Source organism: Paenibacillus turicensis, assembly GCF_050461185.1.
GTDB lineage: Bacteria > Bacillota > Bacilli > Paenibacillales > Paenibacillaceae > Fontibacillus > Fontibacillus turicensis_A.
This window is the reverse complement of record NZ_JBCMOR010000005.1, coordinates 1-57,671: the sequence shown is the minus strand read 5'-3', so window position 1 is coordinate 57,671 and position 57,671 is coordinate 1. Positions and strand designations below refer to the sequence as shown.

General features: G+C 37.1%; 54 protein-coding genes and 1 pseudogene (1 of these 55 running past the window's edge). 4 read left to right on the top strand and 51 right to left on the bottom strand.

What is annotated here, in order from left to right; translation table 11 throughout:
- The 24 genes and pseudogenes from ABE099_RS02360 to ABE099_RS02245 all read right to left on the bottom strand — a co-directional run.
- Nucleotides 1-245, bottom strand: partial view of an ATPase, T2SS/T4P/T4SS family gene (locus ABE099_RS02360; protein ID WP_430026997.1) — the beginning only. 1,663 nt of this gene lie to the left of the window's left edge; the window shows 245 of its 1,908 coding nt (coding positions 1-245); it begins with the start codon at nt 243-245; the stop codon falls past the left edge of the window.
- On the bottom strand, nt 245-1,078 hold the full coding sequence (locus tag ABE099_RS02355; RefSeq protein WP_430026995.1) for a hypothetical protein: 834 nt from the start codon (nt 1,076-1,078) through the stop codon (nt 245-247). The genes ABE099_RS02360 and ABE099_RS02355 overlap by 1 nt, the downstream gene beginning before the upstream one ends.
- Before the next feature lie 4 nt (nt 1,079-1,082).
- The gene (locus ABE099_RS02350) at nt 1,083-1,766 is read right to left on the bottom strand and encodes a hypothetical protein (protein WP_430026993.1); all 684 of its coding nucleotides are present in this window, start codon (nt 1,764-1,766) and stop codon (nt 1,083-1,085) included.
- 41 nt (nt 1,767-1,807) lie between these two features.
- On the bottom strand, nt 1,808-2,782 hold the full coding sequence (locus tag ABE099_RS02345) for an SAF domain-containing protein (protein WP_430026991.1): 975 nt from the start codon (nt 2,780-2,782) through the stop codon (nt 1,808-1,810).
- A 247-nt stretch (nt 2,783-3,029) separates the two neighbouring features.
- Nucleotides 3,030-4,298 (bottom strand): hypothetical protein, encoded by a 1,269-nt coding sequence (locus ABE099_RS02340; protein WP_430026989.1) that lies wholly within the window; start codon nt 4,296-4,298, stop codon nt 3,030-3,032.
- Between the two features lie 12 nt (nt 4,299-4,310).
- On the bottom strand, nt 4,311-5,384 hold the full coding sequence (locus ABE099_RS02335; RefSeq protein WP_430026987.1) for a diguanylate cyclase domain-containing protein: 1,074 nt from the start codon (nt 5,382-5,384) through the stop codon (nt 4,311-4,313).
- 463 nt (nt 5,385-5,847) lie between these two features.
- Entirely contained in the window at nt 5,848-8,274 is a 2,427-nt protein-coding gene (locus ABE099_RS02330) for an FtsX-like permease family protein (protein WP_430026985.1), read from the bottom strand.
- 6 nt (nt 8,275-8,280) lie between these two features.
- Nucleotides 8,281-9,039 (bottom strand): ABC transporter ATP-binding protein, encoded by a 759-nt coding sequence (locus ABE099_RS02325; protein ID WP_430026983.1) that lies wholly within the window; start codon nt 9,037-9,039, stop codon nt 8,281-8,283.
- 95 nt (nt 9,040-9,134) lie between these two features.
- Nucleotides 9,135-10,568 (bottom strand): sensor histidine kinase, encoded by a 1,434-nt coding sequence (locus ABE099_RS02320; RefSeq protein WP_430026981.1) that lies wholly within the window; start codon nt 10,566-10,568, stop codon nt 9,135-9,137.
- Between the two features lie 21 nt (nt 10,569-10,589).
- The gene (locus tag ABE099_RS02315) at nt 10,590-11,303 is read right to left on the bottom strand and encodes a response regulator transcription factor (protein WP_430026979.1); all 714 of its coding nucleotides are present in this window, start codon (nt 11,301-11,303) and stop codon (nt 10,590-10,592) included.
- Nucleotides 11,304-11,392: 89 nt separating this feature from the next.
- The gene (locus ABE099_RS02310) at nt 11,393-11,794 is read right to left on the bottom strand and encodes a hypothetical protein (RefSeq protein WP_430026977.1); all 402 of its coding nucleotides are present in this window, start codon (nt 11,792-11,794) and stop codon (nt 11,393-11,395) included.
- Nucleotides 11,795-12,027: 233 nt separating this feature from the next.
- Nucleotides 12,028-12,423, bottom strand: coding sequence for an SMI1/KNR4 family protein (locus tag ABE099_RS02305; RefSeq protein ID WP_430026975.1), 396 nt, complete (start codon nt 12,421-12,423; stop codon nt 12,028-12,030).
- Nucleotides 12,424-12,809: 386 nt separating this feature from the next.
- Nucleotides 12,810-13,340: a hypothetical protein gene (locus ABE099_RS02300; protein WP_430026973.1), complete on the bottom strand. Its 531-nt coding sequence runs from the start codon at nt 13,338-13,340 to the stop codon at nt 12,810-12,812.
- A 34-nt stretch (nt 13,341-13,374) separates the two neighbouring features.
- Nucleotides 13,375-13,959, bottom strand: a complete 585-nt coding sequence (locus tag ABE099_RS02295; protein ID WP_430026971.1) for an RHS repeat-associated core domain-containing protein — start codon at nt 13,957-13,959, stop codon at nt 13,375-13,377.
- A 330-nt stretch (nt 13,960-14,289) separates the two neighbouring features.
- Nucleotides 14,290-14,594, bottom strand: a pseudogene (locus ABE099_RS02290) (polymorphic toxin type 50 domain-containing protein); the annotation flags it as partial.
- 163 nt (nt 14,595-14,757) lie between these two features.
- Complete coding sequence (locus tag ABE099_RS02285) at nt 14,758-15,009, bottom strand: hypothetical protein (RefSeq protein ID WP_430026969.1); 252 nt, start codon at nt 15,007-15,009, stop codon at nt 14,758-14,760.
- 11 nt (nt 15,010-15,020) lie between these two features.
- Nucleotides 15,021-20,135, bottom strand: coding sequence for an RHS repeat-associated core domain-containing protein (locus ABE099_RS02280; protein WP_430026967.1), 5,115 nt, complete (start codon nt 20,133-20,135; stop codon nt 15,021-15,023).
- A 68-nt stretch (nt 20,136-20,203) separates the two neighbouring features.
- Nucleotides 20,204-20,545 (bottom strand): WXG100 family type VII secretion target, encoded by a 342-nt coding sequence (locus tag ABE099_RS02275; RefSeq protein WP_430026963.1) that lies wholly within the window; start codon nt 20,543-20,545, stop codon nt 20,204-20,206.
- Nucleotides 20,546-20,616: 71 nt separating this feature from the next.
- On the bottom strand, nt 20,617-20,901 hold the full coding sequence (locus ABE099_RS02270; protein WP_430026961.1) for a WXG100 family type VII secretion target: 285 nt from the start codon (nt 20,899-20,901) through the stop codon (nt 20,617-20,619).
- 3 nt (nt 20,902-20,904) lie between these two features.
- Nucleotides 20,905-21,759 carry a hypothetical protein gene (locus ABE099_RS02265; RefSeq protein WP_430026959.1) on the bottom strand — a complete coding sequence of 285 codons (855 nt, stop codon included), beginning with the start codon at nt 21,757-21,759 and terminating at the stop codon, nt 20,905-20,907.
- Between the two features lie 13 nt (nt 21,760-21,772).
- Nucleotides 21,773-23,212 (bottom strand): hypothetical protein, encoded by a 1,440-nt coding sequence (locus tag ABE099_RS02260; protein WP_430026957.1) that lies wholly within the window; start codon nt 23,210-23,212, stop codon nt 21,773-21,775.
- 50 nt (nt 23,213-23,262) lie between these two features.
- Entirely contained in the window at nt 23,263-23,550 is a 288-nt protein-coding gene (locus tag ABE099_RS02255; protein ID WP_430026955.1) for a hypothetical protein, read from the bottom strand.
- Nucleotides 23,551-23,562: 12 nt separating this feature from the next.
- Nucleotides 23,563-24,315, bottom strand: coding sequence for a vWA domain-containing protein (locus ABE099_RS02250; RefSeq protein ID WP_430026953.1), 753 nt, complete (start codon nt 24,313-24,315; stop codon nt 23,563-23,565).
- A gap of 151 nt (nt 24,316-24,466) precedes the next feature.
- Nucleotides 24,467-24,739: a WXG100 family type VII secretion target gene (locus ABE099_RS02245; protein WP_430026951.1), complete on the bottom strand. Its 273-nt coding sequence runs from the start codon at nt 24,737-24,739 to the stop codon at nt 24,467-24,469.
- Between the two features lie 334 nt (nt 24,740-25,073).
- Here ABE099_RS02245 and ABE099_RS02240 point away from each other — a divergent pair, with 334 nt between their 5' ends.
- Nucleotides 25,074-26,078 (top strand): lipoate--protein ligase, encoded by a 1,005-nt coding sequence (locus tag ABE099_RS02240; RefSeq protein ID WP_430026949.1) that lies wholly within the window; start codon nt 25,074-25,076, stop codon nt 26,076-26,078.
- Nucleotides 26,079-26,130: 52 nt separating this feature from the next.
- On the top strand, nt 26,131-26,928 hold the full coding sequence (locus ABE099_RS02235; protein WP_430026947.1) for a Cof-type HAD-IIB family hydrolase: 798 nt from the start codon (nt 26,131-26,133) through the stop codon (nt 26,926-26,928).
- Between the two features lie 323 nt (nt 26,929-27,251).
- Here ABE099_RS02235 and ABE099_RS02230 read toward each other — a convergent pair whose 3' ends face one another.
- The 7 genes from ABE099_RS02230 to ABE099_RS02200 all read right to left on the bottom strand — a co-directional run bounded on the left by ABE099_RS02230 (nt 27,252) and on the right by ABE099_RS02200 (nt 34,031).
- The gene (locus tag ABE099_RS02230) at nt 27,252-27,833 is read right to left on the bottom strand and encodes an ATP-dependent Clp protease proteolytic subunit (RefSeq protein ID WP_430030421.1); all 582 of its coding nucleotides are present in this window, start codon (nt 27,831-27,833) and stop codon (nt 27,252-27,254) included.
- A complete protein-coding gene (locus ABE099_RS02225; protein WP_430026945.1) occupies nt 27,757-28,599 on the bottom strand; it encodes an RNA polymerase sigma factor in 843 nt (280 codons plus the stop codon). Before ABE099_RS02225 ends, ABE099_RS02230 begins: the two co-directional genes overlap by 77 nt.
- 199 nt (nt 28,600-28,798) lie before the next feature.
- Nucleotides 28,799-29,593, bottom strand: a complete 795-nt coding sequence (locus ABE099_RS02220; protein WP_430030419.1) for an MBL fold metallo-hydrolase — start codon at nt 29,591-29,593, stop codon at nt 28,799-28,801.
- A 34-nt stretch (nt 29,594-29,627) separates the two neighbouring features.
- Complete coding sequence (locus ABE099_RS02215; RefSeq protein WP_430026943.1) at nt 29,628-30,944, bottom strand: amidase; 1,317 nt, start codon at nt 30,942-30,944, stop codon at nt 29,628-29,630.
- A 361-nt stretch (nt 30,945-31,305) separates the two neighbouring features.
- Nucleotides 31,306-31,896 (bottom strand): TetR/AcrR family transcriptional regulator, encoded by a 591-nt coding sequence (locus ABE099_RS02210; protein WP_430026941.1) that lies wholly within the window; start codon nt 31,894-31,896, stop codon nt 31,306-31,308.
- A 47-nt stretch (nt 31,897-31,943) separates the two neighbouring features.
- Nucleotides 31,944-32,570, bottom strand: a complete 627-nt coding sequence (locus ABE099_RS02205; RefSeq protein ID WP_430030417.1) for a YigZ family protein — start codon at nt 32,568-32,570, stop codon at nt 31,944-31,946.
- 105 nt (nt 32,571-32,675) lie between these two features.
- Nucleotides 32,676-34,031, bottom strand: coding sequence for a glucose-6-phosphate isomerase (locus ABE099_RS02200; RefSeq protein ID WP_210087145.1), 1,356 nt, complete (start codon nt 34,029-34,031; stop codon nt 32,676-32,678).
- 210 nt (nt 34,032-34,241) lie between these two features.
- Between ABE099_RS02200 and ABE099_RS02195 the strand changes: the two genes are divergently transcribed.
- Nucleotides 34,242-35,138 carry an NAD(P)-dependent oxidoreductase gene (locus ABE099_RS02195; RefSeq protein ID WP_430026939.1) on the top strand — a complete coding sequence of 299 codons (897 nt, stop codon included), beginning with the start codon at nt 34,242-34,244 and terminating at the stop codon, nt 35,136-35,138.
- A 174-nt stretch (nt 35,139-35,312) separates the two neighbouring features.
- Here ABE099_RS02195 and tkt read toward each other — a convergent pair whose 3' ends face one another.
- From tkt to ABE099_RS02110, 17 genes are all read right to left on the bottom strand, one after another.
- Nucleotides 35,313-37,334 carry a transketolase gene (gene tkt / locus ABE099_RS02190; protein WP_430026938.1) on the bottom strand — a complete coding sequence of 674 codons (2,022 nt, stop codon included), beginning with the start codon at nt 37,332-37,334 and terminating at the stop codon, nt 35,313-35,315.
- Between the two features lie 323 nt (nt 37,335-37,657).
- On the bottom strand, nt 37,658-38,551 hold the full coding sequence (gene purU, locus ABE099_RS02185; protein WP_430026937.1) for a formyltetrahydrofolate deformylase: 894 nt from the start codon (nt 38,549-38,551) through the stop codon (nt 37,658-37,660).
- A 104-nt stretch (nt 38,552-38,655) separates the two neighbouring features.
- Nucleotides 38,656-39,765 (bottom strand): deoxyribonuclease IV, encoded by a 1,110-nt coding sequence (locus ABE099_RS02180; RefSeq protein WP_430026936.1) that lies wholly within the window; start codon nt 39,763-39,765, stop codon nt 38,656-38,658.
- Between the two features lie 117 nt (nt 39,766-39,882).
- Entirely contained in the window at nt 39,883-41,445 is a 1,563-nt protein-coding gene (locus ABE099_RS02175; protein ID WP_430026935.1) for a DUF6382 domain-containing protein, read from the bottom strand.
- Between the two features lie 27 nt (nt 41,446-41,472).
- Nucleotides 41,473-41,979 carry an A24 family peptidase gene (locus ABE099_RS02170; protein WP_430026934.1) on the bottom strand — a complete coding sequence of 169 codons (507 nt, stop codon included), beginning with the start codon at nt 41,977-41,979 and terminating at the stop codon, nt 41,473-41,475.
- A gap of 18 nt (nt 41,980-41,997) precedes the next feature.
- Complete coding sequence (locus ABE099_RS02165; protein WP_430026933.1) at nt 41,998-43,080, bottom strand: pilus assembly protein; 1,083 nt, start codon at nt 43,078-43,080, stop codon at nt 41,998-42,000.
- Complete coding sequence (locus ABE099_RS02160) at nt 43,046-45,289, bottom strand: TadE/TadG family type IV pilus assembly protein (protein WP_430026932.1); 2,244 nt, start codon at nt 45,287-45,289, stop codon at nt 43,046-43,048. Before ABE099_RS02160 ends, ABE099_RS02165 begins: the two co-directional genes overlap by 35 nt.
- Before the next feature lie 39 nt (nt 45,290-45,328).
- Entirely contained in the window at nt 45,329-46,036 is a 708-nt protein-coding gene (locus tag ABE099_RS02155; RefSeq protein ID WP_430026931.1) for a TadE/TadG family type IV pilus assembly protein, read from the bottom strand.
- Nucleotides 46,037-46,231 carry a Flp1 family type IVb pilin gene (locus tag ABE099_RS02150; protein WP_430026930.1) on the bottom strand — a complete coding sequence of 65 codons (195 nt, stop codon included), beginning with the start codon at nt 46,229-46,231 and terminating at the stop codon, nt 46,037-46,039. It lies immediately after the preceding gene.
- A 196-nt stretch (nt 46,232-46,427) separates the two neighbouring features.
- On the bottom strand, nt 46,428-47,294 hold the full coding sequence (locus ABE099_RS02145; protein ID WP_430026929.1) for a type II secretion system F family protein: 867 nt from the start codon (nt 47,292-47,294) through the stop codon (nt 46,428-46,430).
- 81 nt (nt 47,295-47,375) lie between these two features.
- Nucleotides 47,376-48,206, bottom strand: a complete 831-nt coding sequence (locus ABE099_RS02140) for a type II secretion system F family protein (protein WP_430026928.1) — start codon at nt 48,204-48,206, stop codon at nt 47,376-47,378.
- 14 nt (nt 48,207-48,220) lie between these two features.
- Nucleotides 48,221-49,486 carry a CpaF family protein gene (locus ABE099_RS02135; protein WP_430026927.1) on the bottom strand — a complete coding sequence of 422 codons (1,266 nt, stop codon included), beginning with the start codon at nt 49,484-49,486 and terminating at the stop codon, nt 48,221-48,223.
- The gene (locus ABE099_RS02130) at nt 49,483-50,664 is read right to left on the bottom strand and encodes a hypothetical protein (protein WP_430026926.1); all 1,182 of its coding nucleotides are present in this window, start codon (nt 50,662-50,664) and stop codon (nt 49,483-49,485) included. The genes ABE099_RS02135 and ABE099_RS02130 overlap by 4 nt, the downstream gene beginning before the upstream one ends.
- 167 nt (nt 50,665-50,831) lie before the next feature.
- The gene (locus ABE099_RS02125) at nt 50,832-51,224 is read right to left on the bottom strand and encodes a DUF5071 domain-containing protein (protein ID WP_430026925.1); all 393 of its coding nucleotides are present in this window, start codon (nt 51,222-51,224) and stop codon (nt 50,832-50,834) included.
- Nucleotides 51,224-51,763, bottom strand: a complete 540-nt coding sequence (locus ABE099_RS02120; RefSeq protein ID WP_430026924.1) for a hypothetical protein — start codon at nt 51,761-51,763, stop codon at nt 51,224-51,226. Before ABE099_RS02120 ends, ABE099_RS02125 begins: the two co-directional genes overlap by 1 nt.
- Nucleotides 51,764-51,823: 60 nt before the next feature.
- Nucleotides 51,824-52,084, bottom strand: a complete 261-nt coding sequence (locus ABE099_RS02115; protein WP_430026923.1) for a hypothetical protein — start codon at nt 52,082-52,084, stop codon at nt 51,824-51,826.
- 64 nt (nt 52,085-52,148) lie between these two features.
- The gene (locus tag ABE099_RS02110; RefSeq protein ID WP_430026922.1) at nt 52,149-52,709 is read right to left on the bottom strand and encodes a hypothetical protein; all 561 of its coding nucleotides are present in this window, start codon (nt 52,707-52,709) and stop codon (nt 52,149-52,151) included.
- 197 nt (nt 52,710-52,906) lie between these two features.
- Between ABE099_RS02110 and ABE099_RS02105 the strand changes: the two genes are divergently transcribed.
- On the top strand, nt 52,907-54,109 hold the full coding sequence (locus ABE099_RS02105; protein ID WP_430026921.1) for a multidrug effflux MFS transporter: 1,203 nt from the start codon (nt 52,907-52,909) through the stop codon (nt 54,107-54,109).
- A gap of 765 nt (nt 54,110-54,874) precedes the next feature.
- On the opposite strand, the gene ABE099_RS02100 is transcribed toward ABE099_RS02105, so the two are convergent.
- From ABE099_RS02100 to ABE099_RS02090, 3 genes are all read right to left on the bottom strand, one after another.
- Nucleotides 54,875-56,482: an RHS repeat domain-containing protein gene (locus ABE099_RS02100; RefSeq protein ID WP_430026920.1), complete on the bottom strand. Its 1,608-nt coding sequence runs from the start codon at nt 56,480-56,482 to the stop codon at nt 54,875-54,877.
- 245 nt (nt 56,483-56,727) lie between these two features.
- On the bottom strand, nt 56,728-56,988 hold the full coding sequence (locus ABE099_RS02095; RefSeq protein ID WP_430026919.1) for a hypothetical protein: 261 nt from the start codon (nt 56,986-56,988) through the stop codon (nt 56,728-56,730).
- Between the two features lies 1 nt (nt 56,989).
- The coding region (locus ABE099_RS02090; protein WP_430026918.1) for a hypothetical protein at nt 56,990-57,671 on the bottom strand (682 nt) is incomplete at its 5' end.

Genomic DNA, 57,671 nt, shown 5'->3' with positions numbered 1-57,671 from the left:
ACAGCTTGACGTCTTAAATATTCCTCGCCTGAAAAACCCATGTCTAATAAAGAATTATTTACGAATTCATTTATTGTAGTTTTGACATATTGTAAAATTTGGTCTAAATCATATCTTTCTAAATCGTCATTATTTCTAGGTTTATTGACATGTGGTTTACGTCTTAGTGTTACAAATAAAAACACTAAAAGTCCTACTAAAAGCAACATAATAATGAGAATATTAATACTATAGGGTACCCTCATTATTGTAGCCTTCTTTCTTCATATTGCTTCGGATTAAGTCCGACCTCTTCCAAGATTACATTAGAAATTTTTTGAACCTGACTAAAAAACTTAAAATTAAGATTTCCTTTCTGAATGTGTCGGTGTTTGATATAGAAGTTTTTAAGATCACCATCATTCATAGCATCTCTGTAGCCAGTATTATATGGAAGAGCTAATAATTTACCTTTGAATTTATATTTAGAAGCAATATTTCTTAGTTTATATTTCGACTCCTCATCATATTGTCCCAGTAAAACAAGGTGCGGAATACGGGATAACGACTCTGGCTTGAATTGCTGTTTAAAATATTTATCCAATATGTTTATATTTTGATTTAAGCAAACGACGACTAAATCTGAGGTTTCAATCGTTTCTAACGCAAGCTTACTGCCAAGACCACTATGGACGTCTAGTAATACCATCTCATAATATTGTTGTGCTGTATCAAAAATAATATTAAGAGCATCGTTAGAATTTTCAAATTGAAGCTTATCTAATCTTTTTGTTCCTTCTAAGAGATCAAAACCTTGATCTAAAATTAATGCATGGTTTTTTATCGTGTCGCGTTCCAGCTTATTACTTCGAACTGCTCTTTCTAATGCATCAATACCTGTTCCAGAAAACTCATGAATTTGTCTATTATACGGATTGATTGCTTTAAAAAAGCATTGTTCTAACGTAGTATCCGCCATTTGAGGTTGTGACAATAAAATTCTCATTTGATACTCAAACCCAAGCCACGCTGCTATTGCCGCAGTATTACTCGTTGTACCTAAGCCATGCTGAACGCCCCAAAAAGATACCTTAGCCATAAAATCATCTCCTTTCTAGCTGTCTCCACCACTGGCGAACATCATTGAAGTTTAAATCAACAAGTGAAGCAGCTAATTGGATCAATACTTTCTTGTATTCCTTAGATAATCTAGATACATCGAGTTTTGCTCTTCCTTGATTGTTGATTCTAGCTGTAATATCTCGTTCATCTGGATAATAAACCAATGTATCCGACCATGTAATCGGAAGCTTTTCATAAACAGTATCTAAATAATCTTCATGAAATGTTTGTCCTGCCTCACAAATCAATCTAGTAAATGGAATTTGATCCTCTATTTTTTCCCCATCAAATAAGGCTTCAAGTAATACTAGATTTCTTTGAATTTCCCTATTATCATAGGTTGTTACTAGCACATAATGATTCACACCATACCATTCATTGATAGATTTAGAATCATCAAGATCAATAAAAATGTAATCGTAACTCTCATCTGTATTTGCAATTATCTCTTCTAATTGATTTTTATCCGCTACACGCTCAGTAATATCAAATAAATCATGTTGATTAATACTTGCGTCCATCTCTAATCTCGGAAAGGTATGTTCATAGTTATGATGCTTAGTAGCATCTACTAGTAAAACCTTAAATTTTAAAGCTACAAGGTTAGAAATATAAAACAATAAATCTGTTTTATCGGTCATACCTATAAATAAAATTTGTTTCATACTGCACCTTCCTAGTTTCACCTTTATCTCTTTATCTATTTTTATTTATGATCTTTAAAAATGTTATCAGGGTTTGGTTTTACTTCATTTTGATTCGAATTAAATAACGAGTTTTGCTCAGAAGTATTATTTTGCTGCTCTCCGTTATAATTACTTACCCCAGCATTATTTTGTTCCTCTGCAGTTTTACCACTTAAATACTTTTGTCTTTCTTCATCTGTCATCGATTTCATGTCACTCTCAAGCTTTTCTCTTGCTTTTTTTTCTAAATACATTGTTGCAACATTGACTATATTAGGATCACTAGAGATAAGCTCCTGCACCTTCAGATTAGGTGGATATGTGATGATAGCTTGTGTTTGTAAATAAGGTTCAACATAACTTAATGCGTAAATAGTTGCATCTTGAAGATAAGCATCAACAATAGCACTTGACATAGTCAATATTTCTTTTTCATTCATGTGATACCAAATCGTTTGGTTATTCAAATCCTCAACCTTTTTCTTGGATAATACGATAAAGTCTTGACCTGTAGGAAACTTAATCCGAACATCAACAAAATCATTTTTAAATAGCTTCATCGGAAGCTGGATGAGTCTAAACTCCTGATTCCGCAAATCATCAGGGGTAATTCCCTCTTCATACAACATATTTTTTGTAACCAAAGCATTTTTATCTAGATCGATTTTCATATATTTACCAACCGCGTCTTGCAGGTTTGCAAAGTTTTTTGGGACAGCTACCTTAGGTAGTGAAACGGTAACTAAATCCTGTTCTTTTAAAATTTCTCCTGCCCGATAATCTGCATTCAAGACTGTAACAGTCTCTTTTTCCTGATTTAATTGCTTCTCAGCAACAGATAGCTTATTTTCTAATTCAACAATATTCATTTCATATTTACTTTGTAGTTTACTAACGTATAAATACCCGCCTCCTAAAGTTAAAAGTAGAACAATAGTCCCGCCGATTGCCCCCGCTAACAGCAATTGCTTTTGCCGCAGCCGTATTTTTGACATGAATAAATCTCCTCTCACTCAAAAAAAACTACTAATTACCTATTGATTTCTATATTTAGGAAAATTATAGCATATAATAATATTGAAAAATATACATTTATATATTTTTTTGTATTTTTAGTTCTTTTTTAGATTAATTTTGAAAGTTTTTATCAAAAAATGACTCTTAACTCAAAATGCAATTTATATTAAACTGAAAAAGAAATTTATTCTAATAGTTTCTTGTTACTTTTGAATTAGTTTCTTATTACTTTAAAACTAGCAATATAGTTAAAATAATAATTACAATAACGCAACCACCAATAACTCCATAAATCCAACCTTTATTTTGTTGCGACCTTTTTTTGATACCTAAATAAGGCTTCATAATTTTGGAAAGCATTGAATCGCTATCACCTTGTGTTCGATAAGGATCTGCATGGGCTGGAATCGAAAACACTAAATTACCTGGCAACAATTTACGAATATCATTCACACTCTGACTGCCAATAAAAGGGATACAATAAAACCAGTTAGATTGATCAAGCTTTTGATATTTTTCTCGAAATCTTCTAATCTTATTTTGCCTCCACTCACTTCCTCCACCTAAAATAAACTGAGCATTTGCTCTAAAAAACTCCTCGCTCCAATCGCTTTCTTCACAGCCACCGATATCTAAAATCAAGTAATCATACCCCTTAGCAATTAATGCACTCATATCTTTGTCATGATTACTTTTATAATAAGTAACTCCATTTATGCTAAATTGGGTTGTAGGATTGTTATAGTCCTTGATCCCTTCATAAGCATTTTCAACCTGTGCGAAATCATTAGAGCCATTTGCCTCTACTAAAGCAACTGTATAACCTTTGCGGTTTAAATAATTAGCAATCATAATACTAAAATGTGTACAGCCAAGCTTCGTTTCGACTCCCATTACAGCCACTACAATCGTGCCAATAATGCGCTCCTGTACTAAAATTTTTTCTTGGAAAGGAAGATCCGGCAACTCCAAGTTCATTGCGTCTGTTGAATCATTATGACTATTACCTTGAATTTTAGAAGTATAGCGATAAATCTTATCTTGGATGCGATCCATTTCTATGTTACTTTCATCTGGATCTTTTTCCTTTTCAGGTAAAGGCTGACCTTGCTGTGTGTTTTGTGGCAATAGCGTTGTTAATGCTTTAGATACCGCTTTAATTGAAGTACCTGGCTCTGTACTAATAACTTTAATGCCTTGCTCTCCTAATTGGCGCACAAAGCCATCTTCGTTATGTCGATCTAAGGCTATAACAATAATAGGTGTATCATAGCGAAGTAGTCGATATTGGCGGATTCCTTCTAAAATAAATGCAGTTTCCGCACAATCCAAATCTAATATAAATGCCTCCACATGGATTTTAGCGACAGATAAGCAATGCTCAAGAAACTCTCCACCTTCAAATCTCCCTGTCTTCTCATAGCTAATATCAGCACTACCGATCGCTTTACGTACCTCTTGAACCGACCTGTTAGTAACAATAATTGCGTTCATGCCTACACCTCATCAATTTAAAATTCGACTATGATCAATATCAAAAATTTTATCCAATCCATTTTCTTTCATTCTCATAGCACCCTCTCTAGCTCTTTGTAAAAGATCATCAAGTGTTGCTCCATTTTCAATTTCCATGTAGCCAGTTGCAATCTGATTATGAATTTCGGCTTCAATATTTAATTTCAAGGAATCACATAAGTTAGGTAGCTCCATCGCAGCCTTGGTTACTAATAAAGCAACTCCCTCCTGCTCATAACGACAGGCTATACCATAGCGATCACAATATTTAAGCACAACCGGTCCAATTACCCCGAATCGATCATCTACAGGCATACCTGCATTTTTTTCTTGTGAAAAGTCAATTAAAAGATAAATGACGCCATAGGCATGTCCACGTTGCAAAAGCTGCTGTGACTGCTGAAAAAAATGTTTGCGTGTGTATAATCCCGTTACATCATCACGCGTTGAAGTATAAGCTGCCGCCTGCATAATATGAATGACTCTCTCAAAAAGTTGCATGCAGATCATATAAAATGCCATTACCATAAACAATAGACTCAGCATTAACAATAAGTTTAAATTTACCATCGTAGCTGCTGTATAAGCACCCAAACTAATTATGTAGAATACTAGTGATAGTGAATGTTTATGTGATAAGCCTTCATCAGCAAGCAGCTTGAATTTTGAATATAAAGTCACTCCACTTACAATAAACAGCAATAGCAAAGCAGGCATCGATGGAGGTAGAAACAAGGAAACTGCTGCCACAACTAACGTGCATCCCGTTCCAGCCAAATAAACGTATAACTTATCATTTCTTTTTGTATGTAACAAACGGAATAATGCAATTTGGATGACTATAAAGCCACATGTATTTAGCGATAAGAAAAACAAATAAAATGAACTAAATTTATCTGGAATGAGGACTTGACCGAGCACAGCTAATGTCGCTAAGCTTACTCCTGCAAATAAACCACTATACAGTTGTGTTTTCCACCGCATGTACATCATTCCACACATACCTAATAACACTAGAACAACTACTAATGTGGCACCATAAAGCAACCACGTTACATCCATCATGATCTTTTCCACCTTCTATTAGAATTAAATTATGTGTAATACTGTAATACATTTTAAAAAACAACTTAAAAAGGCAGGGATAGCAAGTGTCGCTCACTATTCCTGCGTTAATTTTATGCGAAATCAGTGATGTCGAATCTAAGATGACTGTTCAATTTAGATGTGTATGTAACCCTTTTGACCTATTTAAGTAAGTTGATTTAAGTTATGAACTCTCAGAAAATCGGGATAAGACCTAAGAATCATATAAGTAGGAAAATTATAACACTAATTCTCTGCGGATTTTGTCGAATTATGTAGATGGAGGTATAATTTTTTGTAATTTCTAAGAACTTTCATAAAATACTAAGATATTACTATTATTTTGTATATATTTGTAATCCTATTTATAGGAGAATACAACTAAAAACAAGTCGGGACGCATAACTATTCGCGCCTCCGACTTGTTTTATATATATAACTATTACTCTATCACCAAAATCTGTGGGGAAGCTTTCGCTACCACTCTTGAGGAAGCCCAAGAGCCAAGCCCTGCCGAAATCAAAGTCACACTAGCAAAAGCAATAATACCTCCCCAATTGAGTATTAAAGGAATTTCGGCAATACCATAATCATAGAGTATACTTCCGAGAATAATGGGTAGCAAATAAACGCCTACAATAATCCCTATAACCGCCCCGATAGATGAAAGGCTTACGATCCCTAAAGTGACTGACAATCGAATTTTAGTTGAAGTTAGTCCTAAAGATTTGTATATGCCATAGGTTTTACTCTCTTTCCTGATGTTAATCCGACTAATACTGAACACAATAATAATCGTAACTCCAGTAAATAGCAGTCCCATAATACTCATTGGCAGGATTAATAATGCAAACGCTTGTTTATATACTGCTTCTAATAACGTTTGCTGCGTAACTGCTGATGCTGAATCCTTATATTTCTCATTGATTTCATTTACAACCTGGTCAATGTCTTGATGATTTTGTAAATTAATAAAAGCTGCAATAAATCGATTATAATCAGGGTGAATGACTTGGATTACATCCACTGCAACTCTTGCTGAATATGACATATTTGCTATAGACTGATAAATTCCAGTAACCGTTAGTGTTTGCTTGTATCCCTCGATATAGACTTCTACAACATCTCCTACCTCTTTGTTTAATTGTTTAGCTACATTGAATCCTATGGCAATTTCATTTTTATTATGGGGATTCCTCCCTCTTATTGTGGTAAATCCAATCTCTTCATAATTTCCATCCAAAATATCTATCTGAAAATTCATGGTTTGGCCAGTTGAATTTTCAGAGCTCAAATTCCTTTCTGGAGCAACAACACCATTTACATACCCAGCCCAGCCTATATTTTTTATTCTAGGATCAGACAATACCATTTGATCAAACTCAGTTCGAGAGAAGGCTTCCTTGTCAGTAATTTGTAGTGAAATATCGGATGAGTCATATCCCCATAATGGAGATGTCTGCTTTATAGCACTAATACTATGCAATAAAACAAATCCTAACACCAGCACAGCTGACACAATGGTAGCTAGAAATATCATGAGAATCGATGCTTTTCTATTCTTCAATATATTTCTTAGCCCAATAACAATTGTGAGCGGAGTCCTTTCGAAAGAAATTATTTTGTTTGCTTTTCCAGCTAACCGCTTTGCTAAAATGCTATTGTCACTTTCGGACATACCATATCGAATAGCTTGCATAGGCTGTACCAGCCGAGCCTTATTCGAATAAAACAGCACACACAATAAGACGAGGATAAGAACAACGCTCCCGACTGCTACTGCTATAAGGTTCCCTTGTAGAGTATTCCCCATAGCTCCCGTCTTCAGCGATGAAAGTGCACTTTCTACGATAAATCTAGATAACCAATGACTTACCACTATTCCAGGTATAATCGCGATGATGGCGATCCATGCATATTGTACTAAATAGACCCCCATTAATCTCTTAGAAGATAACCCTAATGCTTTGATCACACCAATCTTTTTATAGTTAGACAAGATATCATCTGAAATTGTAAATCCAATCGTAAATAAAGCTACAAGCATCATCACAATGCCTAGAAAAATCATAATAAATCCAATCACTTTGTTCATAATTAGATAAAAAGAAGACATGCTTTCAAAATTCATTTTTGACTCAAGGTAAGGAATACCCATGTCTTGCTCAAATCGTTCCCAATAGCTTGAACTAACAGTATAATCGTCAAATCTAAGACCTAACATATACTCATCTTTGCTCTGTGTGTTATGAAATTGTTCAATATAATCCTGCTGATTCATCCATATACGTACAGATGTGGGAAAGGGAGCTCCGAAGGGCATATCCACAACAACAGCAGATACTTCCAATTCAATTTGTTTCTCACCTAATGTAAACCCAAGTGTATCTTCTACTGAAATATCATATAAATAGGCAATAGATGTGGGAAGCCACACCTTACCTCTTTCTGGCTTCAAACTTTCTTGTCCTTGTGCAAATAAAAGCTCATCCACAACATAAGGACGATTAGGCGTATTCATCATATATATAGTTAAGCTTGAAAGTCTTTCTGATGATACATTATTCCCCTGAACCGTCACTCCTGATAAAGTTCTAAAAGGGATTAATTGTGTTGATGTAACCCCTCGTTGTTCATTCCACCAACTTTTTACCTTTTGCGGATCGTGTAGCTCTCCTCCTAAAGTCAACATTTCATGAGAGCCATGTGTTTTATTGTGCATATCAGTAAATAAATTATTTGTATTTAATATAACCGTTACTGATGTAGCAAGGAGTAGTGTCGATAAGAAGATGAGTAAGCCAATCAATCCATTATGTATCTTCTTTCTTCTTAAATTCGCTAAGCAAAGAGAGTAAACTGCATACATTAGCATCTACTCCTTTCCTGAAACGTAAGAAAATATGATTGCTTCTCTATCTTGAACATCAGTTCTATTAAATTTATCAAACTCTAGCACATCCGCTATTTTTCCATCTTTTATTAAAATCAGACGATCAGCTCGGCAAGCCGCTTTAATGTCATGGGTTACCATAACTACAGATTGGCCCTTACGATTCATATCCGTTAAAATATCTAGTACAGCAACGCCTTGATCATAATTCAAGCTGCCTGTCGGCTCATCAGCAAAAATAACATCAGGAGAATTGATTAACGCTCTGGCAATTGCCGCTCTTTGTTGTTGCCCACCAGAAGTTTGAGAGGGTAAACGATCCTGCTGGCTCTCTATTTCCATAGCTTTCATTAAGGAAAGCGCATTAAGCTTCACTTCATTTTTGGGCTGTCCCGCAATATATCCTGGCAATGCGATATTTTCAAACAAAGTGAGATCAGGTACAAGATTAATACTTTGATAAACATATCCGATTCTATTGGTCCTAAATTCTGCTAGTTGCTTCTCTTTGTAGCTATCAATACGTTGTCCATTAAAATAAACTTCTCCAACCGTTACAGAATCAAGTCCACTTAACATATATAACAATGTGGACTTACCGGACCCTGAATTCCCCATAATAACGGTAAAGTCCCCTTCATAAATCTCTAAATCTAGATTTCTGATGGCATGAAATTGTTCACTTCCAGTGGAATAAGTTTTGCAAAGGTTTTTGGCTTGGATAATGACTTTCTTTAACAAATGTGAACCCTCCTGAAATTAAGTCGTATTCTCATTGTAAAGGGCACTTATGTATAAAAAATGATTTAAATATTAATAAAGTATTACAGCGATAACTAGCATAACGGGATCGTAAAATGAAATACCGTGCCTTTGCCTTGAATACTTTTGAAAGAAATGGTACCATGGTGTGCTTCAACAATATGTTTACAAATGGAGAGGCCTAGTCCAGATCCTTCATTTCGTGTATCATTATTATTCAATTTCCCTTTAAAATAACGATCAAAAACGAAAGGCATATCTTGAGGCAGCATACCTTTACCTGTATCCTCTATCATTATTTTCAGATGCCCCTGTTCTACCACTATATCAACACGTATAAAATCCCCCACTGATGTATGTTTCAACGCATTTGTAACGAGATTAGAAATCACCTGCTCCAATCGATTAGCATCCGCAAGGATTAACACATCGGGAATGTCTGATGGCCCCACGAAAGAAACGCCTAACGTACCAACATAATGGCCAATCGGCTGTAAAATCTTATGCATAAGCTCTCGACTATACTGCTCCGTAAGGGTCACTGAAATTTGCCCTAATTCTTTTAAGGCGTGCAAGAGTAGATCCTCTGTCAATCTCGTCATTTTATCTGTATTCGTATGCATAACCTCAACATATTCCATAACCTCTGACATATCTGAGCAAACCCCTTCACGTAGGGCTTCAATGTATGCGTTCAGCGTAGTTAGTGGTGTCTTTATTTCATGGGAGATATTCGAAATTAGTTCCTTCTGCGCTTGCTGCTGTTCATCTCTTTGAACACTATGATGCAAAATTTCCATTCTCATTTGATCAAACATCGCATAAACCTCACCAATTTCATCCATAGAATGAGATGTGATTTTTTGCTCGTAGTTCCCTTTAATTATAGCTTCGGAGTAATCTTTTAAATGACGAATGGGCTGAATAATATCCCTTTTAAATTTTTTTCTAAGAAGAAACAGGAGTCCACAAAGAATGAACAATACTGAAGTCATCATTATAAATAAAAAAAGAGCTGTAGCGTGGGATTTCTCAACAAAGACACGACTTGTAGGCAACACAAAAATAGCATTTCCAACTTGATTTTGAGATGCCTCATCTACCACAGGAAAAGCGATGCTATACGTATCCTTATTAATTTTTGCATGATATAAATCATAATGAACTGACGACTTTAAATCGATTTGATGGGTGGAGTTGTTGGGTGAGGAATTGAATATAATTCGGCCATCCAGTGCCGCATAAACTAAACTTACTTGGTAATCTTGAGACATGGCTTGAAGGATTTCTTGTATTTTAGGATCTGTATCAATCTCGTGATTAAATTTTTCCAGAAAAAGCATAATCTCACTCACTTGGATTCTTACCTTATTAACTACAGGTTGAGAGCTAAACTCGCTTTCACTTCTATAGTTTTCCCACAGTAAGCCTGCCCCACATCCAATCATGATGAATAGACAAATAAAAGTGACAATATACCATTTTCTTAACCAATCATTTAAATACATAGAGTGCTCCAATCCTTCGTGTTATTCATCGAAGCTGAATTTATAACCAATACCCCAGACTGTTTTAATATACCTAGGATTGGATGGATCAACCTCTAACTTTTCTCGTATTCTTCGAACATAAACAGTTATCGTGCTTTCATCACCATATGTAGTGTAGCCCCATACCGCATCCAAAAGCTGACTTTTAGAAAACACTTGATTACTATGTTTGGATAGAAAAAATAGCAGCTCTAGTTCTTTTGCAGATAGCGAGATTTCAATACCATTCTTCGTTACCTTATATCCCTTTTTATCGATAGACAAGTCTCCAAAGTTTACAATGTCTTCATGTTCATTTTGTTTTGACTTTGGACCTATCATGCTTTCAACTCTACGCAAATTGGATTTAATTCTTGCTAACAATTCACTTAATGAAAATGGCTTCGTCATATAGTCATCGGCACCAAATCCAAGTCCAAGTACTTTGTCTGTATCGCTACCGCGAGCACTTAAAATAAGAATAGGGACATTATTGTTCTCTCTAATTTGGCGACATAAATCAATACCATCAACATCAGGGAGCATAATATCAAGAATAATAAAATCTGGTTGTAGCAAATTAATCAAACCCAAAGCTTCTTTTCCATTTGTAGTTATGGTTGCGTCATATCCGTTTTTATTAACATAATCTCTAATAATTCGGGCAATATCTTGTTCATCTTCAATAATAAGAATTTTCTTAAGTTGATTCATTTCTTATTCTCCTGAGATTGGGTTTTTGTTAATTGAGATTTTAATTCTTTTATATATTCTTCATAAATGGCTGTACTCCTCTGGGAATCTTAATATCGGATTTTATGTGTTACCTCTCTCATAAATGATGTCACAGCATAACAATTCTCTATATCTTCCTCGTCCAACATTGCCCAATAATATATAGTATTTTTATGTATATCAAGATCCTGGAGAAGAAGAGATTGGATCGAGCTATTCCATTTGTCTTCTGTCTTTCCTTCTACTATTGCATCATTTAGTGATGAAATAATAATAATCATCAAAGCAAATTTCTCATCATGGTTTAATTCAATATGTTTATAAGCATATAAAAACTCATTAATTCTTGAAGGATCAGACACTTCATATTCCCAATCTTGTGAAAATTCATCAGGAGGAGGTAATTTGATTTTTTGCACTAGACCTTCAATAGCACTTTTAGTAACATACTTTGGGGATACATTCTCCATGGATTGTTCTCCTTTTTATTATTTCCCTACACCAGATGGATGAAAACTGCTGGATGGAAAGCCATTCTTAATCCTAAGCCCTTAATCAGCTTTAAATATCACTCTAGCTACATAAGGTTTTCCAATTAGACATAGACCCGCTTGACTTTACCTTCAACATCTTACTACGGCAGCACTTTGTTTAGTTCGCTTGCAACGTAGATGTAGACTGAGACAAAGATTAATACCAGTATTTAGCCTCCATAAGGGACCAACATTTTACAAAAATCCTCAAAATTGATAGCTATATCAAATAAAGATTCATTTATATCCTCTAAAGCTAATTCATATGAAAAGTATACTATTTTAGGCTCTTTATCATCAGATTCATAGTACAAACAAATAAGATCGTCATATTCTGTTACTGCTATAGGTATAGTATCGTAGTCTAATAAATCACCATGAAGTCTTTTTTCAGAAGATATGTTCTCTTCGCCCTCATGACCTAAAAATTTATTAATCATAATAATTTCATCTTTCAAAACTAATCTACATCTTGTATCTTTTAAAGGATTGGTCATAAGGAAAGATTTCAGGCTTTCAGGGAGAATGATACTTAGTTCGGTTTCAATTGACTTTATATTATTCATGCTTAATCACCTTTATATTAAGGAAGTTTGGGGATTCCATTGTTTTTCAGTAACGTCGTCTAAATTAATAAAAATATGATGGCTACCCATAGGAGTATCTCTGATACTAATATTAAATCACATTCTTTAACATATTTAATCATATTTTGTTTTAAATTATATTCCACTTGATTAGGGAATAGTATTGTGTTCAGTTTTAGAAGCGTTTGAGCCAACCTCTGAATATAAATATTCATTATTTTTTTGGAATCAAAACTTAATAAAGGAAAATCTTCTATAAACAGTATTGATTTAGAAACTAAGAGAAAAAATGAATATAATCATAAAAATAGATCAATTATGGTGGTACCTAACCATAATTGATCTGTGTTTTAGCATTTTGTCTACTATAGTAGATAAGAGATATTAAACTTAGTTATCCAATCAATAAATAGCTGTTCATTTAATAAATTTGGGCATACTAATCTACTATAATTAATAAAAGTTCTTAATATTTGTTCAAACATTTTTTTTACAGTTGACTTATCCATGATTATACATGATGGTTTGGGTAAAAAACCTGGTATTAAACTTTTACACTCTAATAGTAAATTTCCATCACCTTTATCGCTTATAATTATTTCCCTCATTACACCTTGCTCATAAAAACCTAAGATACAATTGTATTGGTTGTTATTAAAATTTTGAATAATTTTTGGCAATTCTTCAATAACTGATGGTAGATCAAATTCACAGTCTACAGGCCATCTTTCGCTTCCGAAACCTTCAACAATAAATTCAATACTCCTAGTTTGATGAAGATATTTACAGATATCAAATAATACACTCGATTCGTTATCCAGCTCATAATCATAATTCGGCTGCTCAATTATCATATTTTTAATTTCTTTTTTACTCTTTAAATACATTGTAAACATTATTATATCTCCTGTTATCTAACAATTGTAGATTTCATTTTAAAACAAATGTATCGCTTACAGGGTATGCAGTTTTTATTTTACCTGTTTTTGAATTAGGAATAATAACGGCTCTTTCTGCTGGTATTATATCCCACGATGGCTTTATTATTTGACCCAATCCCTGTGGAATATTTACTATAGTTGGCTTATCAATTTTACCATGTGAATTTAAAAAATCAGCAACTATTTCATTATTAAGCCATTGTCCTTGTTCTGTCATATTCCCTAATTCATTTACTGTTCTTGCTCGTCCTTTTAATGATTCTAGATTCTTTTTCCCCATGCCATGTGTATCAAAAGTATGACCAAAGTTAGGTTTACTTTTCCAATTTACCTCTCCGTTATTTCCTGATAACCATCCTGCATTACCAGACCCCACACTGTTACTCTTAACCATCTGCTTCTCCAGCCCCAACGGATCCACATACGACACTGGATCGCCATTGACATAAGCATAGCGGTTAAGTGTCTGCCCTTCCCAAATGTCTCCCTTTAGCACATCTCGGTTTAAGAAGCGTTTGAGTTCTGGATGGTAATACCTTGCTCGCATATAGTATAAACCATTAGCATCATGCATGACACCATCTCGGCCATTGTATTGAAATGGTTGGTGGGTACTCCTTCATGCGCTAATACTTCGCCATAAAAATAACTACACCCCATTGTTAGTTAAACCTAATAGTTGTGGTGTAGTTATTTGATACTATATATACTTTTTTTTAATCTGTGTCTTTCCAAACACATTGTCCATTAGTTAAATAAATTGCACTTGGTGGATCAACATATAAAGAAACCTCAGTTAATTTACCCTTTTTTTCCGTTAACAATTTATATAAACTATCATCTTTATTCTTTTTCAACACTAATATTAAGGAATCTTATTCCATGCATATCATCCTTTTTAATACTATAATGGTTCTGATGACACATTATGTGCTCCGTCTTTTCCGTAATGAATCAATCCTCTATTAGTTTCAATATATCTACCAGCATCACGATCACGGTATTTTCCAATTGGTTGACCAAAATCTACTCTTTCTTTATTACCGTTTCCTAGGATTCTTCCTTTCCTGCAAAATCATCAAGTAATCCCTAGGCTGTTTTATTATCCCCATAGAGAATACTCTTATTTTCTCCATTTGCTAATTCCTGATTATAATTCGGAGTATTTAGAATGTGTTTTTCTTGAGCACCTGCTTTTACTTTAACTGGGTTTGAGTCTATAAATTTAACCATTAATAATGTATAGATTAAAACTTCTTACCAGTATTACATTGATTATAACTTACTGTTGGTTAAATAATGAGTTAATTCGTCACCTCACTTCTAAGATAAGAAACCTTAAAAGAAACGATGCGAATTAAGTTGATATTCCTTAGGATTCAAAAGTCATTTTTTCAGGAAATACACCGCCCTCTTTAACTAAACATCTCGCCATTCTTTGAGCCGCTCTATCAAAGTAAAATTTATTTGAATGATTTGGATTGTTAATCGGTTCTAGTTCAGCAAACATTCTAGTTTCTTTGTTTAATTGAATCTTTCCCATTATTTCTTTTTTGGGACCAAATCTATAAATCACAACTGATTCATCTTCATAGTCTTTCAAGAGTAATACAAAAGCTCCCATTTATAATCCCCCTAATCTTCTATCTCCCACGGACGACCCGACCTGACAGCAGCATCGTGAGCCGTTTCATAATTTGTCTTAAATATACCTTCAAACTTTGATTCAAACAATTCATGATTCAATAAATCAATATCTTTCGTATTGTAATTTCCTTGTTGCAATCTAGTCCATGCTTGTGCAATTTCATAATCAGGATCAAATCTTCCATTACCACTTGATTTGATATGCTCATTATTAAATACATGATCTTTGATTCTTTGTATTCGGGCTTCTGTAATTCCTGTATTCTTTGAAATCCTCTGAACATCTAAGGTTGATACTCTTATTCTATCATACATTTTTGATGCTTCAGCCTCTTGACGGAAGTATTCATTTACTGAGAGGTTACTGCGACCTCCAGTCTGAATCCCCCCAGACCCCACACTATTACTCTTAACCATCTGCTTCTCCAGCCCCAACGGATCCACATACGACACTGGATCGCCATTGACATAAGCATAGCGGTTAAGTGTCTGTCCTTCCAACATGTCTCCCTTTAGCACATCTCGGTTTAAGAAGCGTTTGAGTTCTGGATGGTAATACCTTGCTCGCATATAGTATAAACCATTGGCATCATGCATGACACCGTCTCGACCATTGTATTGAAATGGTTGGTGGGTGCTTCCCTCATGCGCTAACACTTCACCATAATAGCCATAACTATAGCGATCAGTTATTTTTCCTTGCTCATCCGTCAGGAAGGTGGTGCTTCCACGTATGTCACTATGGTAACTCTGATATTGTCCTGTTGCACCATCTTCTCGTCCAATCAGACCTAGACCATATACATAATAAGCGATAACTTTACCTTCACCATCTTGCTCCATCAGCACTTTGCTTAATTCGCTTGAATCATCCACAACATACCGAGTTACTTTGCCTTTCCAGACTGTCTCAATACGTTCATTACGCCAGTTGTAGCGGTATTTCATTCGTCCACTTTTGATGAGGCGGTTACGAGCATCGTAGGTGTAGGCTGCCATCTTTTCACCATCTGTGATGTACAGCAGGTTACCGTCTGCATCTAACTCTGTAGGGTAAATCCCTATTGATTTTAAGCGGTTGTCAGCACTATAGCTAAAGGACTGAGCTTTCTCTGTATTAAATTGCACCCGTCCAACTTGCTGCACCCGTTGCTCTTGTTGTTCCTGTTCTCTTTGGTTCTCCTGTTGCCCACGTTTCTCTTGTTGGTCTTGACTCTCTCGTTGCTCTTGGTTCCCCTTTTTCTCTTGCTTCGTTAAATTCCCACCAAGATCATAACGATAGTACGTAATTGTTCCTTGATTTGCCCCACTCACCAAACGGCGAAGCTGATCATACGTATATTGCTTATTTTGCTCTCGGACAATTTGCCCAACTTCGTTATACTCATATTTTAAATCTTGGAGCATAATCCCCTGGGCGTTAGCATCCTGCTGACGCAACAGCTGTCCAAGTAAATCATAGCTACGCTGCTCACACGTTCCATTTGGACGCTTAGTTTCGATCAGTCTACCCCTGGTATCGTAGCGATACCGAGTTAATCGTCCTGCCCAGTCCTTAACCTCAGTTAATTCCCCTGCTAGATTATATCTATACTCTACTACTTTTCCATCTGGATAAGTTAATGCGGTAAGGTTGCCTGCTTTATCATATTGATAGCCAATCCGATTACCCCATACATCCCATTGTTCAACCAATCTGCCTGCTAAATCATAGCTACGACGTATTTCCTGCTCGCATTCTTTTCCAACAATCCAGCGACCAGCTTCATCGTACTCAAGCTCTACCTGTCCAACCTCATCTACTACATGAGTAAGCTGTCCCGCAAGATCATAGTTATAGTCCTGCTGCTGACCACGCGCATTTTCCTTAGAGGTTAACCAACCTCGTTCATCATAAGTATACTTGTGCGAAAATCCTGAGCTATTTGTTTCTTCTAATAAGTTACCAGTACGATCATAGTTTAGGTAGGTTTCATTGCCATTGGCATCCCTATACATTGTAACCCGATTTTCCGCATCATAATGCTGGACAACTCTTGCTTCCTTCTTATCCTCACTTTCTGCCTCTATTGTATCCTTTGCATCTACACCCAATAAAGACTGAGGTGATAAGCCCTGAACAACCTCCTGCAAACGAGCGGCAGCATCATAGTGATAGGTCGTTTTTACTCCGTCCGCTTCTATTTGCTCTACTTGTTGGTATAATGCGTTAAATCGTTTTTGTGTTGTATGACCTAATGCATTCGTAATCGCAATCGGCTGACCATTGGCATTATAGGTTAGTTTCTGGACAATCTGTCCCTCGTGATCCTTAACTGCTTCTAATCGTCCTGTAGGATCGTAATGATAGCTTATTGTTCTTTCAAGTGGATCAACTACCTTCGTTACATAGCCTAACTCGTTATAATGTAGAGATGTTTTTCCCCCATTTGGATCAATATCCGCAATCAATCGTTCCTCTGCATCATAATGATATGTAGTTACGCCACCCAAAGGATGGGTCACAGTGCTAATCTGACCAGCAGGGGTATAGGTGTATACTGTGCGTGCGCCAAGCGGATTAGTGATTGCTACCAACTGCCCATATTTATCATACGTATGCTGCCAACAACGCCCCAAAGCATCCTGAACCTGCACTAATTGATCGTTTGCATTGTAAGTCCGTTCAGTAAAACCACCAACAGAATCTTTAACACAAGTAATTCGACCAACCTCATCTATCAAAGCAAAGGTACGACGGCCTTCCGCATCCTCAATAACTTTAATAACACCGTCATCGTTATATTCATATTTATTAAAATTGCCTGCATAATCTTGATAAGCGATCAGCTTACCTTGCAGATCATATTCCCAACGACAAGAAGCACCGTCTGGACGTTTAACCTCGATTAAACGGTCTTGCTCATCGTAGTTGTATTCTGTAATTCCACCTAATGCATCCTCTTGGGTTATTAATAGGTCTTTATCGTCATATTTGTAGCTTGTCTGGTTGCCTAAGGCATCCTTAGTTGAGATTAAATTACCACGTTCATCATAAGTATTAGTGCTTATTTCACCTAATGCATTTTCGTGAGTAAGCTCTTGTCCATGCTCATTATAGGTGAAACGATCCGTAACCCCTTCACTCCCAATGACCTCAAGAAGTAAATAGTTTTCATCGAATACATTTTGCACTACTTCGCCAACACGATTCGTAATTGTAGTAATAAGATAACCTGGGCGACTATCAAAATCGTAGGATAGCTTTGTTGCATTCCCTTTGGCATCATATTGTTCTACAATACGGTGATTGTCAGGATCATACACATTTCTTAACTCAAGATAATCCTCATTATGAATAGTTAAAATACGTCCCTGCTCATCGCAATTAAAAAGGGTAATATAGTTTTCAGCATCTTGATATTTTGCCAACCAGCCCGCTGAATCATAAGTAAAGTTCACACTCCGATAGCCGTCACTGACTTCAAACAACAAGCCATTATGATCATATGTAAAATGAAGTTGTCGTTTGCTAAGCTCATCTTGTAAGCAAATCAATTGATTTTGCTCATTATGAGTAACAATTAAAGCTAGTCCTTCCCGATTCACATGTCGCTCTAATATTCCATTTTTATTAAAAAAGTAACGCTCACGACGATCATATTCAACAAGCTCGTATCCATTTGAGATAGGACACAGCTTATCTTGGAGCACATCCGTATCCTTACTATAGTAATTTCCATCCCCATGTAACTGGAACGTATTACGTCTTCCTGCATTCCAAAAAACAGTAATTTCTTTAATTTGTTCATTTTGTTTAACACTATCATCTGCATCTGTATGTGCACCTGCACCAGTTCCTGCATCGGCCTGTGTATTACTTTGATCATTCTGACTACTGAATTCTAACCTCATTCCATAGTTATGACTCCATGCTAAACCTAACTCGCTTTTTTGGAGCAGACCAGAATTATAGCTTAACTCCCATGACCAAGTTGCAGCACCATATAACTTTAAGGCAGGATGTGTCATAAATTGATGACCTGTTCCAGTATGAATAGGGTCCGCCTTTTTGATCTCCTTCTTAACGTTATTCTCCTTCATTTTTTTAGATTTCTGTTCTGGATTGCTTAGCGTAGATGATGCATTATTCCCATCTCCAGATGGAGTCTCAGTTGTAGTTCTCTCCTTACCCGTATTGGTCTGATTAGGCGTGTTCAGGTCACCCTTTTTCCGATTACCCTGACTCATTGCAGCTGCCGCTGCAGCCCCAGGCATTGCGCTTAACAAAGCTTCATCAGTATGATGCTTTCGATCTGCAATAGCCTCACCCGCATCAGCTATATTTCCTTTTTTATGACTGCCTTCAGTAAAAGCTCCACTCACATCATCTGCATGCTTAAAGCGTCTGTTAGCGTCTGCTGATTCACTTGCAAAACCTAAAGCATTTCTCTGCTTCCCTTCACTTAACACTTTCCCACCCTGTAAAAAGGACATGGCTCGCTGAGCAGGTGTCAATTCATCACCTGTTATTAAATCTCGACCAATAAAGCCTTCAACAACCGATTTACTATTATCGGTAACACGAACAACAGTATTAGTTGTCTTAACAAACTTTGAAACCCCATTAACTGCTTCATCTGTGAATTTAAGTAGTTTTGCACCTTTATTTGCACCTTTACCAATGGGTCCTAACGCGGACAAGACACGTTCATACCAATTTAACTCCGCACCAGTAATCAAATCCCGTCCCACCAAGGCTTCAATGAAACCCTTCACATTACCAATGATAGGAATAAAGTCTAAAGCAACGCTTGTAGCCATCTTTATAACCGCCCAAACCTTGCTCCAATCGCGTGGTGGTGCTTTTCCATCTGCTTCTTTAAAATCGTCAGCCTTTTTGTCAAGCGCAACTCCGTATATTCCAAGACTTTGCTCTATTTCCTGTAAGCTACGCTTGATTAGGTTATATGACTGATCCACCTCTGCTCGCCCTTGACTGCGCAAGCTAAGTTGACCCATCTCACGATTTAGTTGAGATAATATATGTTCAATTTCATTCTCCGACCTTCTGAGCTGTTTTCCTAGTTGTTTGACATCGGAGATATCCACTTCAATTTTCATTGTGGGACTCCTCCCCATCTGCTGTGGTTACATCTGCTCTTATAGGGCAATGCTCTACGGCTTTCTAATCATTTTCGGCTACGTGATGCTGCTCTTACCGCTATTTCTTGTTCTCGTCTTGCCCGTGCCTCTGCTTCTCTCCGGCGATCCTCTGCCATATCTGCCTGACGGAACGCCTCTGCAATTCGTTCTAAACGGGCTGCAAACTCATCTAGATCACGTGCCGCCTGCGTCATTTTTTGCTGGGTAGGTCTGAATTCTGTTTGAAATCGATCATGTGCCTTCCCTTTCCATACAATTGCCGCTATATTATCGTTTATTTTTCTAGTTTCCCTAGCTACGGTTTGACTGTAATTGCGCACCTTTCTTGCTAATCTTTCCAATTGACCTACATCTGCTTGAATTGGCATTATGTTCACTCCCTACCTCGATCAACAATACTCTATATCCTCTTATTCTTAAGCTACGATATTTAAGACTATTATCCCGAATATGTGGTTTCATCCACGACTCTAAATCGTTCAGCAATCGCATTAAGCTCTTCCCCAACCTGTTTTAAAATTGCTGATACACCTGCTAATTGCTGATCCGCATCTTGATAGGCTCGATGGAAACGCTCCTTTGTGTTCCCTTCCCATTGCCCATCAAGTCCATCAATAAGTCCCTTTAATTCATTAGCCATCGCGATGTTTTCCTCACTGCAAGCTATAAATCTTTTTCCAATTTCATTCAAATGAGCTGGGTCAATTTTTATTCTTTTACTCATCTTTTACGCCTCCTCTTCCACTAAACCAAATTGTGCTGCAAACTTCAGTAATCTCTCCCATATCACATCAGGATTGTACGCTGAAAGCTCCAGGTTTGTGTTCGTATCTATATCAAGCTTAGTTTCTCTGCCTAAGTACAATTCCTCACCACTTTGCACATAATGGTAGCCCTCCTGCTCCCATGCTTCACCATGTGCCTTCCAGAAAATCATACTACCTATACGTTGTATTCCTGCAAAAGCTTCCACCACACTCTCCACTTCTGCTTGATCTAAACTAGCTCCACCCTGCACTTTCAGTAATTCCAATTGGCCTTCCTTTCCTAGCTCTGTCCATTTCGCCCAGTTGCACTCGGTTAATGTTTTTTTAAAGGTACGATTAGAACGTAAGGTTAAAGGGAAAAATCCACGTAACGCATCCATCGTCCCAAGTGGGTCAGATACCGGCGTTACCGCCACTTCACCTGACTCGCTATATACTACTTCTACAACTAATTTTGGATGGAAATACAAAAATCCTTTGTAATCCTCACCACCTACAACCTGTTTACTCAATTGCACTACCTGTGAGCTTCCAGTAATCGCTAAGCACAAGGCTAAAGCTTCATTCATATCAGTGTAGGTTGCTTTTCTCTCAGCTTTCTCTTGATCCTCTTCATTTTCTTGCCCTTGCTCCATCCTAAGCCAGCCCTTGCTCACCAAACCCGCTTGCAGTTCACTATATTCCTCCTCAAGCTCTTCCATTAAATATCCCTTATATGGGTCGCTATAGCCTGCTATGTTTTTCAAGCCTAACATTTGCGTTAAAAAGAAAAATTCCTTTGTTGTCATCTCATACGTGTAGCTTTCTGTTGTCATATTTCTTCACTCCTTATTTTAGTAAATAAATGATCCATGCAATTACAACCAATAAACCTGAGGCAACCCATACAATGATCCAAATATTTTTATACATTACATCTGGTCGAGCTGTACCTTGTTCATTACCAAATTTATTAAATACACCTGTCTTTTCCTGTTTCGCAGACAAAGACTCATCTATTGCTTCCTGAACCATACCCATCACTAATTCGATCTCTTTATATATTTCTGGATAAGGTGACGTTTTTTCGATTAACCTTCCATACTCCCACAGTGCAGAGGGCAATTTACCTTTTTGCTCTAATAAACGTGCTTCTGCCAAAGTAGCGTAAACCTCTGGTGCTAAAAAAGGCTTTATTTCCCTTGGTTCCTCTTCCTTAAGCGAATTGACTTCTTCATCCTGTTCCTGTTGTCCAACAACAAATGGGAAGAAACTTTCATCAGGTACTTCATCAGAGGCTTCATCATTTTTTTCTGATTTCCTATCCTCAGCCTTTTGCTGGGCTAACACTTCTTCTTGATGGGAAGCCAATTGTTTCTGATACGATGATAAGGCGATCATCCATTCACCAAAAGCAGGACACTCTGACATCGATTCTGCATTCCAAGTCCTCGCAAATAAACTTGCGATCTCAACACCATAGCTTTGCTCTAGCGTCATATGTAAAATCTGATATCGTTCACATTGCTCCTGAAGCTCATGCGGTTCAAAGTAACTGTCACTTGCTGAAATTTCACGTACTTGGCTAGAATGCCAGCCTAACATTTCGCTTAATAAAATTGCACCTGCAAAACGGCTGCTATCCTTGTCCCAAAGGAAATCCTCCTGAAGAAACTTAGGCGTATAACCTGATTCTCCATGTATTTCATATTCCGGCTCTACCATTCCTTGTGCAAAAATATCCTCAATATCTACGAGCTCAATCGCAACGGAGCCATCTTCATCTTCATTAAGTATTACGAATACATTAGCCCCTGATAAATCAGAATGAGAGATGCCCTCCTGCTCCAAATTCATTAATACCTTTGCAAAAGCAAACGCAATTTCAAAGCCATTTTCTCGTAACAGCGCTGTCTCATCAAGCTTACATTCACTCCATGTCTTTCCTTCCACCCACGGCATCATCACGCTGTATAGTAGATCAGAATTTTGCTCTAACAATGGGGTATCCTCTTCAGGATTAAGCACTTCACGTTTAGTTACAGCTAAACCTGGTATAGAAGAAAGGGTGTGTAGCACCTCTAGCGATTTACGAAAGGTAGGCTGTCTAAAAGCAGGACGAAATATTTTTAACGCAACCGCATTTCCATCTTCCACATCGATGAGCTTGTATACGGTGCCTTGTCTACCCTCTTGCCCAAAGGGTACGCCAGAAAATGAAGGATGCTCTGCTAGCCTATAGGTACGGTTACGGATACATATCTCTTGTTCGATATCATCTGCAAACACCTTTGTTATCTCCTTTATAACGATAGATTTGTAGCTTCAATTCCAATAGATTAGTCGGATAACGTTGAGTATGTATGAGAACGTTCTAAATTCAAACAATACCCATCCAATATCCCCAATTCCTCTAAAGTGGCATCTAAGGAAATCGGCTGCCAATTACCATCACCTGAACTAATGAAGGGATTAAACTCTTCTTTTTTGATTCCCATCGGCAACCAGCCTGTAGCTAATGAAAAAATAAGATCAAGCAAATCATGGAGCGGAATATTGTTAGGGAGCGCCATATCTTTACTTTCACTAACCCCATCCATACTTAATGTAATCCATGTCTGATTCAATTAAAAAGCCCCCTATCGAATTGGCGTTGCCGCTGACATTTGAAAGCCCAAGGCAATTAAATCCTTACTCGTTGCGGGCAACATCATCAGTGCATCCTTTTGAATGGAATATGCAGATTCTCGCATCATATCTCGGTAAGTATCTGGAATGATGGAAGACATCCGCATTAACTTTTCTGTATAAGGATCTGGCATAAACTGATTAGGTACAATACCTCGCCAAGCCTTAGCATCTCTTACCTTCCCCTGTGTTGCTTCTTCTGTTAAAAAAATATTTTCTATTAAAACGGGGCCATCTGGCAAAGACAACTCCATAATTTCCTTCGCAATTGGCTCTGGGTCTTCACCTGTGTACACACCATCGGTTAGATGACAAATAATTGGTGCAGGACATTGGCCCATCGTTGGCATTTCCGTTTGTAATATTTTTAGTGCTTGTCTAAAGGCTTTAGCAGTATCCGTAAAACGCTTTGGATATAATTGCGGAAGCTGACCACGATTTGCAATACGGTCAATAGACTTTACACCATTTAACAAATCATATACCTCATCACTATAAGCCAAGATCGCAATCCGATAACGAGGAGATAAATGGTTTCCTTTCGTAGAGCGATAAACAATTTGACGCATAATCGATTGCAACGCCTCATTAATAATGTCCATCCTGCGTCGCCCTTCAAACTCCAGTGTCATCGACCCACTAATATCTATGAGGTAAATTAATAAGGCAGGTGTATCTGCGGTAGCTCGAATTTCGTAACTCACGATTTCTAACCCCTTAATCATATTTTACTAAATTTTGTATCTTATCTAGTTGCTGTGTCCTGCTCTAATGATCAAATAGGCCAAACCATCACTTGGTCTGACCTATTTAATCTTTTTAAATTGTAGCAAGTAAAAAGTATGTAGCAAAAAATTAGCTTTGTTGATCTGCCAATCTGAAGCGTTTTGCAATTTCAGTTAACTCTTCTCCAACAGCAGTTAGCATCTCAATATATTTTTCCATACTTTTCTTATCTGCTTCAAAACGTTGGAAGAACTTATTTTGTGTCATCCCTTCCCATTGTCCTTGCATGGATTGGATTGCTGTATTAAGTCTTGATGCAATCTCTTGGCTCTGTTGAGCACCTGATTTAAATTGTCCTGCAATACGATCCATTTCTTCTGGTGTAACTAAAATTTTAGCCACTTAAACTCCTCCTAAACTAGTAAAATATAACTATTATCAGTATGATATTACCAACACTTTCGTTTTATATCAATACAATTTATTACATTTTTACTAACTCAATGAATTTTTTCTCTGTTTTTTGTGATAGAATACCTAATTTACATATTAATTCAATTTTCATCACGATTTTATTAATATAAATTAACGATCCACTTTTTGATCTAGAGACTTTTTTACTACATCCTTTTATAACTTTTCTTTGGTTTAAAGCCCTAAATTAGTTTACAATATATAATGTTGAGTTTTATTTTCGTACTAGCTTGTTACATATAAAGATAAAGGAGTGGAAATCATGCGTTTTATCGACAACCAAGGGATCACAGATCCTGCGATTAACTTAGCAATTGAGGAATTTGCGCTTAAGCACCTACCGATGGATGAGGATAGCTATTTGTTATTTTATATTAATGCGCCCTCTGTCATTATTGGGAAGCACCAAAATACAATTGAAGAGATCAATAATGAATATGTGAAGGAAAACGATATCAAAGTCGTTCGTCGCCTTTCTGGCGGTGGTGCAGTATATCACGATCTAGGCAATCTAAACTTTAGTTTTATTACTAAAGACGATGGACAATCCTTCCACAACTTTCGCAAATTTACGGAGCCTGTTGTAGAGGCCTTACACGCTCTTGGTGTAAAAGCTGAGCTAACTGGACGTAATGACCTTCAGGTTGGCGAGCAAAAAATTTCAGGTAACGCACAATTTTCAACACGTGGACGTATGTTTAGTCATGGAACTTTAATGTTTAACCTCAATTTAGAGCATGTAGGCGCCTCACTCCACGCTAATCCGGAGAAATTTAAATCTAAAAGCACAAAATCTGTTCGCAGTCGTGTCGCTAATATTATTGATTTTTTAGAGCAAAAGATGACCATTGAAGAGTTCAGAGCTCATTTACTACAACATATTTTTGGTTTGAATGTAGCAGACGTGCCTAAATATGAATTAACCGAAGCGGATTGGAACAAAATCCATGAAATTTCGGCAGAGCGTTATCAAAATTGGGATTGGAACTACGGTTTATCCCCTGAGTCAAATGTAAAGCACTCTAAAAAATTCCCTGTAGGCATCATCGACCTTCGCATGAATATTAAAGATGGGAATATTGATGAAATAAAAATTTATGGCGACTTTTTTGGTGTTGGTGATGTTACCGATATTGAAGATAAGCTTAGAGGGGTTCGCTACACAGAAGAGGACGTCACAACAGCGTTGGCTGATGTTGATATTAAGCATTATTTTGGCAATCTTCCAAAAGAGGACTTTATTGGTCTTATTTTTCTAGAGGAATAAGATTGATATCATATAGAGAATTAACAAATGACTATTTGGATAGGAGAACAACATGTACAAATTGATTTCAATCGACATCGACGATACGTTAATTAATGATAAAAAGGAAGTTACACCTGCAACAAAAAAAGCTTTGGAGCAAGCAATTGAAGCGAATGTGGTTGTCACGCTAGCAACAGGTAGAGCTTATGCCTCTGCCCAAGCGATCGCAAGACAAATCGGACTTAATGTACCGATTATTACGTATCAGGGTGCTTTAATTAAAAATCTGTTAGACGAGGCTGTGTTATACGAACGTTATGTACCACAAGCGGCTGCGGAAAAATTGTTTCAATATTGTCTAGAGCACAATCTTCATTTGCAAACCTATATTGATGATAAGTTATATGCACGTGAAGAAAATCAGAAGCTCATTGATTATGTCGGGCTAAATAAAACAAAATATTATGTAGAGCCTGACTTTGCTAAGCTTATTCCCCTACCAACACCTAAAATGCTTATCATCGATGAGCCAGAATATTTGGATGAACTTGCACCTGTATTACGTGAATTACTTGGCAATCAAGTGCACATTACTAAATCTAAACCTAATTTTTTAGAGATCATGCATTATGAAGGCACAAAAGGACATGCGCTTAGATTCCTAGCGGATCACTTCGGCTGTAAATTAGAAGAAACGATTGCAATTGGCGACTCCTGGAACGATCATGAAATGCTTGAAGCCGCAGGATTAGGAGTAGCGATGGAAAATGCGATTCCTGCCCTTAAGAAAGTGGCAGATTATATTACCGCAAGCAACAATGATGATGGTGTGAAGCATGTGATTGATAAATTTGTGCTACAAGCTTAGGCTCTATTTAGTAATTAGTGCTCGACAACTTTAGGAGTCTGGTAACTACGATCCAGAGCGTTCTTGCGATTGTGTTAAAATCATATTCCTTTTTATACACTCTATTTATGGATGGAATTTGATTTTAAGAGGCAATTTTCAGAATCGCTCTGTCTCTTCGCTAGTTTGGATTAGCCGTCAACCACTAATTTCAAGATTGGGTACAAGCTTAATCAACTTCATCCACCAAATATAAGTCATACTCATGAACTAAAAAGGGAAATGTAGACGGAGGGCAGCTCCGATACATTTCCCTTTTTATGTTTGTATTTGTGCTACTTTTTCTATACCTGTGTAATCACTTGATCCACAAGCCCATATTCCACAGCCTCTTCTGCGCTGTAAAAATGATCTCGATCCGTATCCTTAATGACTTTTTCTAACGGTTGTCCTGTCCGATCCGCAATCAGCTCATTTACCCTTTCTCTTGTGCGCATAATCCAATCAGCGTGAATCAAAATATCCGAGGCTTGCCCTCTAGCGCCTCCTAATGGCTGGTGTAACATCACTTCACCATGGGGTAAAATGTACCTTTTGCCTTTTGCGCCACCCATTAACAAAATCGCACCAAAGCTAGCACACATCCCGATACAGGTTGTAGTTACATCTGGCTTAATTAACTGCATCGTATCATATATCGAATACCCTGCCGTCATAACACCACCTGGACTATTAATGTACATATGAATATCCTTGGTTGGATCTTCTGCAGACAAAAAGAGTAGCTGAGCTACAATCGCTGTAGCCATTTGATCTCCAATTTCTCCGCATACCATTATAATACGATCCTTAAGCAGCCGAGAATAGATGTCGTAACTGCGTTCTCCAAGGCTTGTTTGTTCCACTACATAAGGAATTGCGTTCATCATTTTCCCATCTCCTTAACGAAGCATTTGGTTTTGGCTGCCAGCCTGCCTCAAGAGACTCACTCAAAACGGTAGATGTATTGTTTGCTACTACAGATGCCAATGCAATCGCAGGCTCAACAATATCCTGTAGCCCTAGCTCTACAATTGAAGCCATATCGCCACTTCTAAATGCAAGCAGATACGATTTAAGTAATTGATCTGATTTTTTATCGCCATGCTTACATTGCTGTTTTTGGGTTGAAGTTACTTGTTCCCGTGATTGTATTCGAGAAAGTGTCTTTCTTGCTCGATGTAGTGCAATACGCACTGCCCCTTCTGTCGTCGATAGCAAATCTGCTACCTCTGGACCTGGATACCCAAATACATCCCGCAATAACAACACGGTTCGCTGTAAAGGAGGCAAGGAAGTTATAAGTATCTCCAATGCTTCCTCAACCTTCCACTCTATCTCCCAATCTGCAATGAAGTTTGATTCATCCGATGACAATTGGGAAATAAAGCTACGTGCATTGGTTTGCTTTCTCATTTCATCAATCCAGCAGTTTTTAGCAATCGTAATCAAATAAGCTTCGGTATGAAGCGTAGATGTTTTACTTTGTAATTTGGGCCACGCCCTCATCAGTGTTTGCTGGAGCAAATCCTCGCTGTCCCAAACATTACATGTCAGCGATAGGCAATAGCGCCGAAGTGCAGGTAGTGCCTGCTCTAGCTCGTTTTGAATAGAGTTCATCACCGCAGGCTTGGCGGTAGCTACAAAGGTCATGGAATTGGGGCCCCCTTTCATTTCCCTTGATACACTTCGTAAACGGATGATGGAATCAAAACGTTACACCTTAATTTAAATAAAGCTTTCAAAAATAGTGATCAACAGACTGCCTAAACCCACTAATTAATTTAGGTTCAATATTATTAACAGCGGTTGAATCCACTCTCTGCTACGTAGCCTCTTACTTCATTGATTGTCAAGAACCGATATCTGTGTTGAGCCTTAATTTAATCTCCATATTTGTATATGCAAATCGAACATGTTTAGGCAGTAAAGCAGGATGACGTCCTAAATCAATATCATGAGATTGATGCGTAAAAATCGTATACTTAGGCTTGACCTCAGATAATAATTGTAACGCTTCCTCCACATCATAAACCGACCTAGTCGCAAACTCGGCATTTTCTTTATAAAAGCTAGTTCCTAATACAAGTAAATCTAATTCATTCAATAACACTTTTTGCTGCTCAGTTAAATCAATGGCATCCGAGCAATATACCCAGTGAAAGCCTTGTTTTTCAAAGCGATAGGCATACGAATAACCGTTTTTACCATGATTGACCTTCCAGCCTGTAATTAACCAACCCGCTAGCTTTAGTCCCTCATCAATCGGAAATAGGTTTAGCTGCCTAGGAAGCCAGGGAAATTGAGCAGTAATAACATCTAATACTTCCCTAGGAGCATAGAGATTACCTTTGCGCCCAAGCCATCGGCAGGCATCAGCCCACTGTGGCAAGCCACCAATATGATCAAAATGCGCATGAGTAACCACAATATTTTCCAAGAAACGTTGCTTATTCGCCTCCATCTGAGTACTCCAGTCAGGACCACAATCAATTAAAAATCGTCCGTCCTTCCCCGATACCTCAACAAGTGAGCGATAGCGGCGATTAATCCCTGTGGTTCTAGCCTCCTGACAAACATCGCAATCACAATAAACACGGGGAACCCCCATCGCATCCCCAGTACCCCAAAAGGTTAAAGTATCTATTGTCTTATTCATTTCAATTAAATTCCTTTAAGTTTTATTTTGTCTTTAATATTTCATCAATCAAACTAGAATACGCTAACAAATGCTCATCTCTACCATAAGGAGCAATGCATTGAAAACCGAGTGGCAATTCATTCATTTCCATCAAGGGTAAACTCAATGTCGGACAACCCGCATATGACCAAATCGATGTCATTCCTGCCCAGCCCGTAGGTCCACCAATGAGAGGAGCTGGCCCAGCTTGTGCAGGGGAAATCCATAAATCAATACCTTCTATATTTGCAGAAGCCTGCAATTGTTCGCGAAGCTCTAATTGGTCCTTGCGGAATTGCTTTAACTGTTGTTCATCTATTTCTTTACCAGCTACAATCGCTTGCTGGACTGCTTCCCCATAACTGGCTTCATAACTAGCAAACCAATCCCTATGACCCAGCGCCAATTCACCACGAGCTAAATTTAACATGTCATAGCCAAGTAATAAATCATTACTCCACGGCATTTCAACCTGTTTTACAGTAAACCCAGCTTGGGTGAGTTGTTCTACTTTATCCATAAAAATCTCATAAACACCTTTTTCAAGTAATTCCATAAATACGCCTTTAGGAATCCCTAACACTGGCTTTCTACTTGGCTCTACTATTTGCCATTGTGGTACTAACCATGCTGCAGCATACTTCATACTTTCTAAATCCTGTGTAAACATACCAAAGGTATCAAAGGAAGGAGACATTAAAAGACAACCATCAAGTGGCACACGACCATAGCTTACCTTAAACCCTACAACACCACAAAATGAGGCAGGTGCCGTAACAGATCGTAACGTTTGCGTACCGATAGCAAGTGGACTCAGACCTGCAGCTACAGCAGCGGCTGATCCTGCACTCGAACCTCCAGAGGTATGCGCAAGATGATGTGGATTTTTAGTAGGGATAACGCTAGCATAAGCAAATTCTTCTGTTATTGTCTTCCCCATCATCCAAGCACCTAGCTCCTGCAATCTTTTTACAACCCATCCCTCATTACCTGTAAGCACTTCAGCAGGAAGCTTTGAGCCTCCATGTGTAGCAAATCCATCTACGTGAAAAAGGTCCTTTACAGCTACAGGTATGCCTAGTAAAGGTAAAGCATTCTCAACATTAAGTGCTAGCTGCCTTGAATTGTCTATTTTTGTTAATAAAAGCGTCTCTAGCTCACTTTTATCTTTATCGTGAACGAAGGCTTGAATCTGTTCCTCAACTTCATTATATCTTGCATCAAAATGCCGCTCATAAATTTCTTGCGCAGATAAACTAGTATAAGTATGTACCGAACTTAGTGAGTCAGAAATAGAGTTATTTTTTAAAAACATCATCTTTTTACCCTCCACTAATTTTTAATTTTTTAAACTTAAAATTTTTTTACTAAAATATCGGTATAATTCTTAAATCATTGCTTGACAGCTAACCCACTTTAGCGACGAGGCAGAGAGATTCTGAAGACTCCCTCTAGTCGCTGTCAAGTACTGATTAATAAATAGAACCGAATAAAGCCATATAAAAAAATTTTAATACTACTATACACCCACCCAACATCAAATAAAAGGAAAAAGCGCACTTCTATCATCTTAATAGAAATACGCTTCCATTCACTTTTAGTTACATATTCTTCAAAATCAATGTACTAATGAGAAGTAGTAATAGTGCAGTGTATTAAAGTCATTAACTAAAATAATATTATACATTTTTTAATCTATAACTTAGCATTTGGACGTGGGCAATCGCTGCTGGTTTTATTTCATCAAAGGTTAGACGATCTTGAATATAATAGGATATAAAGCCATGAAGGCTTAGAAAAATGCTCAGTGGAAATGAAGGATGATGCTCCAAAGTATGCCCTTCCTCATGCAAAAACTGGCGCACAATGATGTCAAATCGATTTAAACATTTTGCTTGCTCACTTCGACAATAAGATAAAATTTCTTCGTCACGAAGCATGAACATAATTTCATACTGATAAGGATTTTGAACACCAAACTTAATAAACTCCAGCATGAGTTGCTCTAGCTTAGATAAGCCTTCTTTTGTAGGCGATGTAAGCACCTTTTGAAACATATCTGATAAATGATTAAAATCCTGCACGACAATGGCATAAAATAATTCTGCTTTTTCCTTAAAGTGATAATATAGTGATCCATGACTGTATCCTAAATGCTGTCCAATACTTCGCATGGAAATTCCACGATATCCCTTCGTAATAAACAAATGTCTTGCAGCATCCATAATCCGTTCACGCGACAATTCCTGTTCTACTGCTCTTCTAGCCATAGGCTTTATTCCCCTTCAACAAGCATAAACGGCAATGCCGTCCTTACTTATATTTCAAAGTAAAGCTTCTCACCTTCCGTCAAAATAACTTGTCCTTGCGTAATATCTACAAGCCAAGCCTTAAACTCCTCTGCCTCACCTTCTCTAGGCAAACATAACAATGTGACTTTGTCTGAAAACTGAGTTTCCCCAGTTTTTGTTCCACGATTACGTAATTCATTTTCCATTTTGCCTAACCAAGTATAGTCTAGCTCAGCAAAAATTTGACGATGCAACCCCCAATGAACAACCTCTCCTGCCTCAATAGCTGCAACCGCGCCATCACTATAAGCACGAATTAATCCACCAGCGCCAAGCATAATTCCACCAAAATATCTCGTGACAACAATGGCTACATTTTTTAAACCCTGAGCTTTTATCACTTCTAAAATCGGCTTACCCGCTGTACCACTAGGCTCTCCGTCATCAGATTGCTTCTGTATTTCATCCCGCTCCCCAATCATATAGGCGGAGCAGTTATGCGTTGCATTCCAGTGTTTCTTTTTTATTTCATCAATAAAAGAAATCGCTTCTTCTTCAGTATCCACTGGCTTGATATAACCAATAAATCTTGATTTTTTGATCACAATTTCTTTATTGCCTGCTTGGCGTACACTTTTATATGATTCCAACATCTTCCTCATCCTTACTAATGTACCAAGAAGCAGTTCAACCGTTAAACCGGCGAACTGCTCCTCTGGCGTTTGTAATCTCTCCTTTTTCAAAAAGAGAATGTAAACTTATTCAGAAAGACGGGATTCCAATTCCGCTTTTTCTTTCTCATAACCTGGTTTGCCCAGAAGTGCAAACATATTTTTCTTGTATGCCTCCACACCCGGTTGGTCAAATGGATTAACCCCTAATAAGTATCCACTAATACCACAAGCTTTTTCGAAGAAATACACTAAATACCCAAAGGAATGTGGAGTAAGGTCTTCTACATTAACAACCAAGTTAGGCACTTGTCCATCAGTATGTGCAAGTAACGTACCTTGGAATGCTTTTTTATTTACAAAATCAACTGTTTGTCCTGCAAGGAAGTTAAGTCCATCAAGGTCAGCAGGATCTGATTCAATCGTAATATGACTTGGTACTTCTTTTACTTGGATAACAGTTTCAAAGATGTTACGGTTTCCTTCTTGAATAAATTGTCCCATAGAGTGAAGGTCTGTTGAGAAATCAACTGCAGCAGGGAAAATACCTTTATAATCTTTTCCTTCACTTTCGCCGTATAATTGCTTCCACCATTCAGAAACATAGTGCAAGGATGGCTCATAGTTGACAAGGATTTCAGTAGCTTTACCTTTACGGTACAAAGCATTACGTACAGCAGCATATTGATAGCTTGCATTTTCAGCAACGTTTGGATTGCTAAATTCTACAGCAGCTTCAGCAGCGCCTTGCATCATTTCATCAATGTTAATACCTGCAGTTGCGATTGGAAGAAGACCTACTGCTGTAAGCACAGAATAACGTCCACCTACGTCATCAGGAATAACAAAGGTTTCATAACCTTCTTCATTAGAAAGCTTTTTAAGCGCACCCTTTTCACGATCTGTTGTTGCATAAATGCGTTTACGAGCTGCTTCTTTACCATATTTCTTTTCTAGCTCAGCACGGAAAATACGGAAAGCGATCGCTGGCTCAGTTGTTGTACCTGATTTAGAAATAACATTAACAGAGAAGTCTTTACCGTCAACAAGGTCTAGCAAATGGTTCATATAAGTTGAGCTGATATTGTTTCCTGCGAAATAAATTTCAGGTGTTTTACGTTTTTCTTTAGGTAATTCGTTATAGAAGGAATGAGACAAGGCTTCAATTGCCGCACGTGCACCAAGATAAGAACCGCCGATTCCAATTACAATTAAAACATCGGAGTCACTTTGGATTTGAGCTGCTGCCTTTTTGATACGAGCGAATTCTTCTTTATCGTAGTTTGAAGGTAAGTCAATCCATCCTAAATAGTCAGAACCTGCACCAGTGCCCTTATGTAGCTGCTCATGAGCAACTTTAATGTATTCTGCAAGATAATCTACCTCATGTTGACCAACAAACTGTAGAGCTTTACTGTAATCAAACGTTACCTTTTTAGACATACCAAGAATACCTCCATCACCAAAATAGTTTTATTTATAAAAAAAGATTTACTTTAAATCTTCTGAACCTTCTATCCTATTAAAACTAGGATACTGTAAATTTAGATTGAAGACAAGTACACATTACACACTGATTACACACTCTGTCACGTAACATGGTAAAATAAAAAGAACGGACAACCGTCCAAATTTTACAAGAAGGTGACCAAATTGAAAAAAATCGGATTTATTGGTTTAGGTACAATGGGCGCACCCATGGCGTCCAACCTACTTAAAGAAGGATATGAAGTGACTGTATATAACCGAACGGAAGCAAGATGTCTTCCTCTTGTTGAACAAGGAGCAAAGCTTGCACATACGCCCAAAGAAGCTACTTTAGGTGTAGACACAGTCATTACCATGGTAAGTAATGATGATTCTATCGCTGCCGTTTATAAAGGCGAAGCAGGTGTACTTGCAGGAATTTCAGCAGGGATAACCGTAATTGATTGCAGTACAATTTCTCCAGCACTAAGTCAATCTTTAGCTAAAAAGATTGTAGCAGTAGGTGCTAATTTCCTTGATGCTCCTGTCACAGGCAGCTCTCCTGCTGCCATAGGTGGTACTCTAGTGTTTATGGTAGGCGGAAAATATGATGTGCTTGAAGCAGAGCGTGATATTTTTGAAACTTTAGGGCAAAAAATTATTCATATGGGTGATAACGGTAGTGGTTCCGTTGCTAAGCTTGCACATAATACGATCGTTGGTATTAATAATTTAGCTTTGATCGAAGGTTTTTCGATTGCGGCTAAATCAGGCATTCCTGCACAATCTTTTCTTGAACTCGTACAGCTTGGCTCAGCAGGCAGTAAAGCAGCCGAATTAAAGGGTCAAAAGCTAATCGACCACGATTTCACCAATCAATTTTCATTATCCCTTATGCTCAAGGATCTGAAGCTTGCCTCGGCTCTAACTGATCAAGCATCTATCCCTACACCAATGCTTAATGTTGCAAAAAGCTTATTCCAAGCAGGCGAAACACAAGGCTTTGGTGAAGAAGACCTCTCCGCAGTTGCTAAAATATATGAAGCTTGGATTCATCAAAAAATCGGTGAACAATCAAAATAATTAACTAGAGCTATTAGCAAATAGCTAGTAATTAGTAGATAGTAATTAGTAATTAGCTTAAATATAGCTGCCCAGTATTTATTAGCGGATTAATCCACTAAAGTTGTATTTTTAAAAAGAAGGCAAATCCGATAGTCGGACATGCCTTCTTTTTTAATTTATTTAGGCCAATAATTATTTTAATTGGTCTTTCACATGTTTAACTACATTTTCAACAGTGAAGCCATATTCAGCCATAACTTTATCCCCAGGTGCAGATGCGCCAAATGTGTTAATGCCGATAATTGAACCCTTCTCACCAACATAACGCTCCCAACCAAATGGATGTGCCATTTCAATTGCAACACGAGCTTTAACATCTGGAAGAATAACAGAATCTTTGTATTCTTGTGATTGCTTATCAAATAAATCCCAGCTTGGTAAGCTTACTACAGAAACATCGATACCTTCTTCAGCAAGCGCAGCTTGAGCTTTAACTGCCAATTGCACTTCAGAACCAGTAGCAATTAATTGAACAACTGGTTTACCTTTTGCAGGAGAAATCACATAACCACCACGTTTAATACCTTCACGTGCTAGCTCTGCGCTCTTCTCAAGAATTGGTAAGTTTTGACGAGTCAATACTAATGCCACAGGGTTTTCTTTGTTTTCAACGCTATAAGCCCAAGCAGCAGAAGTTTCATTACCATCAGCAGGACGAATTACTGTAAGTCCTGGAATGATACGCAAGGAAGCAAGCTGTTCGATTGGCTCATGCGTAGGACCATCTTCACCAACAGCGATACTATCATGTGTTAACACATAAGTAACCGGAGTTTTCATGATGGAAGCAAGACGAACTGCTGGACGCAAGTAATCAGTAAACACAAAGAATGTACCGCCGAAAATTTTAAGTCCGCTGTGAAGTGCTACACCATTCATAACAGCAGCCATACCAAACTCACGAACACCAAAATAGATGTTGCGACCATCGCGGGATTCTGGTGTATACACAGGCAATCCTTTAAGATGAGTCATTGTAGAGCTTTCAAGGTCAGCAGAACCACCAAGCAATTGAGGAACATTGCCAACAAGACCGTTTAATGCATTACCAGAAGCTACACGTGTAGACAAAGCGTTGTCTCCAGCGTTGTATTTAGGAAGATCCTTATCCCAGCCTGCAGGTAATTCATTTGCGATTGCAGTTTCAAATTGCGCTGCTAATTCTGGATATTTTGCTTTATATTGTTTGAAGTTTTCGTTCCATGCGTCATAAGCTGCAATTCCGTTAGCTTTTACTGTAGCAAAGTGCTCACGTACTTCTGCTGGTACATGGAAATCCTCTTCATAAACCCATTTATAAAATTCTTTAGTTAATTTAGTTTCGTCTTTACCAAGTGGGGAACCATGAGTACCACCATGACCACCTTTACCTTGCTTGTTAGGGCTACCATAACCGATTACAGTTTTAACTTCAATTAAAGTAGGACGCTCAGTATCACGTTTTGCCTCTTCAATTGCAGCTTCGATTGCTGCTAGGTCATTACCATCTTCAACAAGCAATGTTTGCCAGCCATAAGCTTCAAAGCGTTGACGAGCATTTTCAGAGAAGCTAAGATTTAATTTACCATCCAAAGAAATATCGTTGGAATCATATAAGAAAATCAATTTGCCCAATTTCAAATGACCAGCTAGAGAAGCAGCTTCGCTTGCCACACCCTCCATCAAGTCTCCGTCACCACAAATACCATAAGTATAATGATCTACAACTTTAAAATCATCTTTATTATAAGTAGCTGCTAATTGAGTTTCAGCAAGAGCCATACCCACAGCCATAGCCAAACCTTGACCAAGTGGACCTGTAGTAGCATCTACACCAGCAGTATGTCCAACCTCTGGGTGACCTGGAGTTTTACTTCCCCATTGACGGAATTGTTTAAGGTCGTCCAAAGATAAGTCATATCCACTTAAATGAAGCAAGCTATACAATAACATGGAACCATGACCTGCGGATAAAACAAAGCGGTCGCGGTTAACCCAAGTAGGTGCGTCAGGATTATGAACCATTGATTTAGCAAAAAGCTGGTAACCCATTGGAGCTGAACCCATTGGCATTCCTGGGTGACCTGAGTTTGCTTTCTCGATAGCATCAATTGCTAGTGTACGGATCGTAGTAATTGACAAGTTATCAATCGTATTGTTGTCTGAAAGTGGCATTTTTGATTTCCTCCTTAGATTGTAAAAGCATACAAAATTGAAGTTCAAAACATTCAATTTGAAAAGATCATTTTGACTTTATCTATTGTACCATTTCATTTTGATGTTTGCCAACGTTTTCTTATTAGTTTTAGCTTTTTCAAATTAAGCTAAAATTAATCGGATCAATCTTGGAATTAGTTCTTGACCGCTAGCCTAAACTAGCGAAGAGACAGAGCGATTTTGAAGATTGTCTTTTAACACAATCGCAAGAACGCTCTGGATCGTAGCATCCGGACTCCTATCGTAGTCAAGTACTAAATTCTAAATAGAGCCAATTTAATCTAATTAAAAACAACCGTTTTATTTTGGTGAACAAGAATTGCATCATCAATATGCCATTTTACAGCCCGAGCCAATACAACACGTTCAATCGTTCTACCAATACGTTTTAGCTCATTAACATCGTCCCGGTGGCTTACACGTTGAATGTCTTGTTCAATAATTGGACCACCATCTAGCTCTTCAGTGACATAGTGAGCAGTCGCACCAATAATCTTTACACCACGCTCATAAGCTTGTGCGTAAGGTTTTCCACCGACAAACGCGGGTAAAAAGGAATGATGGATGTTAATAATCCGATTGCGATAAGGTGCAATTAAAGCAGGAGAAACAATTTGCATATATCTTGCTAAGACAATTAAATCCACCTTGCCATTAACAAGCTCTAACTGCTTTTCCTCAGCTTCTGCCTTTGAATCTGCAGTAACTGGGATGTGATGATAGGGGATACCAAAGGATTCTACGTATTCTTTCATATCGGGATGATTACTTACAACCATTGTAATGTCTGCATCCAAATCACCTGCTTGCCATTGCCATAGAAGCTCTACAAGACAATGATCCTCTTTTGATACAAAAATCGCAATTTTCTTCTTATTGCTTAGTTGGTGAATACTCCATTCCATTTGAAAAGAATCAGCAATGCTAGCAAAATCCTGTTTAAGCATATCAATTTTTTGCTCTAATCCTAATAAATCAAACTCTATTCTCATAAAAAACATACCGCCCTCAGGATCAATCGTATATTGATCTGATTGCACGATATTAGCACCATGCTGGTGTAGAAATTGAGAAATAGTAGCTACGATCCCTGGACCATCTGGACATGAAATTAACATTCTTGCGCGATTTTCATGTGTTGTTTTAGTGCTGTTCCCTTTTTTATGAATACTCATGAAATTATCTCTTCCCCCATAACATGATCTAAAATAGTTCATTATTTACATATAATAAGTTTCAAAAGTGTTAAATCATAAAATCTTAACATTAAATTCTTATATTAGGCTTGAGCTAACCAAGCAATAATTAGCTTGTTTATTTCCTCTTCGGAATGGTTTGTGAAAAAATTAGCTTCAGTGATTAGGTCATAAAGTCTTTCTAATGGCTCACGTGGATCTAATTTTTTAGCTTTTGCATCATTTTTTAACACATTCCAAACATCTAGCACATAGGATTTGGGGTCAATGTCTTGCTTCTTGTAAAACTGTCCTAATAGCTCTACCTCACCTAAAAAGCCTTCGCCAAAACGAGCAGCAACATCACCACGCAATAAAGCAATTTCAATTTCATACATCGGACGTTGTGTTTTTGCATTTTTACCAATCCAAGGTGTTTCTAAAATAAACGGTCTACCCTGAAGTAGTGGATGGTGAACAACGTTATGAATAGTTTGGTAGCCGATATAACCTGAACCAATCGGAGTATGGCGGTCTTTCCCTGCGCCTAACGGATTTTTACTATCATTAATATGAACAACTGCAATTCGATCTAAACCAACTAAAGAATCAAACTTCTTTAGTACCCCATCTAAATCGTTAACAATATCATAACCAGCATCATGAATATGACAGGTATCCATACAAACGGTTAAGCGATCATTACGCTCCACTTTATCAATAATAGAAGCAAGCTCCTCAAAGCTTCTGCCCATTTCCGTTCCTTTTCCCGCCATCGTTTCTAATGCAATATTAACATCTGTTTCCTTCACACCATTTAAAACTTCATTTAACCCTTCTGCAATTCGATTGATGCCATATTCAGCATCTTTATCTGTAAATGCCCCAGGATGAAGCACGATATTTTTAACGCCTATCGCATGTGTACGGCGGATTTCCTCCTGCAAAAATTCAACAGCAAGCTCATACGTGTTTTCTTTGTAAGAACCTAGATTAATAATATAAGGTGCATGTACAACAATTTCTTCAATGTTTGCTGCCTGCATGTCCAATTTGCCTTGCTCTATATTCATAGAATCGATAGGCTTACGACGAGTATTTTGGGGTGCTCCAGTATAGATCATAAAAGAGCTTGATCCGTAAGAAGTAGCTTCAGCCGTCGCTGAAATAAGACCTTTATCTGAAAAAGAAACGTGAGAACCAATTTTTAGCATTTTATTGCCTCCCTAAATTTTGAATACGACTACTACTCAATTAATTTAAAATTAATCCTTATTTTAGCTTTATTAGAGTAATAAATCTATACCAAATCAAGGTTATAGAGCAAATTGCTACGAAATACAATATTTAAAAGTGACACCAGCAATAACAAAGCGTTCTCCTACTTGTATGGGGTACTCCTTATATGGCGCTATCCACTCCGAATTTAACTTTGTGCCATTTTTTGAGCCAAGATCCTTTAGTGTGCATTGATCAGAAGTTAAGTTTAATTCTACATGTGCACGAGAAACCCCACTTACCTGTTCAATGTATTGCGCTAGCTTACTGTCCCTACCAATGATGAAATGACGACGATCTATTAAAATTTTTTCAGGTGTACCCCCTTCAATCCCATAACGCTCCAAATATTTTTGAGTGGAATTACTACCATGTTGTAATAATACAGTTGGTGGGCTTTGTATAGGTAGATTGCTTGGGTTGCTTTTTTTCATATTACCGTTCTCAACAGAATTGTTATCAAGTGGTTTTTTATCATTTAAAGTTGTAGGGTTGTTATTTAACTTCACTTCGTTCACCAAACCTAAATAGCTTTGTTCCTCTGACGATCCGTTGGAGTTGTTGTTCCATCTCCATTGCTGTTCAAATTCATTTTCTTTTTTTGAAAAAAAATCATTTTTACTAGTTAATATCCAATACGCTACTCCAAGTAGGATCGTAACACCTATACTAATATATAAATTCACTTTTCCTTGATGATTTAAATAAACAAACCTCCACCATAAAGCATCTACGATAACTACACCTAACAAAATATACATTGGCTTTATCCTTAGGGATTGGCTATCTTCTTCATCAATTGAGGTTAAGGGAACGGAGCGTTGTATCTGTCTTTGATCTTGTTGATTAAAAAGTGGGGAATCGACAGGAGCAACTACATTCTGATTTTGGGCGGGATCGCTACTACTAAATTTAAAGGGCGACTGCTGATCTATGAACTCTCCTTGTAAGGGCTGATGTGATTGACTTGCTTCATATGAGTGATGTTGTTTTGATGAATGTGGATCTTGTCGTTGATGTGATTGAGGTGAATCATCAGTTAACAAAGTTAACAACAGCTTTTTACATTGTTGAAAAGAGAAGATATCGTCTTTGCATAACGCAAGTAATTGCTGTACCCCATTACCCTCCATATTTTGAACATGCAAAAGTAGCGAGGTGACCAAGGACAAAAACTTATGCTGAATAGGTTGTTGCGGTTTCTTTATTTCTTTGGAAAAGTTAAGTGGAACATAGGTTAAATATAAGGCGGCACAGGATAATGACCCTTCCACAAAAATGTAATCCTCTTCTAATATGTAATTGTCATGTGTCAGCATATAGTTTTTACTGTCTTCTAATATTGTAATGATTTGTAGCAACAAACTATACAATTGTGACAAGTTTAATTTATCGCTTTTCAAGCATTGGGATAACATCTTTTTACCTGTAATGACATATTGAAATGAAACTTTAAAATTAATTTCATCAATATGTATGGGAAGAAGTCCTGAAATAGAAGAGCTTAACATTTGACGTTCAACATGGTTGACATCACTTGAAATTATTCCGTTTTCTGTACTCAGCACCATTAATGTATCACCTGCTCGGATAAAATCCACTTTAAATGTATGCAACTTAATCTCCCTCCCTAGTAGACGAAACTATAAATATAAAAAGGCTATAACTGCACCGGGCAATACAGCTAACATAAACGGAAACTGCAGCTGTCCTTTAGCATTTGCTTGAATTGGCACGATACTTTTCAGCAAAATTGCACCAAATATACTCACAAAAACACGTTTAATACGTTGCAAGGCCTCTCTACGCCAAAGTAAAATTAAAAGACCGATCACACCCGCAACAAATATTGAATACATCATTGTGGTCAAAGTTAAATATGTGCCTACCCACGTTCCGATAGCCCCAAATAGCTTTACATCTCCACCGCCTACAGCGCCACACAAATACAAAATAAGCATAATTCCAAAACCAACAGCACCACCTTCAAGGGCACGCCAAGTCCCTGTAAGACCATCAACAACAAAATGAAAAGCCACACCTAAACACATTGCAGGAACAGTTATTTTGTTTGGAATTTTCATAGACTTAATATCTGTTACAAATGAAATTATCAGCAATAAGAAAAAGCCCCAGTATTGTAAAAGCATTATTTCCTTGATTCCCCCTTATTCTTTGTTAGATACATTAAAATTGTCTACTGTACGTGCACCCGTTTCAGTTTCAACAACTAACGTGCCTTGCGAGCCTGGGGTTGTATTTCCGCCTACTAGCCACTCCCATTCAAGAACTCCGTTTTCATCCGCGGTTGCTTCACCTAAATATTTGGCTGTACTGACCCCACTTTTGTAGTAAATGATTAACGTTGCAGTTGTACCCGGCTCTACTTTTGCCTTAACCTTTGCTTTTCTACCTATGTATGCAGGCTTTGGCTTTAATAAGATCGTTGCAGGCGTCCCCATCGAGTCGTCATTTAAATTCCCGTTGTTGTCATGATTCTTCCCTTCACCTGTGTCACCAATCCATATTCTTTCTACTGCTTTAGTTTGCAAAAAAATAGGTGTTGAGGTGAAAGGGACTTTAATAGGCAACTCATAACTAAGTTCAATGCCTATATACGGGCGTTCTCCCTTGCCTAAGTCCGGAATTGTAATAGAGCTAACATGTAGCCGAGGTTCGTGTAGGCTTGTGTATTTTAGCAGTGGTCGTAATAATGGCTTAATAATTGGATCCAGCACAGCTTCTGATACATGCGTTTTCATTTCTTCTAATGGAGTAATTCCTTTATCTACTGCCCTTTTCATCCAACTTGATAGTGGCTCAGGAAGTTTACTTGTATATTGTGTACTCCACTCTGAGAGTGATAATTTAGGTATGCTCCAAGTAGCTTTCGTAGAGCTTGAGTTTTGAGTTAAGTTAGCATCAGTTCTCGTATTAGGGTTTATGTTAGAATTAGAAGCGGTGTTATGATTTTCCACAACGACAGAAATAGGATAAATATGTGAAGCTACTAATTTTGCAGCATTTGCAGATACGGTATACATTTGCCCAAGCGTTATTGTCATTTGAACGATATATATTAGGAAAAATATAAACATAATGAATATCGGCATCACTAAGGAGGCTTCTAGTACAACACTTCCTCGTATCTGAGTAATTTTTAGTTCTTTTTCCTTTTTCCTAATGTTTCTTATAGATTTAAAAGTTGTAATCTCTCTAATAGTAGAAATCCGCCTGTTTAACCACCGCATAACGCCCTCCCTCTACATATCCCTGTATAACTCCTGACCATTCCAACATAGAAATGACGCCGGGCATAAACCATAAAGGCATAGATGCTGTCATTTTACATATGGCATAGGTATTTCTTTGTGTTAAATCAATGCTTGTATTCATTCTTGTAACAGCTAACATTCGTGCCAATCTCGCTTCACTTTTTCCATGCAAAAATAATAGTATTCTTAAATGATCGCGATAGGTCACATTAGCTTTTAAATAGGCGCTAACCTCCACATTTCCCTCATGACATAAAGTCAAAATGTCCATTAATGCATGTTCAATTCCATATAAAATCGCCATAGCTAAAATTAATAATGGGTGTTGTTTGTCCACATTTTTAATTAAGCCCTCCATTGTCCGTATCGCAAGACGAAGTGTAAAAATTTCACCAAAAGCTGCTGCTACATTCCCAATAGGATTAGTAAAGCCAAATAAAATATATTCCATCTCCTGCTTATTGGGGGCAAAGCTATCACTATAGGCTTGTAATGGACCCACCCCATTTCCTTTAAAAAGCCCCTCCAATACAGTGACATCAAAATGGAAATAATAACTGGCGATATACTCACTTTCAAAGCTGTTTTGCGATATCGAAGACATCACTTGCGCTAATGAACCGTAAAATGAGTCCATGCTACTCATTGCATGTCTACCCTCTTGATATGGGTCGGTTTCTATATTGTTATCAGTAGATTTTGTTGAAAATAGGTTGTTATTAAATTCCTGAATGTGTTTATAGTATTTTTCAAGCTCATTAAACTTGTCCTGATGCTCCTTAAAGCTAGAAGTTATCGATTTGAGTTGTCTAAGAATAGAATTGAACTGTCTCAATTTTGTTTTTGCTGTTTTTTCTGCTGATTTCCTTTCATTATCAAAACTACGATGCTGGTTTAGCGTTTGGATCGTTTGTTGTATTTTATTTTCTGCATTACTTTTCACAAAATAACGTAAATATTGCTCTACTTGCCCGTTGGTATTAGTAGAAATGCTTTGGAAATGATCAGCTAGTGCTGTACCTGAAATAATAGCTTCCTGTTGCGACAGTAAAATATCTATTTGGCTGTTTAAAGTATTAAAAAAAGTTGCTTGCTCATCGATTCCTTGCTTAAAAGCTATGAACATTTTTTCAGGTAATATTAAAGACTGAACCCTTCCTCTAATTTGAGAAATAGCCTCCCCACCGTCAACCTTTTCGTTCCCACTTGTGCTTGCTGACTGTGTTACTGTGTTGTATCCATCTTGCTGAGGTCTTTGCTCCGATTCTTTAATCATCTGCTCCATTTGTGCGTTTAATGATTGGGCTTCCTCTAACCTTTCAATAGCTTCTCTTAGAGAATTAGGATGCTTTTCAATCGCCTTTTGCTTTGCTGACTGAATTTTGTTAAAGATGCTATTTATATTGGCTTGATAATTAGATATTGATAGTTTGATTCGCAGCTTCTCCATATATCTAGCATTTTCTTTTTCATTATCAGAGGATGAATCTTGATCATCCCAGCTTGCAACCTGCTCTAACCAGCCTTGATAACTAGGATAAGAGCTAACAAGATTTTGTAATGAATCAGATACTAATCTTGAAATTGGCGAAATCATGTTAGCCCCTTTTTTTTGCAATTTAACCATCTCATCTAGTTGATTTTCACGTTCATCATAAAGCTTCTGTAGTCGCTCTAAAATATCAACCGTATGGGAAGCCTGCTTCATCACATCCGCCATTGGTTTAAAAGCATTTATAATATCAAGCGTAAAATCAATGGGTGCTTTATATTTCATTTGCTCCCTAATTTGAGCTTCAAAAATGCTATATGTAGCAAGGGGCCTCGTCATCTCGATAGTAGAGGATCCTAGAGCATCCCCTAAAAGGGGTAAACTATTTTTGCGTTTAGAAAGCTTGTAGCTTTGCTCAAGCACCTTTGATACAATGTCATTTTCATTAGTTTCACCATATGCAAATAATCCATATTGATCAGCAAGCTGTGGATCATAAGCAGAGAGAAGGGAGCGAGAAGCAGCGTGAGATAACCATTCTGTTTTTGCTTGCAAAGCATATATTCTTGCGAAATCGATAAAGATGGCAACAAAAGCGAATATACAGGTGAACATTAAAATTAAAAATATCGTTACTGCACCACGTTCAGCTTGATAATGCTTTGAAAAGATCGCTTTTAATTGTGAAAACATAGCTCTTACTCCCCCTCTTCCTGCAAAGAAAATGGCTTTTTATTTGCCAAATAAACGTAATGCTGCCCCTGCCTCCACTTGCTTAACATGAATTGGACTTGTTGACTTTGCCTTAAATTTAGCTCCATAATATCTGCCTAATTCTACGGTGCGAATAAACTCAACGGGCTCTACAATAAACGAGCTTGCATAACCCATTTGTGTTGAATCACCGATAATTTTATCTAATGGCGTTAAAGAAACGAGTCGTTGTAAGGAAACATCAATTTTTCGAATAAGTAGCTTATTTTGATAGCTCATATCACCTCTAAACCCAGTTGGTAACTGTGCTGCGACACGCTGTAGCTTTTGCATTGGTAAAGAGTTGTTAGAGCTTTCACCTTTTGTAGAAGGCAATTGTAACGTTGATGCAGCTTCACTACTCACCCCACTACTCCCTAACGAAAAAATACTTTGCAGCATCGTATCACTAGTCAATCTCCAATATAATGAGTCAGTTTTAGAAGAAGTAATTGCTCCTGTTTTTGGATCTCGGAAGCTGTTATCCCATACATAGCTAGCCCGATCGGCAGCAATCGCCGCCGAATGAGCCAAAAAAGCATTTTGGTACAAATACAAGCAAAAAAACAATAACAGCAAAATGGCTATAAAAATAACTGGCAATACAAGTGAAGCCTCAAGAGTAAAGCTCCCTCTTATATCCCGAATATTATTCCTATTACGAAAAAGCTTCGCCGCAGTCCCCATTTATTTATCGTTCATGAAGCTCTCAGATTTGGTTTTTGCCTTACCCAACAAGCTATTAATAATATCCTTGAGTTGAGTACGGAAAATCCCTGCCAAAATCACAATAACGGCAATAATTAAAATCATTTCCAACATCCCTAATCCTTGCTCATTTGAACCAAGCTCTCTTAATTTCCGAAAAACCATTGTTAACATATAAACACTCCTTAAATAATTTGTAGTTAAATATTTGGTTCAATTTTGAAATCAGTGCTTACACCTACGCACGCTAGCACCCTAAACTTAATCCAATAAAACGGAATATGATTTTAACAACAATCGCAAGAACTCTCTGGATCGTAGCTACCAACCTCACTCGTCAAGTACTGATTGAAAAAGAGCAATAATTTATTTAGAAATTCATAATCATAAATGCTGGCGATCCTATCAAAATAATGAGCGCAATAAAAATAAACACCATCGGGAACACAAGCTTCGATGAGGCCTGCTCTCCTAATGTTTTACTTACAGTTTTCCGTTTTTCCCATAATGAATGAGATAATTCCTTTAAAGATAAGACAAAATCTTGTCCACCTCGTCGATAGTTTAATAAAAGCGTAGTTGAAAAAACCGCAACCTCCTGTACACCACATCGCTTACTGAATGCTTCGAGTGCTTGTTGAAAAGAATATCCTGCCTCCCAATCCTTTTGCAGTTGAAATAACTCTTTATAAAGTGGATGACTTCTGTTATTTTCCCTACGTTTAAGACATTGAGTAATCACTTGTTGAACCGTCGATCCGGCTCCTACGAGCAATATAATTTTATTTAAAAGTTCAGGTAACTCTAGCAATATTAATCTTTCTCGCTGAATTACTTTTTTGGACAAGTCGTTAAAAAGAGCAACTGGAAGCATAATAGCAAGCAACAAACTTATAATCAGCATCGTCATATCACCATCTTGGATAGCAGACAATATAGCCCCAAGTGTCATGATCCCCCAACTATAGGTCATCATTTCAGCTATAAATAAAAATGTCAGATCTACAGAATAACGTTGCCCCTCTAGCTTAGTAATACTCTGTTGCAGCTTGTAAAAAAATAATGGGAAACGCCCAGCAACTTTGATTTTATCCAATATAAACAGCATGGGTTGAGCAAGCTTTTGCAGTTTGATTCCATTCATCCTTAACCCAAGCATTTCTTTAAATTTTTTAGCAGACTGGCTGTATAAGTAAGTCCATGTTAAGACTGAAGCTATAATGACAACAACGCTCATGCTTATCTTTAATCCCTTTCTTTAATCGCGATCTTAATCGCTTTCTTTCATCCCTTTGTGCAATACCTCTCTTCTAATTGATCATAGTTTAATATCCATTATTTTGAGCATCCACCAGCTACATAATCCCAAAATGATTAAGGCGATTGCGGACATGAATATCCCAACTCCACTATGCATTGGCATCATATAATCGGGTGAACTAACATTCATAAAAATTAAAAAAGCAATGGGTGCACAAATCATAGCTTTAGCCTCAAAACGCTTTTGGGCAATCATGACACCTATTTCCTGACTAATCTCCAGTTTTTCCGTAATAATAGTGGATGTTCTTCTCACAATTTCTACTAAATCCCCACCTGAACGCTTACAGGTTGTAAATACTTCTGCAAAATTCGTAATTTCTTCATTACCTGCTCGCCGACTAAAATCCTGTAAAGCCTCCTCTATCGGTTGTCCATATTGCATTTTTGTACATATGATAGATAGCTCTTTAATTAAGTCGTTGTCCCCACCAGGATATAACAAACGTAAATCCTCAATCGCATTTACAAATCCATTTTCAACAGACCGTCCTGCCGCTAATGAAGAGGAGATTGAATATAATGCTTGCTTAAATTGCAAGCTTATGGCACTTTTTCTGCGTTCTAATAAATAGTTACTAACTAGTCTAGGCGCTTTATATGCTCCAATCGATAAAATCAAGCTAAGCGCAATAGAGTGAAAAAATATATAACCTATTCCAACCAGCAGTAACCCTCCTACAAAAATAGCAATTATAAATTGCTTTGTAGTTAGCGTATGCACAGTATAGTCAGGCAAACCAGTAGATTGTGAAGCAGAAGATAAGGCTGGAGATGAAGTTTTTAAATGCCTAAAATACTGTCTTTTTTTAGCTATAAATTGTAGCATTAGCTTCTCCTCCCTTAATCACTTTCATATTCTTTTTCATGTCCGCACAGATGAGCAAAATCATGTTCCGAAATACCTGCCATACGTAATTTGTTTTGGTAAATAAGAGCATTACCTGTTGCTAACAGCTTTCCTTGGATTTTCTCTGCCTGCTCTCCCTCCTCTTGAAATATGTAAAGTGGATTTAACACCACCTCCCCCTCATGTAATCCTGCCACCTCTACAATCTCAACAACGCGACGAGAACGATCTCGCAGTCTAGCTAAATGGACTATAATATCTACAGCAGATGCAATTTGCTGACGTACCACATGTAGTGGCAAATCTGCACCATTCAGAACCATCGTTTCTAAACGACTGATCATATCTTTAGTGCTATTACTATGCCCTGACGAAAACGAACCGTCATGTCCAGTATTCATTGCCTGGAGCATATCTAACGCCTCTGCACCACGCACCTCACCTACAATAATGCGGTTAGGACGCATTCGTAATGATGAGCGTATCAATTCTCGAATTGTAATTTCACCTTTTCCTTCTGTATTTGCATTTCTTGTTTCCATCGATACAAGATTAGGTACTGTTTTGATCTGCAATTCCGCTGAATCTTCAATCGTAATCACTCTTTCATCCGCTGGGATATATTGCGATAATGCGTTAAGAAACGTAGTTTTCCCTGACCCAGTACCCCCACTTACAAAAATGTTATATTTGCATTGAACTAAAGTTTTTAAAAACTCAGCTGCCTCTTGACTTAAAGATTGCCAATTTATTAATTGCTCTAGCGTAACTGGATTTTCAGGGAACTTACGAATGGTCATCGTTGGACCCTTTAATGCGATTGGGGGCAACACGATATTGACACGTGATCCATTTTTCAATCTTGCATCTACGATGGGTGAGGATTCATTTACAACTCTATTCACTTTAGCTACAATGCTTTGAATAATATCCTCTAGCCTTCCTTGTGATTCAAACCTCAGCGGTAATTGGATAACTTGTCCTTGCTGTTCTACAAAAATTTCATCATAGCTATTGATCATGATTTCTGTAATGCTGTGATCATCTACTAGCGGCTGTAAAATATCCAACCCACGAAAGGAATCATATAAACGTCGAACCCACTGCCATTTTTCAGTAGAGGTGATATTTTTGAGTCTATCATCCCCTAATATGCGATCTTCAATGTGCCTTAAAAGTCCTTCATCATCTAACGATGCAGTCACATCAAGACTAAATCTAATTTCAGAACGTAGCGTTATAAATAGCTCTTCATTCATGCTAAGCTCTCCTGTTTATAAACCTTTTGGCAAAGTCGTAAAATTTCTCGTTGAAAATCAGGGGAGTTCAACACTCCCTTGGCTTGAGACTTTTCATTCCAACCAGCGATTAGTGGTAACTTCAAACTAGGCCTGAGTTCGTCTAATAAATGATCAGATGTAGCTTGACCTGTATGTTTGTTAAGCACTAATAACGTCTTTTCTTTTATAGCTTCGTCTAATAAATTCCAACTATATTGTGCCTTTTGAAAACCACTCCAATCCTCAGTTATAAGCCAAATGTGCTGATCACACCGCTCTAGCAAGGTTGTTGTCCTAGCATTTTCCTCACACTCAACATCCGCAATCACGATGTCATACAGGCCACTAGACATAATTAAATCAATTATTGCGTTAACATCTGCAATTTCCATTTGCAATACTTCATTTCGATTTTGTACAGGACTAAAAGTATCTGCTTGTATCCACTCGCAACGATCCACATAAGCTAGTAATGGTATTTTGTCTGCTTGTTCCTGTGTTTGATTTTTCCCTAAATTAATATCTTTTTCTTGGCGTTTTAAATCGTATAGTAAACGAGATAATCCTAACCCTTGCGTTGTTGCTTGGATGGCTTGGGTAACTTGAGTAGTACGAATAACATGCTCAATTAATGGACTTGAATATATATTTTCAAGATTTAAATAGAAGGCACGAATCCCTTGCATACTAAATTGCTTGCACAAATTAAGAGCAACTGTCGTTTTTCCCGCTCCCCCCTGAGCTGAACATATCGTCAATAAAGTAGCAGTACAATTTAGTTTCCGCCCTCTGGCTTGTATGGTTTTACTTGAAGGCACACTTTTTAATATGGTAGTTAACAATTTCGGTAAAGGCTGATATTTATAAATGCTTTGAATCTCATCCTCACGATCAAGCTCATCCTGAATGAGCTCATCTACTAAATAAAAAATATGAACCGCATTTTTAAGCTCAGTGAGTCCATCAACAAATTCAGGTTCAGTCAGTAAAACATGACTATTTGTGCCAAGCTCGTCCATGTACTGCATAAAAGCCTCCTTTTGGCTAAAAGCAGTTACACTCATTTGCAGTTGATATTCACTAAAGCGAACGTAATGTAAAAAAGGCTCAATGTATTGCTCGTCATGACACGCAAGTATCATTTTGATCATAGCCACGTAATCACTTCCCCTCTCTCAGAACGCAAAAAAGCACCGTTCAACGACCGACCTGTTAAGATCGATATTTGAACGGTGCTTCCGTTACTATACATTCCTGAAATTTACAATTAGAATACCATATTATGTAGGGCGGTGCAAGCAGTTTTTATATTAACCTAATAATACTAATAATACTTCATGCCTTGTAATAATTCCTGTGCAGCCTCATCAACTTCCGCATCTACATCATATGGTTTTGGATCATTAGATAACCTATTAAGCTCTTGTGTTAACTCGACTCTTACATCTGGAGTCAATCTATTTACTAACTTGGTTAAAATCCAATATTTCCACATTCCGTCGTTGGAATTCAGTATCTGCTTAAAATGTGGAATTAGCTCTTTATCAAACTGAATTAAAATATCCCTCACTGCAAATGAAATCGGCCAGTTTGTATCCTGTAGCCAGATAAGTAAATCAGGTATAACTTTTCTTAAAGTATCCTTATCACACTCTTTTAACTTATTCACACTGTCAAAGTCATGTTTGTCTTTCGGAAGCAGTTGACGAATTTCCATTATTTCTCCTCCACAAAGCTATTTTTAATTGGCGGACTATCCTCTAATTTAGTCAGCTTAATTTTGTATTTTTCAAGTAATTCATCTGCACGTATTATACTAAAATCATTTGGATCACCTTGTATCTTATACAACAGAGCATCGGGGAATAGCCCTCCACCTATAACGTAGTCTTTTAGATCACCCATATAATAATCAGCAGTTTCAGGTGGGAAATATATCCCTGTTGATTCATCTATCACCTCTAACAAAATATCTTCATTCCCACTTGCTAAACGTTGCTTCCACTTACGATGCTTCCCTTGGCCTTCATTCCAACCAACACCATCATATTCACAAATCACCGTATCTGTAGCTACTTTTTTCTGTCCATTAACTTCATATTCCAAACGGACTGGAAATTCTGCATATTTAACTTGGGGAACTGGAGGGTCATCTTCTAATAAACCACCTAATCCTATGAGTAGCCAAGGCAAGGTGAAAAATGCGATGAATATAGTGAAAAGTATAATTGGAATCCAAGCAAAAAGTTTTTTCATTTAGAACCTACCTTGTATGTAATAGAGATATCATTTCATTAAATATTTTGAAGTAATCCTTTACTTCATTTTTTTCAGTTGTTCAACAGGATTCCAGTCTTTATTTGGTAATCTACCTTTGGAGCGCCATATATAACCACCTTTTATCCACTTTTCCCTCCATTCATTATAATGTTTTTCTTTGTCATTATTTTCATCATCATCATGATAGCCATACTGAAACCCACAGCATGGGCAAATCTCATCTGAAGCATTTCCTATCAAATTATAAGGAGCCTCATAAAGACCATCATAATTACATACTAAACAGCAATATTTCATTTCTATTCTCTCCCTATTTGTTCTCTATGAAGCTATTTTTTATTGGCCTTTTACATTATCTTAATTACCCACCTTTATTTACAATCTCAAGATACCACCACATCACTTTATGATACCCAATTAGCTTGGAGGGAATTTCTTTCAAATTATTAATACTGTAATTGTAAAAATAAACGTTTTCGTTTTGATAAAGTTGATATGTTCCCTTCAAAAGTAATTGATCTTTAAATTTATATAAGGCAACAATATATCTGGGGTTATTCTTATGACCATTTACCTCTAAATCCTCTAGTGTTATATGGTCAAAATCCGAAATAGCATTTATAGCTACAATACTCTGAGTATAAACCGAAGGATTAGATTCCTGTGGGTACAGGGCAATGGTAATCCAAATACTTAAAGCCAATGTGACTGCTACACTTAGTATTCCATATCTATATTTCTTACATATCACTATACATACAACAATCAATAACGAATTAATAATAATTGTCACCGGTATTGTCACAATTCTTGCAAGCCCAGTATAAGGAAAAAGTTTTATTAATATATATTGCACAAGTATACTTGGCAACATCAATAGCAGAAATGTAGTGATGTTCTTCCAGATTCTCTTCTTTTGCAAAGTGTCACCTCCCTACCTTTTTAAAATCAATTTCTATCTCGTAGACATATTTCAGAAAATGCATTACGATTTAATTTGATGTTTTAAGAAAGGGGTGATGTTCATGATTTATTATGACAGGATAAAAATTATGATCCCACCGTTTCCCTTCAAAGGATGTTTTTTCCCCATATAAATAATTCATTAGGAGAATATTTATGGAAAAAAACATCCGAACAATACAAACTCAGAAAATCAGCTTGGCTTTACTTGTCTGCCTTGTTGGTTTCCCACAAATTAGTGAAACAATTTACACGCCATCTTTAACAGATATTGCTCAAGGTTATCAAGTAACGTTAAACGTAGCTCAGACCACCTTAAGTATTTATTTTCTTGGTTTTGCACTTGGTGTATTCTTTTGGGGAATCATTTCAGACTATATAGGTCGCCGCAAAGCTATGAACTTTGGTGTAGCTATTTATATCCTTGGGTGCTTACTTTGCCTAGTTTCAAGCAATATTGCTATGCTTTTCATTGGACGCTTAATTCAAGCCTTTGGCGCAAGCACTGGATCTGTTACGACTCAAACGATTTTACGAGACAACTACCACGGTAACGAGCGACACCAGCTTTTTGCAAAAATCTCAGCTGCCTTAGCATTTTCACCAGCCATCGGACCATTACTTGGCGGTTTCATTGGGCAATATTACGGTTTTCGTACTGTATTTTTATCTTTAGTGTTGATGGGAATGGGTTTACTCTTTTGGAGCTTGAAAAGTCTACCGGAAACATCACAGCCTAATCATACAGGCTTTGATACTAAGGAAATCCTTGCAATTGGAAAACGGATTTTAGTAGATCCCTATACGATAACCTTTGGTATACTAATCGGTATATTTAATGGTATTTTGTTTAGCTACCATGCTGAAGCTCCCGGTATCTTCATGGAGAAGTTTCATTTTAGTCAAAGTAAATATGGCTTTATGGGCTGTGTGGTTGCTACAGCAACGATTTTAGGGGCTTGGTTATCTAGTCGAGCATTAAAAAATCAATCGCCAAATACAATTATTAAAAATGGAATCAAGTTATCAATAGCAGGCACTGTATTTCTTAGTTCAACTGCGCTCCTGCTATTACCTCAAGCTATTCAAGTAATATTATATATTGCTGGTATTTTCATAATCCTTGCTGGTATAGGCATTGCTTTACCCAACTGTTTGAGCTTAGCCTTAGTTAAGTTTCGAGAAGCAGCAGGAACAGCTGGTGCATTTTTAAGTTTAGGCTACTATATCATTGTTAGTATATGTACGTTTTTGATTAGTTTACTTCATACAGGTTCAATACTTGTATTTCCGCTATTTTGTCTTGTACTATTGATAGTTTCTTTATTTTTGATTACGTTAACAAGTAAGAGCAGTTAAAACAACTTTTTTTCGAATTGACTGAAATAAGCGGCTACGTTCTGTGGAATGTAGTCGTTTATATTTAAATTTTTAAACTGTTATTTCCCGTAGAGCGAGCCTCAAATATAAATTCCATTGACAATAAGTGACAACAAATAAGAAAATATAAGCAATTCACTTTTTTGAATTTTTGAATCTAATTAAACTTACAAATCATACTTATAATGTACCCCATATGTATAGTTAATAAGATAAAAACTGCCCCTAAAATTGTTTAGATAGATTCTCTATTCGGGGGCAGTTCAGTGGAATTCCATTAATAACTTAAAGTTGTATTTAAAAACTCCTACTTAATTCTTTTCGGTTAAACAATAGCATCCGAGTCTTCACTTAATATTCTTTTCAATCTATATTTCTCCATAGATGCTTCAACAAAAGATCTATGAAAAGTAAAACACCAATAAATACAAGATGATAAAATCCTTTATTTGCTAATGTAACCTTTTATTTTACCATCATTTCCCAAATAAATCGATATTATATTTCCTGACTTAGTATAGAACCTAGTTCGATAATCCATTTCTTTAAAACTATACCGATCCTCTACTTTTATAATTACCTCATTGGGAAAAACCTTTGTCAAATATTCTTCGGCTTGTTTTCTAAATTTGTATTTTCCCCAAGGAGTACCTTCTAATATAAAATAAATAGAACAGCCAATTGCTAAAATTACTACAATTACTGAAATTATTTTTATCTTTCTGATAATATGTTCATCCTCCTTTATTTACCCAATAGAGTATTAATTCTAAAAAGATGATAACCTGCTTTTTGGATTATCTTTGTAAGCCAATTTCCCGATTCATATCCTTTCTTTGCATCTCTTAACTGATTTTGATAATCACTATGAGTAAATGCACTATTATAGAATACTTGGTTCAATGCTGCTGCTCCTATATTCGGAGACTTAGCTCCTACAATGCCACCTAAGGAATTCCCTCCAATTAATGAATTAACTTGGATATTTACTGACGTTGTAAAACGCGATGCACTTACTCCGTTATATAATGTACCTTTACTCAATAAATCTAAAGAGACAATATAACAGTTTCTTTTAATCAAACTATAATCTTTATTAGGATCGTCAATTGAATGACTTTTAGCTAGCTTTTTAGCTTCACTATAACTTGAAGAAAAATCTCCTTGTATATACGTTGATGAGGTATAACCTGATTGACTAAATCCTGCTAGATCCACTTTTTTTCCTGATGAATCGTTTAGTTTTGTATTACTACCCCAACTATTAAATTTATTTAAATCAGTAAGATATTCATTACTCACTTGTTTTAATTGGACATTCTCATCTCCCCAGTAAAAATAGTGCCATTTGCCGTCACTATTTTCGATAAGTATCGAGGTATGTCCTAGACCGAAGGCTAGATCTGGGTTTGTAATCATAATTGCATCATGCCCACTTGGATCAACATGAGTTAATGGATTGTTCCTAACATAAGAATATAGATTTAAGCTTAGTGGATTGGTGACTGTTCCTTCATAAGTATCCTTACTTACAAATCTCCCAATAGCAGGATCATAATATCTTGCTCGTAAGTAATACAATCCGGTCTCATTATCAAAAATTTCACCTGCATACTTAAAATCGTTGCGAACTGCTTCTTCCTGCTCAACAATGTTACCCCATTCATCATATTGATAATGGTTCACAACTTGACCAGACTCATCTATTAACTGTACAACATCTCCATGACCGTTATACAAGTAAAAATACTTTTTATTCGTGCTGACATCCCGTTTAGCAAGTAGTCGATCTGGACCCCATGTATAATTTGCAATAGCCTTATTGTTAGCGTCTGCCTCAGAAATTACTTTACCCGCATTATTGTATGCGTAACGCACCTTTTCAACTGAGGATGCAGGGTTTTGACTGTTACTATTCTGATCGCTATTAGTTGGTTTTACTGTCGTCTTCGTTTTGGCTAATCGTAAACCTTCCATTTCATATTCAAACTCAGTGGTCGTATTATCCTTAACCACCTTACTCACTTGATCCCACAAATTAAACGTATACGTTTGTTCCTTACTGTCCACCATTCCACTATCACCCTTGAGGGTTTTGCGGTTTCCTCTCGCATCGTAGGTGTAAACGATAGTTTCTCCTGAAGGACGTTTCACTTGAATCAAACGGTTTAGCTTATCATACTGATAATTAGTAGTCCCTACACTATCCTTGATGCTTGTTATGTTACCGTTGTTGTCATAGACATAGGAAAACTCAGAAACTATTACTGTTCCTTTTTTATTGCTTACCTTAATTAATCTACCAATTCCATCATAACTATAATCACTTGTTAAATAGCTACCATCTGACAATCTTGGATAAACGATACGCTGAAGCTTACCTTCTGGGTTAAAGCTATATTGTGCATTTGCATTGTCCTCTGCTGTAATAACATGTGAGTCATTCGTTTATACTTTACTAATCCGTGTCTTTTCATAGCTATAGTTTGTAAAGTAATTAAAAGTATCATTGTACTGAAACTTATCAAAGATAAACTGCATCTCAACTTTATTGAGATGCAGTTTAATGTCATTTCATTATGGATTTTAAGTTTCTTTTACTTCATTCTTTTCAGTTGCTCAACAGGATCCCAGTCTGCACTTGGTAATGTGCTTTCGTCACGCCATCTATAATCATCTTTTATCCACTTCTGTCTCCATTCAATATAATGTTTTTCTTTTTCATCATTCTCATCATCATCATGATAGCCATACTGAAAGCCACAACAAGGACATATTTCATAAGAAGGAGTTCCTACATCACTATAAGGAGCTTCATCAAGACCATCATAATTACAAACTAAACAATAATATTTCATTTTATCTTCCCCTTTGTCTTTGCCAGTATGTTGGCGAAGTTGGCTTAAAAAAAGTTTTTGTTGTTCCATCAGGGTTATATGCACCAAAAGTATTCGTTTGGGGCTCATAGACTTTAATAATACCATTTTCATCAGTTTTGACTCGGTATCTTCCTCTGTTAAGGAAAAATTCATTTGCTCGATAAGCATATTCATCCTGACTTGTAATATTAAAATCAGATCCATGATCTCTAACATGTCTTGGCAATGTAGCTCTATTCCCCCAATTATGAGGTCCTCTGACCTGCACAACTACAGGCTTTTGTTTAATAATTGGTTGTTGACTTACTATCGGTCCTTGTTTTACTTTTGGTTGCTGACTTACAGTCACCTTTTTCTTAGTTATTGGGGGAGTTGTGATTACTTGCGTCTTTGCTTTCACCCTTGGCTGCTGAATTATAGTTGGTTTGCTTTGGTACGTATCAAATCCATTGACTCCCTTGTTATTTATATCTACTCCAACCTTAATGCCAGTTAGTACTGTAACTGCTCCTATTACGTAAGGCATTGCTGCTTCTATAGCGGGAATAACAAAAGCCCAATGTCCACTTGGATCAGTATAGATCAACGGACTATTATGCACATACGTAAATAAATTTAACGTTAGAGGATTGTTAATCTGTCCTTCATACGTATCCTTACTT

Coding starts and splice junctions, on each gene's coding strand:
- ABE099_RS02355 (WP_430026995.1), bottom strand. CDS start 1,078: ATGGCTAAGGTATCTTTTTGGGGCGTTCAGCATGGCTTAGGTACAACG.
- ABE099_RS02350 (WP_430026993.1), bottom strand. CDS start 1,766: ATGAAACAAATTTTATTTATAGGTATGACCGATAAAACAGATTTATTG.
- ABE099_RS02345 (WP_430026991.1), bottom strand. CDS start 2,782: ATGTCAAAAATACGGCTGCGGCAAAAGCAATTGCTGTTAGCGGGGGCA.
- ABE099_RS02340 (WP_430026989.1), bottom strand. CDS start 4,298: ATGAACGCAATTATTGTTACTAACAGGTCGGTTCAAGAGGTACGTAAA.
- ABE099_RS02335 (WP_430026987.1), bottom strand. CDS start 5,384: ATGATGGATGTAACGTGGTTGCTTTATGGTGCCACATTAGTAGTTGTT.
- ABE099_RS02330 (WP_430026985.1), bottom strand. CDS start 8,274: ATGTATGCAGTTTACTCTCTTTGCTTAGCGAATTTAAGAAGAAAGAAG.
- ABE099_RS02320 (WP_430026981.1), bottom strand. CDS start 10,568: ATGTATTTAAATGATTGGTTAAGAAAATGGTATATTGTCACTTTTATT.
- ABE099_RS02315 (WP_430026979.1), bottom strand. CDS start 11,303: ATGAATCAACTTAAGAAAATTCTTATTATTGAAGATGAACAAGATATT.
- ABE099_RS02310 (WP_430026977.1), bottom strand. CDS start 11,794: ATGGAGAATGTATCCCCAAAGTATGTTACTAAAAGTGCTATTGAAGGT.
- ABE099_RS02305 (WP_430026975.1), bottom strand. CDS start 12,423: ATGAATAATATAAAGTCAATTGAAACCGAACTAAGTATCATTCTCCCT.
- ABE099_RS02300 (WP_430026973.1), bottom strand. CDS start 13,340: ATGTTTACAATGTATTTAAAGAGTAAAAAAGAAATTAAAAATATGATA.
- ABE099_RS02295 (WP_430026971.1), bottom strand. CDS start 13,959: ATGCATGATGCTAATGGTTTATACTATATGCGAGCAAGGTATTACCAT.
- ABE099_RS02285 (WP_430026969.1), bottom strand. CDS start 15,009: ATGGGAGCTTTTGTATTACTCTTGAAAGACTATGAAGATGAATCAGTT.
- ABE099_RS02280 (WP_430026967.1), bottom strand. CDS start 20,135: ATGAAAATTGAAGTGGATATCTCCGATGTCAAACAACTAGGAAAACAG.
- ABE099_RS02275 (WP_430026963.1), bottom strand. CDS start 20,545: ATGCCAATTCAAGCAGATGTAGGTCAATTGGAAAGATTAGCAAGAAAG.
- ABE099_RS02270 (WP_430026961.1), bottom strand. CDS start 20,901: ATGAGTAAAAGAATAAAAATTGACCCAGCTCATTTGAATGAAATTGGA.
- ABE099_RS02265 (WP_430026959.1), bottom strand. CDS start 21,759: ATGACAACAGAAAGCTACACGTATGAGATGACAACAAAGGAATTTTTC.
- ABE099_RS02240 (WP_430026949.1), top strand. CDS start 25,074: ATGCGTTTTATCGACAACCAAGGGATCACAGATCCTGCGATTAACTTA.
- ABE099_RS02235 (WP_430026947.1), top strand. CDS start 26,131: ATGTACAAATTGATTTCAATCGACATCGACGATACGTTAATTAATGAT.
- ABE099_RS02230 (WP_430030421.1), bottom strand. CDS start 27,833: ATGAACGCAATTCCTTATGTAGTGGAACAAACAAGCCTTGGAGAACGC.
- ABE099_RS02225 (WP_430026945.1), bottom strand. CDS start 28,599: ATGACCTTTGTAGCTACCGCCAAGCCTGCGGTGATGAACTCTATTCAA.
- ABE099_RS02215 (WP_430026943.1), bottom strand. CDS start 30,944: ATGATGTTTTTAAAAAATAACTCTATTTCTGACTCACTAAGTTCGGTA.
- ABE099_RS02210 (WP_430026941.1), bottom strand. CDS start 31,896: ATGGCTAGAAGAGCAGTAGAACAGGAATTGTCGCGTGAACGGATTATG.
- ABE099_RS02205 (WP_430030417.1), bottom strand. CDS start 32,570: ATGTTGGAATCATATAAAAGTGTACGCCAAGCAGGCAATAAAGAAATT.
- ABE099_RS02200 (WP_210087145.1), bottom strand. CDS start 34,031: ATGTCTAAAAAGGTAACGTTTGATTACAGTAAAGCTCTACAGTTTGTT.
- tkt (WP_430026938.1), bottom strand. CDS start 37,334: ATGCCACTTTCAGACAACAATACGATTGATAACTTGTCAATTACTACG.
- purU (WP_430026937.1), bottom strand. CDS start 38,551: ATGAGTATTCATAAAAAAGGGAACAGCACTAAAACAACACATGAAAAT.
- ABE099_RS02180 (WP_430026936.1), bottom strand. CDS start 39,765: ATGCTAAAAATTGGTTCTCACGTTTCTTTTTCAGATAAAGGTCTTATT.
- ABE099_RS02170 (WP_430026934.1), bottom strand. CDS start 41,979: ATGCTTTTACAATACTGGGGCTTTTTCTTATTGCTGATAATTTCATTT.
- ABE099_RS02165 (WP_430026933.1), bottom strand. CDS start 43,080: ATGCGGTGGTTAAACAGGCGGATTTCTACTATTAGAGAGATTACAACT.
- ABE099_RS02160 (WP_430026932.1), bottom strand. CDS start 45,289: ATGTTTTCACAATTAAAAGCGATCTTTTCAAAGCATTATCAAGCTGAA.
- ABE099_RS02155 (WP_430026931.1), bottom strand. CDS start 46,036: ATGGGGACTGCGGCGAAGCTTTTTCGTAATAGGAATAATATTCGGGAT.
- ABE099_RS02150 (WP_430026930.1), bottom strand. CDS start 46,231: ATGTTAACAATGGTTTTTCGGAAATTAAGAGAGCTTGGTTCAAATGAG.
- ABE099_RS02145 (WP_430026929.1), bottom strand. CDS start 47,294: ATGAGCGTTGTTGTCATTATAGCTTCAGTCTTAACATGGACTTACTTA.
- ABE099_RS02140 (WP_430026928.1), bottom strand. CDS start 48,206: ATGCTACAATTTATAGCTAAAAAAAGACAGTATTTTAGGCATTTAAAA.
- ABE099_RS02135 (WP_430026927.1), bottom strand. CDS start 49,486: ATGAATGAAGAGCTATTTATAACGCTACGTTCTGAAATTAGATTTAGT.
- ABE099_RS02125 (WP_430026925.1), bottom strand. CDS start 51,224: ATGGAAATTCGTCAACTGCTTCCGAAAGACAAACATGACTTTGACAGT.
- ABE099_RS02120 (WP_430026924.1), bottom strand. CDS start 51,763: ATGAAAAAACTTTTTGCTTGGATTCCAATTATACTTTTCACTATATTC.
- ABE099_RS02115 (WP_430026923.1), bottom strand. CDS start 52,084: ATGAAATATTGCTGTTTAGTATGTAATTATGATGGTCTTTATGAGGCT.
- ABE099_RS02105 (WP_430026921.1), top strand. CDS start 52,907: ATGGAAAAAAACATCCGAACAATACAAACTCAGAAAATCAGCTTGGCT.
- ABE099_RS02095 (WP_430026919.1), bottom strand. CDS start 56,988: ATGAAATATTATTGTTTAGTTTGTAATTATGATGGTCTTGATGAAGCT.